The following is a 57,671-nucleotide window of genomic DNA, read 5'->3' as shown; positions in this document are numbered from 1 at the left end:
CATCAACTCGAAGAGCATCCCAGCGTATCGTGGTTCCGCGTTGAAGTTGAAAGCATAGAATCCATTCATAATCACAGCGCCTTTGCACGCATTGAAAAGCATCTGTAAAAGGCTGCCGCGTTTTTGCTGGCATCAAACGCGGGCTGTTTAGCCCGCGTTTTTTTATACATTACAAAACGCAACAACGTTGCGGACGAACACTTCTTTTATAATCAACATGCTGCATAAGGTACATCGACAAACTGCAAAGCCATGGCTATACTCTGTGCAGAGGAGGCCCGAACCATGCGTATTGAAAGCAACCTCCAGGCACTGAATGCCTTTTCTGTCCGGCAGGCAGTGACGGCAAACAATATTGCCAACGTTAATACGGACAATTTTCAACCCAGCAGGACCGTTCTGGAAACAGGACCCGAGGGCGAAGGAGTCCGTGTTGCCGATATCAGGCGCCAGCAAGAGTCTGAGGCCATGCGGCGGCTGCAACAGGAGCGCATTCAGACAGCAGACATGCAGCACGCGGACGAGTTGAGAAACGCCAGCGAAACAGACATCGCCCGTGAAACTGTAAACATGATTGAAAACCAGCGCGCGTATGAAGCCAATGCGGCAGCGATCCGCGCTCAGGACGAAATGATAGGCACGTTCATAGATGAAATGATCTGACCACAGCCAGAGATGTTTCTTGCTCCCCAGATTTCCATGATTTTTTCAGATTTGAGTTGACTTTGCGTCATGTTTTTGACACGCAAAGAGGTGATACTTGTGATTCTACTTCCCCGCTGCAACCACGCGGGTTCGGAGGCTCAATGGAGCTTAACACCGGCGGCATTATCGGCCAAAGCTCATCGCTGAGAGATGTTTTTCGTATACTGGCAAAAGTGGCCCCCACTGACAGCACCGTGCTGGTAACCGGCGAATCCGGCACCGGCAAGGAGCTCCTTGTCCGTGCGCTGCACATGAACAGCCAGCGCGCAGATAAGCCCTTCGTTCCCATCAACTGCGGTGCCATTCCCAGAGAGCTGCTTGAATCCGAACTGTTCGGCCATGAAAAAGGTGCTTTCACTCACGCCATCCGTACCCGCCCAGGCCGCTTTGAAGTAGCTGACGGCGGCACAATTTTTCTGGATGAAATTGGTGAAATGGACCTGACGCTTCAGGTCAAAATTCTCCGTGTGCTGCAGGAAAAAGAGATCGAGCGTGTCGGCGGCACTTCCATCCGCAAAGTGGATGTGCGCATCATTGCAGCCACCAACCGCAATCTGGAAGAAGAAGTGCGGGCAGGCCGCTTCCGTGAAGACCTGTATTACCGTCTGAATGTGATTCCGCTGCACCTGCCGCCTCTGCGCGACCGCGGTGCGGACATTCTGCTACTGGCAGAACACTTCTTGGTCAAATTCTGCAAAAGTAAAGAGCGGCCTACACTGAAGCTGGATGAGACCATCCGGCGTATTTTTGCGGCCTATCCATGGCCCGGCAACGTGCGTGAGCTGGAAAACTTCATGGAGCGCCTCAGCATTCTATGTGATGACGACTGCATCCAGCCGTATGACCTGCCTCAAAAGATTCTCGATGAAGTAGGCGATATTACAGACCTGCCGGAAATTGTCATGCCGGAACCTGCGGCTGTTCCGATGGGCTTTGCATGGCCGAAAATCGAAGATATGCAAAAGCGCGATATGGACCTGAAGCAATTTCTGGACACCATAGAAGAGCGACTGCTGCTGGAAGCTTTGGATCAGGCGGATGGCGTCAAAAATCAGGCCGCAGAAATTCTGGGGGTAAAACGTACCACGCTGATCGAAAAGCTAAAAAAACGTCAGATGGATAAGTAATCCGGCAACTCTGCCGATACAGATTATGCAACAGTGTACAATCAAAAGCAGTTCCTGCCGTCCGGCGCTGTATACACAGCAGGCGGGAAATGCTTACGATAAGGAATAAGTAGGCCGCAACTGTCAATTGCACGGCTTTTGCACCTTCACATTAGGACACGGCAGCTTACGCTCCGCTGTCTCGTTGCAATACTTGTTTTCCGCTGACACCACAGCACCACACGCTACCGCCGGACATGTTCCGCCGGTTATGGAATATGGCAAAAGAGAAGGGTGTGATCCGCAGCAGCACAATTTCCGGTACAGTCCGGTTTCTTTCGGCCTTTATTTTGGCCCTTTTTCTGCTGCCCTCTCAGGGCAATGCTGCCACATGGTATTGGGGTTCCCATCCCGATAAAGAGCGACTGGTTATCGAGTTGGACAGACCTGTGGGGCCTTCTTCCGTATCGCGTACCGGAAAACGCCGTCTGACCGTACTGCTGCCTGCACCGGAGCAAGTGCAAAAAAGCGCGGAAAGTCCCGCAACCGGTACAGCCTCCTTGCTGGGCAACGTGACGTCTTCCGGCAACACCATATCCATTGACACCCGCACAGACGCCTTCGGCTATATTGTACTGCCGCAGCAAGGCAACAAACTTGTCGTAGACTTTTTCTCCGACCCTATCGGTGCACTATGGCGACCTGCAGGCACAGCAAAAAAAGAACCTGTCCCTACAGCAGCCGCTACTTCTGCCAAACCGCCTGTCAAGCCTACGGCAAAATCACAAAGCACAGCGGCGCAGCAGCCCGCGCCCCGTACTCAGGCTGCAGATACGACTCCGCAGCAGAAAACACCTTCGCAGGTACAAACCGCAACGCGTACTGTTCCGGCACAAGCGAACAAGCCTAAAGCTCAGCAGCCAGTTGTTCAGCCACCTGCTGCCACCAGAACAACACCCAAGGTGGCTGAAGAAACACTGGATGACAGACCTGCCCTGCAAAGCGCAGCTGACAACCTGATAAAAGCCGCGCAAAAATTTTCCGGTGAACTGGCAGGACAACTCTCTGACCAACTTAATCTGGCAGGCAGTAACAGCAGCAGCCCGATGCAAATGTCCGGACAAAACTCCGGACAAAACCAGTTGCCCGCTACCCTGCAACATGAAAGTGCCAACTCTGGTGCTGACAACAGCACGGTTGCAGATGCTCCCAAGCCGTTTTTTTCCGTTCCTTACACGTTCCGTTCACGCATCAACACAGGCGGACCGGAAGCATGGAAGCCTGTTCCCCCCAAACTGACGCTACCCGTTGAAATTCTGCCTCAGGCTGAAATTGCGCAGCCCAGACAGGCCGCCCAGCACAGCAGCAATGCCGTACGCGGTGTCATAGGGCCTGAAAGTACCCCATATCTGGACGAAACTGGAACTGCTCCTGCAGTGAAGGGAACCATAACGGATTCCGCCGTGCCGCAAGCTACTGCCGAACCAGTGCAACAGGAACCTGCTCAGCAGATGCAGCAGCCGGAACAGGCGAAACCGACGGTTGCCGCCGGCAGCCAGCCCGCCACCGGAACGGTTCAGGACGCGTTGCGTCAAAAAGTACAACAGTCGCCAGATGCTGCAGGCCACCTTGCCGATGCGGGCGACAGCGCAGCAGGTGCCATCAGCGGTGAAGAGCGTAGCGCTATGCCCTACCCCGAATCACCCGCGCCCGACCTGCAGGCAGGCAACGCATCAGCCGCTGCAGGAAGTGACATACAGGTTTCTCCGCTTGAACTTGAAAAAGTATCCGGCACTAAGGAACCCAAAGTTGAGGAAGAAGTCGTCTATGTGGACGAAGACGGCAACCCTGTTGAGCCGCCGCCTACGCCTGCAGAGTTGTTGTTCCGTGCCAAAGCCGCCATCAATAACGGCGAGCAGAAAGCTGCTCTGGAAACGCTTAGAGAACTGCGCCGCCGCAACGATCTTGAGCCGGAGCAACGTGAAGAAGTGCTCTACCTGCTGAGCGACGTACTGTATTCGATAGGCAAAGATGACCTGCTGGCAAGCTACGACGAGATTACCAGCGCGCTTACCGAGGCCATGAACTTTAACCTGAAATCGGCCCGCATCCCCGGTGCATTGTTGCGCATGGGGCTGGTGAACCTGAAAATCGGCAATACCCGTGAAGCAGAAGCCTACTTCAACCTCTTAAAGCGCGAGCACCCCACAGACGAGAATATCCCCCTCATTTACTATTACTGGGGCGATCACTTTTTCAACAACGGGCAGTACCAGAAAGCTGCCGACCAATTCCAGTTTGTGGTGCAGAACCATCCGGACTCCCGTTTCGTACGCGAATCATCAGTCGGTCTTGCCCGCGCCTTATATCGTCTGGGATACTACGATCAGGCGTACCAGATTGTTGACTATATCGAAAAGCGCTGGCCCCGTTTTTATGTGGAGTATCCCCCGTTCCTGAACATGATGGGTGACGTAGCCTATCGTATGAAGGAGTATGAAAAAGCCCGCGTGCACTACTGGACATACTACAACATTGATCCGGACGGCGATGAAGCCGACCTGATTCTGGCACGCCTTGGCGATATTTATCTGCAACAGGATAAAAAAGATGCCGCCCGTGAAGTATACGAAGAAGCCGCCCGTAAGTTCCCTGAACGTGACGGCGGATTGATTGCGCTGATGCGCCTTGCCGAAGAAGGCATTTACGATACGCCCAGTATCGGGGATATGTTTACTGTTTTCGACAGGCCTTTTTCGCTGCGCCCCCGTGATATTTACCAGAAAATCATCAACGAGCATCCGCAAAGCGAACTTGCGCCTCTGGCGCAGGTAAAGCTGGCCATGTGGTATCTGTGGAACAGGCAATACCCCGAGGCCATGACCACTGCCACGGAATTCGCCACCAAGTTCCCCGGTGGCGAACTGATGCCCCGTGCGCGTGAAGTTGCCATGAAAGCATTTAACATGCTGGTTGCGGATAATATTGAACAGAGCAACTACGCCCGCATCATGCAGGTGTGGGACCAGTACCCCATCGTGCGCGGACAGGAAGGCGAGCTGACGCCCGAAAGCCGTATTGCACTTGGCATGAGTATGGAGCAACGGAATGAACCAGCCAAAGCTCTTGAAGTCATTGACCCGTTTTTCCGCGGCTTAAAAGTGCCCAAGTACAGCGAAATGGCGCTTAAGCTGGCACTTTCCATTTATCTGAAGCACGAAGACTGGGACAAAATCAAAGATCTCGCCCGACGCATAGAACTGTGGGATTTAAGTCCGGACGCACAACGCCAGCTTGATTATGCAAGCGCACTGGCGCTGGAAAACACAGGTAACTCCGAACAGGCGGTTGCACTTTGGAAGCGCCTGAACGTAGATGAAGATGTCCCGCAAAGTGAAGAGGCCTATACGCTGTACTTCCTTGCGCGTGATGCGGAGCAACGCCGCGATCTGCCAGAAGCGTACAGGCAGGCGCAAGGGGCATTGCGCAACTTTACCGAAATGGCGGAAAAGAACCCCGAACAGGCCGACAATGCAAAGATCAAAGACCTGCTCGGTATGCTGATGGATATCACCGAAAGCTCGGGCCGTGCGCAGGAAGCACTGGACTGGGGACGCCAGTACGCAGAATACGTGACTCCCGGCGATGTGGACTACCCTGCCTTGCGCTATCGTCTGGCGCGGCTGTATAAGAAGACGGCAGACGTGGAGCAGTGGCGCACCATTCTGACTGAACTGCGCGACAAGAACCCGCAGTCGTTGTATGGTCGCATGGCTGCATCGGAGCTGCGGTCGCATGAGCTGTCGCAGGACGCAGCACAATTTTCGCCCACCGGCCGTCTGTAATCTGTCACACACCAATTACCTTGCCGGAGCTGAATCATGACTACAGCCCGCCAACAAGGCACATCTTCAGACAACACGTCAGGTAACGCACTTGTCCGCCAGCCCGTTGTGGCTGACAGGTTTTATCCCGCCAATCCTGCGGAACTTACACGCATGGTCAAAGCCTGCCTGCAGGATGCTCCGGAAAAACGCCGGAAGCCGACACTGCTCGCCATGGCACCGCATGCCGGATACATTTTTTCCGGCGGCGTTGCCGGATATACTCTCGGGCAAGCCAACCTGCCAAAAACAATATTTCTGCTTGGTCCCAATCATACAGGAAGAGGCGCCGGTGTCTCCGTCTGGCCCGAGGGTGCATGGCGCACTCCGCTGGGCGATGTTCCGGTTGATGCATCCCTTGCTGCGGAATTATGCGGCATCTGCCCGCAGGCCCGACCTGATACACAAGCTCATCTGGGCGAACATTCGCTGGAAGTGCTGTTGCCTTTTCTGCTGCTGTGCGTTCCTGACCTGCAAATCGTGCCCGTTGCCATAGGTGATTCTACACCGGGCTCCTTGCGCTCGGTGGGTGAAGCAATCGCCGCCATTATCAGCCAAAATGCCGGCCGCGATGAATTCCGGCAAGCCGCAGATGGCCGGACAACAAGTCAGGAACAGGAAGACGGCAAAGAACAAAAGGAACGCAGGATCAGCATGGTTGTCAGCTCTGATATGACGCACTTTGAATCCCGCAAGGAAGCAGAACGGCTGGACAGTATGGCTCTGGAACAGGTAGCGGCACTTAATCCGGAAGGGTTGTACAACACGGTCCGGCAACATAATATATCCATGTGCGGAGTGTTGCCCATGACCGCCGCAATGGTTGCGTGTCGCATCCTTGGTGCTACCCGGGCCACTCTTACCCGCTATGCGACATCAGGTGACATTACAGGCGATGAAAGCAATGTGGTCGGCTATGCAGGTGCATTGGTAGACTGGCCGTAGGGCGCCTTAATAGTTTTTTTAAAAGCACCGGATACAGCAGGGTAATTTTCTGCCCGATTCCCGAGCTGACGTATTGCCTGCTCCAAGGCAGATTCGCGTCTGCCCCATATCAATACGTTGCGTGCATAACACAAGGCTGGTTGGACGCTTACCAATCTGTTCACTCACGCCCTCCGCCTTAACCTCGTGCAACCTCACACCAGATGCAGATACGCGCTCAGGCTTTCAATTCCCAACAGGCGGCAGTCCACGTAATGTTCCGCATACTGGGCAAACGTCTTCTGCTTGCCGAACACCGGAAACAGCCAGTCTTCAACGCCGAATGGCAGACCATGATACGCGGCTACCTGCGGATGGATGGGAAGGATAAATTCAGGGTACGGGTCAGCAAAAGCATTTCGCGCGGCGGGGGACAACGGAGGAAAGCCCAACGCACCAAGCACACCGTCCGCCATATGCAATAGCAGCTTACGCCCCGGATGGTTAATGGTGTTAAAAAGCATCTCATCACGCCACAGTGCTTCCACCATGTCCACCGTCTGAACAACTGTTTCAGCTTCCTTATCGCGTTCCACAGCCAGCGAGTCTGCAAGGCTGGCACCTAAGTCGTACTTTTTTGTAAGGTCCGTATTCAGGTAGACATAAAGAATCTCTTTTTTTTCCAGTCCCATATCGATCAGGTGGTCCAGAAATATATCGCCGAACTCACTGGGGCTTTGGTTGGTCCACAGCGGCCAGTACCCCTTGAAAAACATATTCGGCAGGCGCAGCACCTGAGCGGAAGGATTCACCATTCCCAGCAGGTGACCGGAAGCATGTTCCGCCCATTTTTCACCAAGGTGCTGGTACAAAAAAACCGTACATGACGAAAGTTCATGCGGCGCAATGGGTTCGCGCTGGTAGTTGGTATACTTGCGAATTTCAAAACGTCTGGCAAAAGCAGGTGACGCCATAAGCAGTGTAGCCAGAGGGTCGCCCTGACAGTTGGCGTGGATGAGGCATAATTCCTTTTGCATACTGACTATCTATGGCACTACAGCCCATCCGGCAAGGGCCGGAATTTTTTTAATAGCTGCCACGCAGTAGTCTGCATCATTAATATAATACCATGTGTACTCACATCCCCTTGTAATCAGGCTCTGCGAGCGCACAGTGTTGGTCCGGCATAACGTAATCTGAAAAAAGTACCCCACACAGCTTGCCGGCACAATAGCCTCATCTGGATCTCTCAACATTTCAATATACTTCACTGTCCCCGCGTCTTCATAAATACATCCGCACAGGCACCACTTGCCGATATGCCGCACCCTACAATTTCTGCAACGGGAGAATGCCCCGCGTACTATGTGAACCATTTGAGACACTGCAACACATCACAAAAAACATAAGGAAATATCTATTCGCGGCAGACACGGTTCTATCCATGCAGTTAAACAGACTCTTTGCCATCATTATAAAACGGGGATTTTGATTCTTGTGGTGCTCATATTTACGCACTTTACCTCTGCCCCCGCACAGTGTACAAGCGTCGCGCAACAAGGTATCCTGCTTTGTAGCGCGCTGGCAGCGTCAGGTTGCGGCTGTTTACCCATTGCCGAAAACCTGCACAGCGCACTTCAACGACCAGAATAAACAAGGCTTTTCCGGTGATGAAACTTACCGCTTTCCGAGCGAAACGCATCATAACCATGACCGAAAAGCGGCTGGCTGCCGCTGCCGCTACACCATTTTCCACCGGCGCCTCTCCCAAATATCAGCAATTTTCAGGCTTTGCTTCCACACCCCGTCCCGTTTTCGAAGACGGGGTTATTATTGTGCAGCAGGATACTATTGTCGCTGTAGAATCGTATGCCGAGTTCAAGCGCCGTGCGGATATCCCCTTGCAGGACCTTGGCGATGTTACGCTGGTTCCGGGCCTCATCAACTGCCACAACCATATAGAGTTAAGCCACCTTGGCGGCAAAACACGCCTCGGGCAAGGCTTTACCGAATGGGTCGGGCATATGATCAGGCAGGACATGACACCTGACAGACAGGCGATTACCGACGCTGTCACTTTTATGCACAGCACAGGCACGGCCCATGTTGCAGATATTACCAGTCGGGCTCCTGCTCTGGTGGCAGAGTGCGCTGCCGAAGCAAACCTTTCGTACCATCTGCTGCTTGAATGCTTCGGGCACAAATTTACGGCTCCGCTGGAAGATATGCTGTGGCCCGCAACCGCAAAAATGCTGCCGCAAGAAGCCCTCAGCCATGCCGCCCCTGCCGGCCATGCGCTCTATTCCACCCATCCGCGCTTGCTTGCGCTTGCAAAAAACTGGTGCATTGCCAACGGCAAGCCGTATTCCATGCATCTTGCTGAACACGAGGGCGAAGTGCAGATGCTTGCAGACGGCACCGGCGACTTTAAAGAACTTCTTTCCGTACGCGTTTTACCGCCGGATTACACTCCTCCCCGCTGCACGCCCGTAGCCCATGCCCACGCGCTGGGACTGTTAGGAACAGGCACGCTGGCCGTGCACTGCGTGCATTGCAACGATGATGATATTGCCATGCTCTCGCAAAGCGGCACTGCGGTATGTCTGTGCCCGCGCAGCAACAGAGCCATCGGCACCGGAGACGCGCCGGTACACAAATTTATGCAGGCCGGATTGCTGCTGTGCTTTGGTACAGACAGTCTGGCCTCAAACCACGACCTGAATTTATGGAACGAAGCCCGCGCACTGCGCGACTGGCAAGGGCTTGGCCCCGATGAGCTGCTGCCTATGCTTACCGCCAACGGCGCTCAGGCGCTGGGGCTTACGCATATGGGCGCCATAGCCGCAGGAATGCAGGCGCGCTGGGCGGTATTGCCCGACGACCTTTGCCCCGCATAGCCGCGGGCACGAACCGGGATACACATCCCGCAATGAGACCGGAAGACAATGCAACACCAAGAACGATACATCTGGCCCCATAAAGACCTGCTGGACGTTACGCAGCTTTCTAAAGCTGATGTAATGCATCTGCTTGACCTTGCCGGACAGTTTCATGAGATCAACCAGCGCCCCGTGAAAAAGGTTCCCACGCTGAAAGGCAGAACCGTGGTGCTCTTTTTTGCAGAGCCCAGCACGCGCACAAAGACCTCCTTTGACATGGCGGGCAAGCGTCTTTCGGCAGACACGTTTTCGCTGGCAAAATCCGGCTCCAGCTTAGTTAAAGGCGAAAGTCTGAAAGACACTGCCCTGACACTGCAGGCCATGTCGCCTGACGTCATCGTTATCAGGCATACCTCCAGCGGTGCCGCGCAATTTCTTGCCGAACGGCTGGACTGCGCCATCGTTAACGGTGGTGACGGCTGGCATGCGCACCCCACACAGGCCCTGCTGGATTCCTTTTCGCTTAACCGCGCATGGAAGGGACAATTTGAGGGCAAAACAGTACTTATTCTGGGCGACATCGCCCATAGCCGCGTTGCACGCTCCAACGTGCACCTGCTGACCAAGCTGGGAGCAAAAGTGCGCCTGTGCGCACCCCGCACATTACTGCCTGCCGGTGTCCATACGTGGCCTGCGGAAATATATGACAACCTGAAAAAAGCCGTGCAGGGTGTTGATGCTGTCATGGCGCTGCGGCTGCAGCTTGAACGCCAGCAGGCAGGGCTTCTGCCGGACCTGCGCGAATACGCAAACCGTTACTGCCTTGGCCTTGACCACCTGAAAGAAGCCGCAGCGGACGTAAAAGTACTGCACCCCGGCCCCATGAACCGCGGCGTGGAGATCTCCTCCGCTCTTGCCGATGCACCGCAGAGCCTTGTGCTTGATCAGGTTGCGTCCGGTGTAGCCACCCGCATGGCCATTCTTTTCCTTCACGCAACCCGCAAAGACGAAGGAGACCGCTAATGTCCGAACAGACCGCACAAACATTATTTGTATCCAATGCACTCCTTCTCGGGCGTGCCGTTGATATCACCGTATCCGGCGGACGTATTGCCTCTGTAGCCGACCACGACAATAATGCAGCCCCTGCCGGTGCAGAAATATTTGACGCCAAAGGGCAGATTGTCTTTCCCAGCTTCATCGACTGCCACGTGCACCTGCGCGAGCCCGGTTTCGAGTACAAGGAAGATGTGGAGTCCGGCCTAGCCGCAGCCGCCCATGGCGGTTTTGGCGCTGTGCTGCCCATGGCGAACACCAAGCCCGTTAACGATGATACGTCTGTTACTGAGCTCATGCTGGAACGCGCCCGAAAGTCATGGCCTCACGGCCCGCGCGTACATCCTGTGGGTGCCGCTACCAAAGGGCTGAAAGGCGAAGAACTGGCCCCCATGGGCGAGCTGGCCGCAGCCGGCTGCGTAGCATTTTCCAACGACGGCCTGCCTGTAGGCGGCGCAGAGATGTTCCGCCGCTGCATGGAGTATGCGGCTGATTTCGGCAAAATCATCATCGACCACTGCGAAGACCCTACCCTTGCACGCGGTACGCACATGAACGAAGGCGTAACCAGCGGACGCATGGGCGTAAAAGGTCAGTCTGTCGTGGCAGAATCAGTTCAGGTTGCACGTGACATACTGCTTTCCGAATATCTCGACATTCCGGTGCACCTTGCCCACATCAGCTGCCGCCAGTCTGTGGAACTTATCGCCTGGGCCAAAAGCCGCGGCGTAAAAGTTACGGCAGAAACCTGCCCGCACTACCTGCTGCTGGATGATGTGGCTTTGGAGCAGTATTCCACAGCAGCCAAGGTTAATCCTCCGCTTCGCACGCCTGATGATGTGGCTGCTATGCGCCGCGCAGTGCAGGACGGAACCATAGACATAATGGTAACCGACCATGCTCCCCACGCCGCGCACGAAAAAGAAACTCCGCTGGACGAAGCCCCCAACGGCATCTCCGGCCTTGATACCGCGGTAGCGCTTTCGTGGCGTCTGATACAGGAAGGGCTGTTTAAGGAAGAAGACATGATCCGCTTGTGGTGCCATGCACCGGGCGGGCTGTTCCGCCTGCCTGTAAACCGCTTCACGCATGGCGATCCGGCTGACTTTTTCCTGTTTGATCCGGCTCAGGAATGGGTTGTAGGCCCTGAAACTATGCACTCCAAAGGCAAAAACACACCCTTTACCGGTTGGAAGCTTGCGGGTAAGGTCACGTCTCATTGGATGGGCGGACACAAAATCGTATAACGGTAATTTGTTTTTTCCGCCTGTTCCGGCTTGACAACAGGCGGTTAGCTTGAAATGCATTGCCTGAACGAACAGCGTTTCCGCCGCTAGTCGGCGTATGCATAAGGAGGAAGAATGACCCAGCCCTTCAAGGATGCTATCGGCATCTGCAAGGCCATAATGCGTAACGGGTACGACGCCTATGTGGTTAACACCCAGTTACAGTCTGAACTGATAGACCAGGATTGCCTCGAAGTAGATATCGCCTGTGAGCCTGATTACACCGAGCTCGGCAAGATTTTTCCCGGTCTTGAACTGTCCAATGAGGAAGGTGTTGTAGGCATTCTGCGGGAAGGTGATACCCTCTTCCGCTTCTATCATACCGACACTGACGATTCGTCGCATCCTGAAGCCACGCTCTCCCGCGTGACTCCCAGCATGCTGCGCCGGATGGAAGCAAAGGGGGCATTGCCGTCTTCGCTGGCTTGTCCGTTTATTCCCAGCTCGGCAGAAACCTATCACGGTTTTGCTGATTTCTCGGGCGGTACCGTTCGCTTTGAAGGTGTGCCCGACGAAACACTCAGGCGTTCTTATGTGCTTGGCGTACGCGCCATGCGCATTGCCGCAAACTTTGACCTGCCCATCGAGCCGAACTCGTGGATGGCCATTGTTCGCAGCGCAAGCCGCATCCTCGACTACGTGCCCGTTACCGACATCATGGATGAATGGCGCAAGGTCGAAGCCGAGAACATGTACAAGTTCGTGCAGCTGATGTTTGATTCCATGATGCTGCACGGCCTTATTCCCGAACTGGCAGCACTCTCGCGCATCAGCCACCTGCGTACACCTGAAGCAGGTGAAGAAACTGTACTTGATCACACCATCGAGTGCATGCGCCGCTACCCCGAAGAACTGCCGTTTGACTGGTTAGGCACTGTTGCCACCATGTTCCACGATGTGGGCAAGCTGTACGCGGCTGAATACTATAACGGTAAATGGACGTTCTATCAGCATCATCGCATCGGAGCCAAGGTAACACGTAAGATTCTGCGTCGTCTGCACTTCCTGCCGGAAGACATCGACATTATCTGCCACCTTGTCCGCCACCACATGCGTTTCCACTTCATGCTGACAGACAAAGGTATCCGCCGCTTCAAGGCGCTTGACGAATACCCCCGTCTGATCGAAATCGCCCGTGCCGACATAAAAGCACGTGACGGCAACTACACGCACTTCAACCACAATATGAAGTACCTTGAGCGTGCAGAAACGCCTGAGCAGATGCTGGAACCGCTGTTGAACGGTAACGAAATCATGGAATTCACCGGACTCAAACCCGGTCCTTATGTGGGTGTAATCCGCGATGCCCTGCTGAAAGCGCAGGTTACAGGCGAAGTTACAGACACCAAGGACGCTATCCAGTTCGTGAAAACGTACAGCGAACGTTCGCCTCATTAAAAAAAATCGGGCCGGAGGGGTTCCCCTTCCGGCCCTTCTTCCTATATTCCCCCAGTCGCAGCCGCATTCATACTACACCATATTCTGCACTGTTCCGCTTTTGGCGAAATGGCAACTATGTGCTATCTTAAACGGAAACAAAGTGTTACGCGGCCAGTTTATTCACCGGAGAACCAGTCATGGTTGACATTCTGAACCTGACATTTGAAGAGCTTGAAAAGTTTCTCGTACACGAGCTCGGCGAAAAAAAATTCCGCGCCCGCCAGATCTGGCAGTGGCTGTGGAACAAATATGTGCGCGATTTTGACCAGATGACCAACGTATCAAAGCAGACCCGCGCGCTGCTGAAAGAACGTGCCCATATAACCTGGCCGGAAATGGTCAAAACACAAGTAAGTCAGGACGGCACGACTAAATTTCTGTTGCGGCTTGCTGACGGGGCGCTGATAGAAACCGTGCTCATTCCCGGTTCTCAGGGCAGGCTGACCCAGTGTCTTTCGTGTCAGGTGGGCTGTGCCATGGGATGCACTTTCTGCGCTACCGGTACGCTGGGCTTTGAGCGTAACATGACCATGTCTGAAATTCTCGGGCAGGTACTGGTTGCCCGTGAATACCTGAATGACGTGGCAGAAAGACCTATCTTGCGTAATCTTGTCTTCATGGGCATGGGCGAGCCGCTGCTGAACCTGAATGAAGTAATGCGCAGCCTGCAGACGCTGAACAGCGACTTCGGTCTGCTATTTTCGCCACGCCGTATCACGGTATCCACCTGCGGCGTCAATCCTGAGGGACTTCGTGAGCTGGGCGAAAGCGGACTCGCCTTTCTGGCCGTGTCGTTGCACGCACCTACGCAGGAACTCAGGGCGCAGATTATGCCCAAGGCTGCCCGTTGGGAACTTGGCGATTTCATCGATGCACTGCGCAATTACCCGCTGAAAACACGCGAGCGCATTACCTTTGAGTACTTATTGCTTGGCGATGTGAATGATTCTCTTGAGCATGCCAAACAACTTGTCAGGCTGCTTGCACAAACCAAAGGCAAGCTTAACCTGATTGTTTACAACCCGTCCGGTGATGAAAGCGACCCGTACAAGGCCCCTACAGAAGAACGCATTCTGGCATTTGAAAAGTATCTGTGGTCAAAAAACATCACTGCCATCATTCGCAAAAGCAAAGGGGCAGACATTAAAGCCGCCTGCGGACAATTGAAGGCTGCCGAAAAAACTGAAGCAGAAGGCGCAGAATAGTTTCAGCACGATCAGCTTTTGTTTTCCGCACCGTCCTGCACACCTGTTCCTGTCTATGCATATATTGATTCCCCCTGAGGCGCATGTACGCTTCAGGGGGATTTTTTTAAGCCGCTTACATTACGACTACGGCATCTGACCAGCTAGACGGTTTGCTCGACCAGACAGTTCAGGAATACACCCGAAAGGCTAGCAGGGTATGGAGAATCAGCCGACACCGCTTGCCGTTATGCCATCTTACCCTTGCACGTTCGCTTTGGCTTCGGATTTGCTGTTATCCAAAAAAATCCCCGAAGGGCGATTGCATAATGCAGTGCCCTTCGGGGATTATCTTTTTTTATTCAACAACAGGCAGCAGCCATGCTGCATTGCGCACGCAAACCCTAAGCTCTTTCTAGCCCTTCTTCAGTTCTTCAACCACGTTCTGTAGTTCCTGTGCCATGCGGGCCAGTTCGCTGACAGCCTCGCTGGATTGCGTCATGACCTGCGAAGTTTCATCGGCAATGCGGTTCACTTCTTCAGCGCTGCGGGCAATCTGTTCACTGGCAGCCGATTGTTGTTCAGAAGCAGTCGCAATAGACCGCACCTGATCTGCCGTGTTTTCTACCACTTTATGGATTGCCTGCAGCGACTTGCCCGCACGGCCTGCAAGTTCAGTGGACTTCTGGATCGCTTCACCGGCGCTGTCCATGCCTTCGATGTTGTCGCGTGCTCCCTGTTGAATGGCGGAAACAGCGTCGCCCACCTCTTTTGTTGCCTGCATGGTTTTTTCTGCAAGCTTGCGTACTTCATCTGCAACTACTGCAAAACCACGCCCTGCATCACCGGCACGGGCTGCTTCAATGGCCGCATTCAGGGCCAGCAGATTTGTCTGATCTGCAATATCGGTAATTACAGTCATAATCTTGCCGATGCCTTCTGCATGTTCACCAAGAAGATGCAGGCTGGCTTTCAACGTTTCTGAACGGTTTTTCACTTCGGTTATCGATTCAATCACGTTACCGACAATACCGTGTCCTTCTTCCGCGTTATTGCGGGCATCTTCCGCACTTTCAGCCGCCTCAGACGCATTGCGGGCCACTTCAAGCACCGTCGCATTCATTTCTTCTATGGCAGTCGCAGTTTCTGCAGTTCGTTCGCGCTGGATATCGCTGCCGCGGCTTGCTTCTTCTACCTGTGCCGCAAGCTGTTCAGAGGCTGAAGAAAGGGCTAGAACGACATGCTCAAGCTGTCCTGCAGCCTGAAGCATCCCTTCGCGTTTGGCGGCTTCCGCAGCGGCACGGGCGGCTTCTGCTTCCTGCATGGCAATGTTGGCTTTTTGGGTCTGTTCTTCTGCCTCAGCGGTCTTTGCCTCGGCGGTGGAAATCATGGTCTTCAAGTTGGCTACCATGCTCCGCAACGCGTCAGCGAGAATGCCTATTTCGTCTGTGCGCTGAACATGAAGCTCCTGATCAAGGCTGCCCTCTGCAACGGCCGCTGCATAGGTAACGCTTTCACGGATGGTGCCCACAATGGAGCGCACAATAAGCAGTATGACTGCGCCTACCATCAACGCCACAACCACAGAAATAACGCGTGTGATTGTAGTAAGTTCGTAAGATGGCTGGTACACGTCGTGTTCATAAGCAGATATGCCAACCACCCAGCCGGTGGAATGAACTCGCCGGAAGGCAACTTCTTTCCATCCGCCTTCATCTTCGTAACGAGTAAGGCCATGATCTTTGGCAAAAAGCTTGCCTGCCCAATCGTAATGGCTGACGCTCGACATAATTCTGCCTTCATCTCTATGAGCAAGAATTCGTCCTTCGCTATCCAGAATAAAGGCAAAGCCTTCTTTACCAATTGAAATCGGGTCAACAAACTGTTTTGAGAAATCATCCAGCTTAAGAGTTGCCAGCAAGGCCCCCTCGACCTTGCCCTGCACTTTAACCGGTACGGCAACAACAAAAATCAGCTGTCCAGTCGATAGGCTGCGCAAGGCACCGGATACGGCAACCTCCCCGCGCATTACTTTTTTAAAATAATTTCTGTCTCTGGCACTGACAGAGCCAACATCCTGCTGGATAGTACTGGCAATAACCAAACCTTGCGCATTGGTTATCTTTACAGAATCGAACCCCTGATAAAGCATTGCAACCTGTTGCAATGCCTCAGTTACGGCAGCTTCTGAATCTTCTCCGGAAAAAAAATCTTTAAATAAACTTCTGTTGGCTTGCGCTTCTAGCGTAACCTCGGCATTTATCACCCACATATCAATCAAATCTGTCAGTGATTTTGCAACCTGACTGCTCTCAGCAGCGACAAGCTCCCCTACAGCTTTTTGCGAATAGTGGCCTGTTAACCACGAAGAGACTCCCATACCCACGATAAGCACCGTCAATGTAGGCAAAAGGAATCTGCCCATAAGTTTAATCTTCATTTGCATCCCCTAAAATAATAAAGTTCAAGCACCTGCACACATAGACATAGCGCAAACGTGATGACTCGATTTTTGACTAACCGATGCCAGAAGATATTGTTTGTTTAATCAAACAACAGCTACATAATAGCAGTGCAAACCAGTCTGCAAAATGCTCTATAAAAATATAATGCTCAGAACAGCAGGAAATTTTCTGATCCGCTTGAAATCAGTCCGCATAACAAAATAGTGCAACTGACCTTTTGTAAGATGTGGTGCAACTCAAATCAGCAGTGTGTACATGCTGCAGCCGTAACATTCTGCTCAGAATAAATACTGTCTCGTGTAAGACAAAATAACTCTGCGGCGAAACTGCGTATGGAAGCCACCTGAACACACCTGAAAATGACACAATCTTTGCAATTAGTTACATAATTCCAAAAAATGCCTGATTACTCTAGTCCCGTACAGAACTATGAACACCGCCACAAGTTATCATCTCATCCGGCTTGTACACGCCGTAAAATTCCGTACTGGTCCCACCAATGACAATACTTGCGACATGTAACTACAGCGCACCAGTTAAAAAAATGCCTGCCGCTCCAGCCCGTCTGACGGGACAATAACTGAAACTCTGTTTAATCAGAACTATGCCTCGCAGGTAGTGATAATACGTATTTTCTCATCGGGTTATTGCCTGCCACTTGCAAAACAGTCCGGGGCGTACAACGCTACAACCCCGTACAAGTTCTTACGTAAAAAAATCCTGCCCGACCTGTACACTTACAAAAGTTAACAGGTACGGGCAGGATCGTATATTTCCGCCGCATCGCGGCTATGTTTTCAGCTTACGTTATTCAGACAAATTACTTTTTTTAAAGCAACACCACTAAGCCTGCTTCAAGCTTTCCACTACGCTTTGCAGCTGCTGCGCCATGCGGGCCAGCTCGCTGACAGCCTCACTTGACTGAACCATAACTTCAGCTGTTTCCATGGCAATGCGATTTACTTCTTCCGCGCTACGGGCAATCTGTTCACTTGCAGCAGACTGCTGTTCAGAGGCAGTCGCAATGGAGCGCACCTGATCCGCCGTGCTTTCAACTACATCATGAATAACTTCAAGCGAAGTACCGGCACTGCCTGCGAGTTGTGTTGAACTTACAATAGCATCCCCCGCACTTTCCATATCCGCAATGTTTTCTCTGGCACCTTGCTGGATTGCCTTTACAGCATCACCTACTTCTTTCGTCGCCTGCATGGTTTTTTCTGCAAGCTTACGCACTTCATCTGCAACTACTGCAAAACCACGACCGGCATCACCGGCTCGGGCGGCCTCAATGGCAGCATTCAAAGCCAGGAGGTTTGTCTGATCCGCAATATCGGTAATCACAGTCATAATCTTGCCAATGCCTTCGGCATGTTCGCCAAGAACATGCAGGCTTTTCTTTAATGCTTCTGCTCTGCCGTTGACTTCTGTAATCGCCTCGATAACGTTATCAACAACTTTACGGCCGTCCTTGGCATTATTTCTGGCAGTTTCTGCACTTTCTGCCGCTTCAGAAGCATTACGGGCCACCTCAAGCACTGTGGCGTTCATTTCTTCAATAGCTGTTGCAGTCTCGGCGGCACGCTCGCGCTGAACTTCACTGCCACGACTTGCTTCGTCCACTTGTGCAGAAAGTTCTTCTGATGCGGAAGACAAAGCCAGAACGACATGTTCAAGCTGCCCTGCGGCCTGCAGCATGCCTTCGCGTTTGGCTGCCTCTGCTGCGGCACGGGCGGATTCGGCTTCCTGCATGGCCATGTTCGCTTTTTGAGTCTGAACTTCTGCTTCTGCAGTTTTTGCTTCTGCCGTCGAGATCATAGTTTTCAGATTGGCAACCATGCTACGCAACGCATCAGCCAGCACGCCGATTTCATCGGTACGCTTAACTGCAAGAGTGCGCTCAAGGTCTCCTTCGGCAACTGCAGCGGCGTAGGACACACTTTCACTGATTGTTCCCACAATGGATCGTACAATCACAAAAATCACACCGCCGACAAGCAGACAGACAATGACAGAAATTATCTGAGTCATCTCTGCCAACTCGTGTGCAGGCTGATGAATGTCAGATTCATACGCAGCAACCCCGACAATCCAGTTAGTCAGAGGTTCACGCTGATACGTCAGCTCTTTCCATTCACCTTTTTCCTGATACCGAAGTGCACCATGATCTTCGCGCAACAATTCGTCAGCCCAGTCTTCCTGACGGATGCTGCTCATGATCTGATTTTCGTCTTTATGCGCCAGAATATCCCCCTGGTGGTCCAGCACAAACGCATAACCGTCACGGCCGATGGTGATCGGGTCAATAAACTTTTCAGAAAAAACTTGCAGAGCCAGCGTACCCAGCAACGCGCCCTGTACCGTGCCGTTTTGCTTCACGGGAACGGCCACAACAAAAATCAGGTTCCCGGATGTTCTGCTCCGTAAAGCATCTGACACGGTTGCCTGACCACCCATCGCATCCCTGAAGTATTTTCTGTCGCTGATATTCAGGCTGTCGATTTCTTCCGGTATGGTGCTGCTTACTACCAGCCCCTGCGCATTAACCAGTTTTATTGCGTCAAACTCCTCATACATTTCCTTGATATCGTAGAGTTCTGACACTACAGCCTGAGTATTTTCACTTGCAAGTGACCTCAGCAAAATTTCGTTCCGCGCCTGCGCTTTCAAATCTACCTGAGCACTGTTCACCCACATACTGATGATGTTGGTCAATGATTCGGCAACTTGTCTTGTTTGCGCGTTGACAACCTGCATGACTGCTTTTTCAGAATATACCTGAGTCATCCATGCAGAAACGCCCATACCTATTATTAGAATGGAGAGTGTGGGCAGCAAAAATCTGCCACGTAATTTCAGTTTCACTTTGTACCCCCATTTATTTTTTTAATATGTTTCTACATGTCTGCTTTTTACAAAACCGCACAACACAGTAAAAAGACTAGCACCAAACAGAAACAAACTAATAAAATAAAAGAAATAGATTTTAATATACTAAATAATTCTATAAAATTTTCCCTCCAGATTTATAGCACTTGGCAAAGATGAAACAAGTAATTTTTATTATTATTTCTTTCTTCATTAATTCAGCATATTATGTTTTTATCATTTTTTAAATAAACACCTCAACTCATAATACAACATTACTCGCCAACAATATAAAAGCGCATACCACGACAACTAAAGTAACACATCAATCGAAAAACATTCTTTGTGCTTTTTACAATTAGTAACACAATCACTGCATGTCAAATGAGGTAGACACTCTTTTTCCTGAGGGGAAACCACAGTGTCGCTGAAAACAATAAAACCGCCCGAAGGCGGTTTTTAACAACGTGCGAGGTCATTACAGCAGATCAAGTCTCCACAATTGTTCCTTTTAACAGTTGGCGAAGCACATACAAGTGCCGTCCGTCCTGCTGAACAAAGCTTGACCCTATGGCAATGCGGGGGGGCTTTACGCTGACGTGAGTGGCATTACAGGAAAATACCGTGGTCAGCCCTGTTGCGGAAGGAGAAATTTCCAATTCAAAGTAGGGTAGTGTCCCCTCCGGCATGCTCCAATCGGTGAATCCTTCCGTAGCAATTTCCAGATATGCGCCATACATTGACAGATTCTTTACAGTCACGGGCACCGGACCTGCCGTAAACGGATACAGGCGGATGCACGCATCAATCTGCACCGCATATCTGTCATTTCTCCTGCGTTCGGCACCGGAATAGTGCTCCACGCATTCGGCAGGATCTGCGCCTCCATCGTACATAAAATAATTATCTCCAAGATGATTCCAAAGCGTTATGGCATCATCTTTCTTTTGTGCACTGGGACCTATACGTCCACAGGTATCGCATTTGATAAACGTAAACACGCCGTCATCAATTAAAGAGAGCTCTCCTCCCCCACAACCTGCGCAGGTATCCAACTTATTCATACTCCCCTCCTGCCTTAGTATACATCATCAGTTTGCGGTAGTACATCACAGCGCCCGTACCTACGCTCACTGCAAACAAATGTCAGGTAGGAGTTTCCCCCATTTACGCATATCAGCGCACAAAAGGCAATTCATTCCAGTCAGATGTATAACGCGGGGAAAGGTGTTCCTGCTTCATCTTCCAAGGTTTCCCCAGTCCGGCTGCCGCATACTCCAATGTGCCTTTTCCGAATCGTGTGTTAATGGCATCTGCCACATGCATCAGCTTTTTTTCACTTTTCTTTTGCCCTTCCGAACCATCCAGCAGCGGCAACATAGATATCTGCCTTGACCGCACAGGTTCCAACCCGAACAACAGCACTCCTGCTTTCTGGTAGCGGTAACCGGGTTTCCATATCTGCTCCAGCAAACGGCGGGCGTGTTGTATAAGATGCGGGGAATAACATGTAGGTACAGCCAATCTGGTCTGCGCGCTGTTGAAGTAGCGTGGTCCCTTGCCATGTCGGGGCGTCTTGATAAAAACCCCGATGCAGGATGCTTCCAATCCTTCACGGCGTAACTTTTCTGCTGCACGCGTCATGTATGCGGTGACAGCCTGCAGCAAGTATTCTTTATTCGCAACCAGCGTACCGAATGATCGGGAAGAAAGAATAGAACGACGGGCCGGAGGCGCTTCTTCCAACGTCAGGCATGAAATCCCGCGCAGCTCCAGTACGGTATGCAGGCCGACAACGCTCATCCGACGGCGTACCCAGTCGTCGGGCATATCCCGCAATGCTCTGGCCGTTCTTACGCCGCAGGAATGCAGCATGGCACCATGTCTGTGCCCCACACCCCAGACATCTGTAACTTCAACGTGTTCCAGCAACGTATCTCGTGCTTCTGCCGACGGCAGATCAAAAAAGTTGAATACGCCCTGATACCGGAATGCATGCGATAATGAACGCAGCGGTCCGGTAATTTGCTGCTTGCTTAACCTGTTGCCCACCTTGGCAAGGGTTTTAGTCGGACCAATACCTATAGAAACAGGGATGCCCGTGCGCCTGAATACCGCATGGCGCAAGGCAGCGGCATACCGTGTCAGCGACATCCCCTTTGGCAGGCTGATTCCATCGAGCCGGACAAAAGCCTCATCAATAGAATATACTTCCACGTCTGTAGAAAAACGGCGCAACACGTCCATCACCCGCGCGGACATATCGCCATATAAAGGATAGTTAGATGAAAAAACGACCACCCCCAAAGACAAAGCCTGTTTTTTCACTTTAAACCACGCTGCCCCCATCGGTATCCCCAGCACTTTCGCCTCCGGCGAGCGTGCAATGATGCATCCGTCGTTATTGGATAAAACAATAACAGGGCGCCTTGTCAGGTCCGGTCGAAACACACGCTCGCACGACACATAAAAACAATTGCAATCTACAAGAGCATACACGGCCTGCGAGTCAGGCCTGCGTGGCAAAGACAACTCAGGGCCGCTGGCCGGCCCTGCAAAAGAGGGCTTCACTGCCCTTCCGAGTACTGAAAGTTCCATATTCGTACTAAAAAATTTCCGATCCCGTTGAGTTACACTTTATGCAAAACGCAGGTAACAACACCCCATACAGAAAAATCCTCACGCCCTGTTACATCAACAGGCATGTACTCTGCATTTTCCGGCACAAGCCAAAATGTATCCCCCCGCTTTTTCAAACGCTTTACTGTAAGCTCTCCGTCCAGCACCGCGATGACAACCCGTCCGCTCACAGGCTGAACGGCACGATCTACGATTAAAATATCGTCAGGATAAATTCCCGCATCCCGCATGGATTCGCCGTGCACCCGTATAAAAAATGTCGATTCCGGATTGCGGATGAGATACTCATTAAGGTCCAACTTCTTATCCATGTAATCATCAGCCGGAGAAGGAAAGCCGGCCGACACGGAGCACAAAAAAAGAGGACACCCGACATCCTGTTTACCGGCGGAATTTGCAGCCAGTACTGTATATGGCAAAATACTGGCGGCATCCTGCTGCCGTCCACAGTCAGGGAAATTCGCAACAACTGTCTGCCCCATACAAGCTTCGCCGCTGCACCCCCGAGTTCTGCTACAGCCCCCTGCCGACACCGGCCCTGAAAAAACATTATCCGTTTCCGCTTTCTGCAAAGAGGCATTAGACGCCCCTCTACAGTCCGTGATGCCTTTCTCTGCAAATTCCATATCAGCCGTTCTTTCTGCACATTGAACTTGCACTCCGCGTACAACAGGGGTGTATTCATCAGTTTTGCAGTTGTGTTGCCCATCAGGCTCTTTCGCAGCAGGGGGCAGATATTCATCAATAATCATCCCGCCAAAACACTTGACCATACCCGCCTCTTCGGGCAGTTCGCTGGTGTACGACATAACAAAGACCTCCGGTATTCATGTGGGCCTTCCAGAATACCGCACCTGTCACCCCGCACAAGCAACAACAGCGCAACCGCCATACGGGACGCCCTGATGCCTGACCGACAGCCTGAAAAGCAACATCCTGAACAGCAACCGATGCGCAACCCTTCCGCCCGTCGCCCTGATATACTCAGCAGCCTTGACCCACGAGCTAAACTGGTCTGCGCGGGATTTCTGGGGGTGCTGGTGTGGCAGGCCGCTACGCCCGTTCTGGTATGCTATGCACTTTTTGTTGCAAGCCTCTTTGCTATTTCGCACAACATCAACGCAAGCCACCTGCCTATGCTGCGCTCCTATTTATGGTTTGTCATACTATGGGCTGCCATAAAATTATGTATTGATGCAGCGGGGCTTACCCCGGCAGCGCAACTTCTTTTTCCCCAACATGCGGCCTTTGCGGACCGTATCCAGCTTGCACTGCCCGCTGCCGGAGTTTTTGCTCTCCGGCTCCTTATTCTTATCGGCATAGGGCTGTTGCTGACACTTAGTGGTTCGTCACGTTCTCTGGGACTTGCATTGTCATGGTTCTTACGCCCTGTTCTGGGCAAAAGGGCATGGCACATGGCTCTTTCGCTTTCATTAATGATACATTTTCTGCCGTTGATTCAGCAGACAACAGCACAGGTCAGGCATGCAATACGGCTGCGGAACCCTGCCTGCTCGAAGTTGCGTTGCTGGTTGCTGCTACCGCAGGCAACGCTGCGCGTAATGAGCCAGAAAACGTGGACACAAACTGTCGCAGTGGCTGCGCGAGGGCTAGATTCCCCTGAAGCATGGAAGCCGCAATTTCCTCCGCAACCCTTTGGCTGGCTGGCCTGCGCTGTAGTTTTGAGCATTGCAGCAGTACCGTTCTGGATTGACAAAATTTAGCTTGACTTTCAAATTTTTTGAGAGCAATTCATCTTGAAACTCAAACTACTTTTCATTTGGAGTCGAGATGGACAACATATTTATGATTGCGCTGCAGAGCAGCCTGTTTCTCGGGCTCATCCACGGCGTAAATCCCTGCGGGCACTCATGGATCGTGCTAGCCCCGTTTGTAGCAGGTGAACGAAACGGCAAACGGGTCAGCTTGCTTACACTGGCATTCTTCGGAGGAACGGCACTGGCCTGTCTTGGCATAGGGGCTACGCTGGGAGCAATTTCAATGAGTATCCCTCCGGAATTCAAATACATTACCGATGCCGTAACAGCCTTCATGCTTGTTGTGCTGGGCGCTATCCTGATTATCAAACCCACTCTGCTGCATCACCACGACCATGAACACGACCATCACCATGAACATGAAGATGGTCATCCCCTGCACCCCGCCCACAACCATACACACACCTGTTGTGACCATAACCACGCCCCTGCCGCACACGCACACTCCGGAAATTCCGCCACATGCTGCTCTCACAAAGAGCACCCTCATCATAACCACACTCATGGTTGCGGATGCGGTTCAACCAAAGGCTGGCTGGCCCGCTGGCACAAGGCTGGAGCCATAGGGTTGTTCACCATCGGCTTTATGAACATGATCGTCCCCTGTCCCACGGTTGCAATCATGTACAAATATGCGCTGGACTCCGGCAGCATCGCACGCAGCACGTCTGTATTCGCAATATATGCGCTTGGAACAGGCATAAGCCTTGCCGTTGTGATATATGCCATTTATAAGGTCACAACGATGATGCGCACGCTGAATAAACCTTGGGTTGAACCGCTCATAATGCGCACTGCAGGCGTACTGACCGCCTTTTTCGGCGCGTACAGTTATTTTCATGAAACCCTCTGACAGCAGATTTATGCTGTCAGGCAAGACTTATTAACAGGTGCGGTACAAACTCCATGACCGATCAAGCTGATCTGAATCACGCCATTATTGAGTTTTATGAAAAACTCTCATCTTGGGAACACTGTGTGGTACGCGACAAAAAACTTACGCTGCCCCAGATGCATACCCTTGAAATTCTGGGCATCCACCGCGCCATGCGCATGAAAGAGCTTGCTTCCAAGATGGGCGTTACTACCGGAACGCTGACTGTACTTATCGACAGGTTGGAAGAGCGCGGCCTTGTACGGCGCACCCGCCATCAGACAGACAGACGGTCGATTATCGTAGAGCTTACCCCAAGCGGACAAACAGAGTTTGAAGAACATGACAGGCTGCACATCCGTCTGACAGAAGACATCTGTGCCGGTATTCCTCAGGAAGACAGAGACGTATTGCTGCGTTGTCTGCAAAGCATGAACAGGATGTTTTAATGACGATGCCAGAACTGCTGGCCGTGGCTGTGGCGCTTGCCATGGATGCGCTGGCTGTTTCCATAGCTACAGGATGCCGGTTGCGGGTGGTTTCGCACAGACAGACCTTCCGGCTGGCATGGCACTTCGGTCTTTTTCAGGCGCTTATGCCTGTTATCGGCTGGGTTATGGGCCAGAGTATACGCAGCTTCGTAGAAGGTTGGGCGCACTGGATAGCCTTTGCTCTGCTGGCGTTCATCGGGCTGAAAATGCTTAAAGAAGCGTTCGAGCAAGATGATACTGCAGAATGCGGTCTGGCTGACCCCACTAAAGGCGCATCTCTCATCATGCTTTCTGTTGCCACCAGCATTGATGCTCTTGCGGTCGGGGTAACCATCTCCATGCTTGGTGTATCCATATGGTTCCCTGCAATTATTATCGGCCTGGTATGCCTTGGCTTTTCTGCCGCAGGCATGCATGTGGGACGTATTCTGGCAAACTCAGGCAAACTGTCGCAGTATGCCGAGATACTGGGCGGCGCCGTGCTGCTGGGAATCGGCTTTAAAATTCTGCATGAGAGCGGTGTGTTCGGCTAACATGCCTCGCTCATATATACTTATACGAAAGCCGCCATACTGATTGGCGGCTTTCGTGTTTTAAGAGCATTCAACGAACCCTGTATCAATCCCAATACCGTCAGCAGGCCTCATCCCTACTCTTCCTCCGAACTCCGCCGGAGCAAGGCCCGCTCTTTTTCACGCTGATAACACTATCAGGCAATACCCTTTTGCAGAAAATGGGCAGCACGGAATGTACTTATTTAAAGGCCGTTTTTGCAGCCCTCGTCAGTTAACAACGGTACAGCAACGTACCTTTCAGCTGAACGCCAGCCACACAGTTGCCGCAGCCGGCATACGCACAACCGTTCTTTTTCTGCGCGAAAAGATACCCCAGCATAGTGGGGCTGCATACAAAAAAACGCCGGACTCAGATGAGTCCGGCGTGCATAGCATTTTTACGTGTGCGGCAGCTTATTGAGCCTGTACAGCTTCAGCAGCCTTTGCAGCAGCCTGAGCAGCTTGTGCGGCTTCCTGAGCGGCAGCGGCAGCAATGGCAGCGGCTTCGGCAGCACGCTGGGCTTGCTGAAGAGCAGCTTCTGCATGGATTGCATTCGTATCAATGGACTTCATCATGCCGGGGCAAGGTGCAGCTGTTTCTTCCTGCACTTCTTCAGCCTGAGCAGCAACTTCTGCGGCAACAGGAGCAGTCGCATTCTCAACCTGTTCTACAGCAGCAGGAGCCGCTTCCACAACTTCTTCCACTTCAACGACTTCTACAACTTCAACCTGCTCTGCCACTTCTTCAGCGGCAGCAGGAGCTGCTTCAGCTTTTACAGGTTCGGCCATGGCGTTCATAGCGCGCGCGGGGTCGGCTTCCACTTCTGCCAGAATCTCGCCTACGCGCTTTTCAGACAGCCAGCTAACTTTACCTGTGGAGACATCATAGATAGCGCCGACAATTTTGGTCTTGCCGGACTTCACCAATTCACGGGTGGCAGGGCTGACCATAAACAGATTGCGGATGTTCTGCCAGACGTTGTTTTCAATGCCGTAAGGCACAAGGTCTGCACCATGCTTGTCGGGATGATCGCTCATCGCCTTTTTAACAGCAGGTGCGATGGGGGCATCCAGCGCGGGGATATTGCGCTCAAGCTCGTGACCATGACCTTCTACAGCTGCAGTTACCGCCGTTACAGCGCCGCACTGGGTATGGCCCAGTACAACCAGTACAGGGGTGTTTACGTGAGCAAGTCCGTACTCAATGGAGCCTGCCTCGTCACCCTGAACAACGTTGCCGGCAACGCGGACAACAAAAATATCCATGACACCGGCATCAAACAGACGCTCAACAGGCACACGGGAGTCAGAACATGCCAGTACGGTGGCGTATGCGTGGTCGCCCTGACTTTCGGAACCGGCCTGAGCAAGGCGCTCGGCATCAGTACGGGGATGGATGGCTTCATTGGCAGCAAAACGGGCGTTACCGTCCTTCAAAGCTTCCAATGCAGCTTCAGGAGTGCGCTCTACAGTATTGTCGCCACTGCAGGAAAACGCACCGAAAATCAAGAACAGGGCTACAAGTCCAAGTGCAGCCAGCAATGTCTTTTTCGACTTCAAAATCATGCCTCTCTCCTTAAAATGCTGTGTAAAGATGTGCTGTGTGATTTGACCATCTCGTCGGTCTCTTGCTTCGGCAAAAAGCCTGAACAATATACGGGCACAACCACCCGAAGTCGTGCCTCATGCCGGACTGCTACGCAATCAAACAGTATTATTACGAGCAGATACTTGTTAAACAGTACTATTCCTGCTGCATCTGGGCAATGAGTTTATGCAGCCTGTCGACCATCCCGACCAGTTCACCAACAGCTCCGGCAGACTCTCCCAGAATCCGCGCAGTTTCCTGTGAGATACCATCCACCTGAGCTGTTGCCTGACTGATTTCAGCGGAAGAAGCTGATTGTTCTTCGGCAGCGGCGGCTATCGCTGCAATTTCTGATGCAGAGGCTTCCACCATCTCGCGGATTGCATCAAGAGCCGTGCCGGAAGATTCGGCAAGCGCCGTACCGCGGACAACAGCCTGTGCCGCTTTATCAGTACCCTGCGCCGCATCGTCGGCTCCGCTCTGAATAGCCTTGATAGCAGAACCTACTTCCCGCGTGGCCTGCATTGTCTTTTCCGCAAGTTTGCGCACTTCATCCGCCACGACGGCAAAACCGCGTCCGGCATCACCTGCGCGGGCAGCTTCTATGGCAGCATTAAGAGCCAGCAGGTTTGTCTGGTCGGCAATATCATTAATGACATTCATAACCTTGCCGATCTCTACAGCCTGTCCGCTCAATATAGTCATTTTAGACCGCAGTCCCTCAGCTTCGTCCCGCATATGATTCATAGCGCTGAGGGTTTCATACACGGTTGATGCCCCCTGACGTGCACGGTCTGCAACATCCTCCGCGTTGGTGGCAGCCTTTCCCGCATTGTGTGCCACATCCAGCACACTGCTGTTCATTTGTTCAATGGCTGCCAGAGTTTCATGCAATCGGTGCTGCTGTGTTTCCGCTCCGGAGCGGGACTCTGTAATCTGCCTGCTTAATGTCTGCGCCGCACTGCTCAGAGTCTGTGATATGGATTCCGCTGCCGAAGCAGCCTGCGCCATACGTTGACGCTGTGCCCGAAGACGTGCTTCAGCGGCACGGATTTCAGTCATTTCGACATAGAGCGCGAATACCCCGAGTTGCTCGCCGTCAAGGTCGTAAACAGGAGTGGCGGTGATTGAAAGAATGCGATCTTTTCCGTTTACGCCCTGAAAAACAACCTCGCGGGTGACCTGACATTCCTTCTCGCGGGCGTCTGCAGCTACAGTGCGACGTGCGGGGTCGCGATATAAAGATTCTGCCGGATTGCGCCCGATCAGAGAGTCCGCCCCGCCGGAGATATCAAAAAGCTGAGCCAGAGCTTCGTTGGCATAGGTAGTATTACCGTCAACTCCTGTGACAAGGCACGGCAACGTTATACCTGCCAGCACCCCCTGCGAAAAACCGAAACGTTCCTTTAAAGCTCCCCGGGTTGCCCGCAGGTCACTCGCCAGCTCTGCCAGCTCATACCGGAATGAGCCTTCGATATCCGCGTCAAAATCACCGTCGGAAAGACGTTCGGCAAATTTGCTGATTCTGCCTATGGGCACACTAACAAACCTGCGCACGCCCCATATGACGGCAACAGCCAACACCAGCACAATCAGCACACCCGCCACAATAATGATTGTACGTTGCGCATTGGCCGCTTCGGCCAGCTCTCTTTCGTTGACAGTATAGCTGAGAACCCAGCCCGTGGCCGGAATACGCTCAAAAACCTGCAACTTGGTCAGCCCGCCGAACTCGTACCGGAACCATTGCTTGCCTGCTGCTTCTGCAGCAAGGACGGCATCAGAAACAGAAGGGTGGCGCCCCACAAGTGAAGTATCGGGATGTACCATGATATTGCCTTCCGCATCGGTCATATAAGCATAACCGGTGCCGGCAAATCTGATGGGGGATATATAGTTATTTATGAATGGAGTAAGATCGATAAAGGCAATAAGCCCGCCTGCAAGGCTGCCGTCTATGTAGTCCCTGACCTGATGGCCGATGGCAAAAACAAGCCCTTTGACGGGTACCGGCTGGCCGGCAATGAAGGATTCCTGCGCGTCAGCCCCCACCAGCTGCTGCGCAAAAGAATGCACAATATTTGGCGGAATTCCAGAAGACCCCGCCTGCTGTGCAGCCATGGTGCGCTGACCTTGCTTATTCACGACAACCAAAGCCACCAGTTCCGGTCGCACAGTCATCTGATTCTGCAACGAAACACGCCCCTGCTCGTCTTCGGCAAAGGCGCCATTGACTATGTTTCTGTCTTCAGCCAGCTGCGCTACCAACGAACGGCTGCTCTGAACAAAATCCTGCAACATCCGTCCAGTGACGGCTCTGGACTGGGTCATTCCATCTATCTGTGTAGAAAGAACTATCCGGCGTGTTGACTGGGTTACATACAACGACAATGCCGCCAGTGCGGCAACAACCAGCACCATAACAACCAGAGTAAGCTCGGTTGCAATACTCCGAAAACGCATCGGCCCCCTCCTGTATTGGTTGCACAACACAAAACAGGAGTGACAGTACTGGCATTTTTTTGCTAATCAAGACGTAACAAGCCTTAAAAATTGATTTTTCCTAAGAAAGACGCAGGCAGGCTATGTATTCCTGATTGCCTTTGGGGCCTTTTATCGCGGAAGGCACAACACCTTGAACTTCCAGGCCAAGCCGGGTGACAGCGAAATCCAGAACCTTGTCCACGGCCTGCTGCCGCAATGCTTCGTCGCGTACCACGCCTTTGACGGTCTGTCCGGCTCCCACCTCGAACTGCGGCTTGATGAGTGCGGCAACAATACCCCCCCGACGCAAAAAGCGTACACAGGCCGGCAGAATAAGCGTAAGCGAAATAAAGGAGACATCCGCCACAATAATATCGACCTGTTCCGGTAAAAGGTCATCAGGAGCCGTGCGCAGATTAACCCCTTCCATGCTGACCACGCGGCTGTCGGACCGCATCCGCTCATGCAGCTGGTTTTTACCTACGTCAACAGCATATACACGGGCAGCGCCATGCTGAAGCAGGCAGTCGGTAAAGCCGCCAGTTGAGGCGCCTGCATCCAGCGCGACCATTCCCTCCACATCAAGTCCGAAGGTTTCTATCGCTGTCAGCAGCTTATACGCGCCGCGGCTGACAAAACGCTCAACTCCTTTAAGCTCCATCCGCAGATCTTCAGGATATTTCGTGCCCGGCTTGGTTACGGGTTCAGGTTCAGCCTGCCCGCGGACAACATAAACCTTACCGGCCATGATAAGACGCTTGGCCTGTTCGCGGCTTTCTGCCAGCCCTTGTTCAAAAACCAATTGATCCGCTCTTTCCTTTCGGGGCATACTCTTTCCTTGACAATCATCGTTTTCAGGCTTAGGTGCTGCTTGCGCAGTCGCGTAAAATATCTGGACAGACCGGCTGTTTTGCGCGGGCCTTGGCCCGCAACGCCGCTGACTACTACACCAGCACGGCAGGGGGCTCAAGAAAAAAGCTTGCCAACGGCTCCATTCAGGAGTATTGGCAACGGTTCAGCACTTCCCGTGTTAAGGAGAATTTTCATGAGAGACAATATCCATCCCACTGTGTACAAAACCAAGCTCACTTGCGCTTGCGGTAACGAAATCGACACCACTTCCACCAAAGGTGAAGAAGTCCACGTTGAAATTTGCTCCGGCTGCCACCCGTTCTACACCGGCAAGCAGCGCTTTGTAGACACCGCTGGCCGTATTGACCGTTTCCGTAAAAAATACGCCAAGTTCAGCAAGTAGCACGTTTTCCAGCCGACAAAGAGGTTGCCGACCTCTCCGGTCGGTGATTCTTCCTCCCCGGGCATGCGCTTTTTGCGCGTTCCCGGGGAGAAGCATTACTAGCCTGCCGTACGCGGGGGAAACGTGATAAAAAGCACCATCCGCCGGTTCGCCGGCACCATCAATCGTCTGTTACTTTCCCAGTCCGCCTGTACCGTAGGCGGTCAGGCTGTCATGGAAGGGGTTATGATGCGCAGCAAGGACCGCCTTGCCATCGCAGTCAGACGCCCCGACGGAACCATTGTTGTCGAAAGACGCCCGTGGTTCAGCCTTACCCGCGCAACGTGGCTTGCACGCCCCTGGGTCCGCGGATTTCCTATCCTTGTCGAAACCATGGTCAACGGCATCAAAGCCCTCAACTTCTCCGCCATGCAGGTAGCAGAAGGCGACGAAGGTGAAGAAGAGCTGAAGCCGTGGCATCTGGTGGCAACGCTTATCGTCTCCATCGCCATGGCGCTGGGACTTTTTGTTGTCCTGCCGCATCTGTTCACCATGGGTATGACATGGCTGGGACTTTCCGGCGACGTAGAAGGCATTTCGTTCCACATCTGGGACGGCCTGTTCAAATTTCTTATTTTCATCGGCTACATTCTGGCTATATCTTTTGTACCAGACATCCGGCGCGTATTCCAATACCACGGAGCCGAGCACAAAGTAATCTGGGCCTACGAGCAGGGCGGCGCGGTTACACCGTCGTCGGCGATTCTGCGCAGCAGATTGCACCCACGGTGCGGCACGACTTTTCTGCTTTTTGTGCTGTCCATCTCCATTATTCTGCACACAGTGCTTGTCCCGCTTGTGCTTATGGCATGGACGCCTGAAGGGACCATCTACAAGCATGCTTTCATAATCTTCGTTAAGCTGCTGCTTATGCTGCCTATCAGCGCTATGGCGTATGAGATCATCAAGGTAGCTGCACGACTGGAAGGTTCGCTGCTCGGAAAAATCCTGAGCGCTCCGGGCATGCTTTTGCAGATGCTTACTACGCATGAGCCAGATGAAAAGCAGATCGAAGTAGCCATAGTAGCTCTGCGCGAAGCTCTGGGCCCTGACGCCGGCAATGAAATTGAGACCCCAGAATATAGTTATTCGGAGTAATTTCGATGTTCTCTAAACTTGAACACCTTGAACGCCAGTTCGAAGATCTGGAGCAGCAGCTCAGCGCTCCTGATATTTTCAATGATCAGGAACGCTACCGCAAGCTGACCAAAGCGCACTCCGACCTCAAGGAAATCGTGGAAGTATTCCGCGATTACCGCAGACTGACAGGCGAGCTGGCAGAAAACAAGGATATGCTTCGCGACAGCGACCCTGATATTCAGGCAATGGCCAAAGAGGAAATCGATTCCATTGAAAAGCGCCTGCCCGAAATGGAGCACGAGCTCACTCTGTTGCTGCTGCCTAAAGACCCCATGGACGAGAAGAACGTCGTTCTTGAAATTCGTGCCGGCACTGGTGGTGAAGAAGCGGCCCTGTTTGCCGCAGACCTGTTCCGTATGTACATACGCCATGCGGAAACTCTTGGCTGGCGGGTGGAAGTGCTGAGCAGCTCGGAAACAGACTCCGGCGGCTACAAGGAAATTATCGCACTCATTTCCGGCGACAAAGTATACAGCCGCATGAAGTTTGAATCCGGCACCCACCGCGTACAACGTGTGCCTGCTACAGAAACGCAGGGCCGTATTCACACCTCTGCAGCCACTGTTGCCATTATGCCCGAAGCTGACGATGTAGAACTGGACATGAAGACAGAAGACCTGCGCTTTGATGTGTACCGCTCTTCCGGCCCCGGCGGCCAGTCTGTTAACACCACGGACTCGGCCGTACGCGTCACCCACATCCCCACAGGCATCACTGTCGCCTGTCAGGATGAAAAGTCGCAGCACAAAAACAAAGCCAAGGCACTAAAAATTCTTGCTTCCCGCCTGCTGCAGGCGCAGGAAGACAAGCATCACGCCGAAATGGCAGAGCAACGCCGCAGCCTTGTGGGTACCGGCGACCGCTCAGGGCGTATCCGCACGTACAACTTCCCGCAGGGACGCGTTACAGATCACCGCATCAACCTGACGCTGTACAAGCTTGACTCCTTTATGGAAGGCCATATCGATGAAATGCTTGATGCCCTTATCACGCAGGCACAAACCGAAGCACTTCAGGCTCAGGCCAACATACAATAAATGATCTCACCTGCTCCTGCTTCACGCACTATCCGTGATACTATTACCGCCTTCTCTGTCTACCTGACAGGGAAGGCGGTTGATTCTCCAAGGCTCTCCGCAGAGATGCTGCTGGCGCACGTTCTGAAAATAGAACGGCTCCGCCTGCTGGTACTCAGAGACACGCCACTCACCGAAGAACAATATACTGCTGCGGAACAGCTTGTTCTGCGGCGGGGCAACGGCGAACCTGTCGCATACCTGACAGGCGAACGGGACTTCTATGGACGCCAGTTCAAGGTTACGCAAGACACTCTCATCCCCCGCCCCGATACTGAGCTGTTAATTGATACAGCCCTTAACGAAGTATCCAGGCAACCATCCGGCCGCCTTTTCCGTTTTGCCGATCTCGGCACGGGTAGCGGATGCATTGCGGTTAGCCTCGCTGCAGAGTCAGCGCTTTGTCATGGTGTAGCTGTCGATAAAAGTTCAAAAGCGCTGGCAGTTGCCAAAAACAACGCTGAAACGCACAGTGTGTCTCAACAGCTTGATTTTATATGTGCCGACTTCAGCACGGGCATATTCAGTGCGGAATCATTCGACATGATAATTTCTAACCCTCCGTACATAAGCGACCGCGAATATGCGGAACTGGATCATGGCGTACGCAACTTTGAACCGAAATCTGCTCTTGTACCCGATTGTACAGATTCGTGCGGTCTGGAAGATGCTAAACGCCTGCTTCCTCTGGTGCACCGCTGGCTAAAGCCGGGGGGCATTTTCCTTATGGAATTCGGATGGAAGCAGGGTGCGGACATCCTTAAGCTGGTGGAAGCATCCGGCGTGGTATGGAACGTTGCGGATATACTCAAAGATCTGGAAGGGCGGGACAGGGCTCTTCTGGCACGTCGCTGTGATTGATGTAAAAAAAACACACTGTGCGTAAAAAACACAATTGCGGAACAAAAAATACATATGCCAAAACATGTAAAATCAAAATGTTAGAAGAATACACCGCAACGGCATAGTTATTGCTTATTTGAGTTTACCGGAGGGTTTATGAAACAGACCACCATCAAAAAAGCAATAAGATGCTCGGGCATCGGCCTACATAGCGGTAAGGTTGTAAGACTTACTCTTCGCCCCGCCCCCGAAGACACCGGCATCGTATTTCATATTACTACTGATAACGGAACACACCGCCTTACTCCAAAGCCTGACGATGTAATCGCCACAGGGCTTGCCACAACACTTGGCCTGAACGGCTCATCCGTGGCAACCGTGGAACATCTGCTTGCTGCAATCCGCGGCATGCAGATCGACAATATCCAGATTGACATCGAAGGTAACGAGATCCCCATCATGGACGGCAGCGCAGGCTCGTTCGTCCTGCTGCTGAAAGATGTCGGAATCGTGAAGCAGAGTAAGGCCCGCGAAGTTTACCGGATTAAAAAACCGGTAAAGTTTGAGCGCGACGGAAAGTGGATCAAAGCAAAGCCTCACAACGGGCTACGGATTGATTACACCATCGAATTTGACCACCCCGCCATCGGCAGACAGACCATGGAACTGGAAATTACCCCCGAGGCTTTCGCTTCCACTGTTTCAAAAGCCCGAACCTTCGGTTTCCTGCGTGAGGTAGAATACCTGCACAGCAACGGGCTTGCGCTGGGTGGCTCACTGGATAACGCTATTGTCTTAGATGAGTACAATGTTCTCAACGAGGACGGACTTCGATACGAAGACGAGTTCGTACGTCACAAGATTCTCGATTTCATAGGTGACATGGCACTACTTGATGCACCGTTACAGGGTCACTTTCAAGTACACTGCTCCGGCCATGCATTAAACAACGGCTTTTTGCGCACTGTCCACGAGCATAAATCCATATATCTCGAGAAGGTAACACTCACAGAAGCCGCAGTACCCACACACGAACATGAAGAAGCACCCGCAGGGACTCCTGTGGCTGCTTAACAGCAACTCTCTGAACAACAAGCAAAAGCCGCCCACAAAGGCGGCTTTTGCTTTATATGCAAGTCAACAAACGATACATAAAAACACAATAAAAACATAGCGTTAAGAAATATAGGTATTTTTTTTCAAATTTCTTGCAATTTTCGCTTGCCTTTTCTGCGGGGCACGTATAGATACTCAACCTCGTTGCTGGCGTAGCTCAACTGGCAGAGCAGCTGATTTGTAATCAGCAGGTTGCGGGTTCGAGTCCCATCGCCAGCTCCATAAAGTGGAGGGGTTCCCGAGTGGCCAAAGGGAACAGACTGTAAATCTGTCGTCGGAAGACTTCGGAGGTTCAAATCCTCCCCCCTCCACCACCCTAAGCTCAAGAGCTGTAGGAGACGTAAGTCGGAGAACTACGGCACAATAGCGGGAATAGCTCAATTGGCTAGAGCATCAGCCTTCCAAGCTGAGGGTTGCGAGTTCGAGACTCGTTTCCCGCTCCATCCCGCCAGAGTTCTCCCTATAGCTATTTAGAATTGGCCCACGTAGCTCAGTAGGTAGAGCGCGTCCTTGGTAAGGACGAGGTCAGCAGTTCAATTCTGCTCGTGGGCTCCATATTTTTTTTGGTTAGTAACTGAAAAAATAACGCCAGGGAGAATTACTCATGGGTAAGGAAAAATTTGAACGTACAAAGCCGCATGTTAACATCGGCACCATTGGTCACATTGACCACGGTAAAACCACTCTGACCGCAGCAATCACCAAGATTGCCAGCCTCAAGATGGGCTCCAAAGCTATCGCTTACGACGAAATCGATAAGGCACCTGAAGAAAAAGAGCGTGGTATTACCATCGCAACTGCTCACGTTGAGTACGAAACTGAACTTCGTCACTACGCTCACGTGGACTGCCCCGGTCACGCTGACTACATCAAGAACATGATCACCGGTGCTGCTCAGATGGACGGCGCAATCATCGTTGTTGCCGCTACTGACGGTCCCATGCCCCAGACCCGTGAGCACATCCTGCTTGCTCGTCAGGTTGGCGTACCCAGCATCGTTGTGTTCCTGAACAAGTGCGACATGGTGGACGACGAAGAACTTCTCGAACTCGTCGAAATGGAAGTTCGCGAACTTCTGGATACCTACGACTTCCCCGGCGACGACACTCCGGTTGTCCGTGGTTCCGCTCTGAAAGCTCTTGAGTGCGACAGCGCCGACGATGAAGCTGCAAAGCCCATCCTCGACCTGCTGGCCGCTTGTGACAGCTTCATTCCCGAGCCCGAGCGTGACATCGAAAAAGCCTTCCTGATGCCCATCGAAGACGTGTTCTCGATCTCCGGCCGCGGTACCGTTGTTACCGGTCGTGTTGAGCGTGGTATCATCAAGGTTGGTGAGCAGGTAGAAATCGTTGGTATCAAAGATACCGTGACCACCACCTGCACCGGTGTTGAAATGTTCCGTAAACTTCTTGATCAGGGTCAGGCCGGCGACAACGTTGGTGTTCTGCTCCGTGGTGTGAAGCGTGACGAAGTTGAGCGTGGTCAGGTTCTGGCTGCTCCCAAGTCCATCACTCCCCACAAGAAGTTCAAGGCTGAAGTGTACGTACTCTCCAAGGAAGAAGGCGGCCGTCATACTCCGTTCTTCTCCGGCTACCGTCCCCAGTTCTACTTCCGTACCACTGACATCACTGGTATCATCGGTCTGGAAGAAGGCGTGGAAATGGTTATGCCCGGTGACAACGCCACCTTCATCGTGGAACTCATTCACCCCGTTGCTATGGAACAGGGCCTGCGCTTCGCTATCCGCGAAGGTGGCCGTACCGTTGGCGCAGGTGTAGTTTCCGAGATTCTGGAGTAATATTATGCGCGTTAATATTCAGCTTGCCTGCACAGAGTGCAAGCGGCGCAATTACGCGACCAATAAAAACAAGAAGAACACTACCGGTCGTCTGGAAGTGAAAAAGTATTGCCCTTGGGATAAGAAGCATACTCTTCACCGTGAGACCAAATAGGTAGTTTTCATAACGCAGGGCAGTAGCTCCAACGGCTAGAGCGGCGGTCTCCAAAACCGCATGTTGGGGGTTCGAATCCCTCCTGCCCTGCCATTTTCTTCTTGAGTTAGAGGCGATCATGGCGAAAAGAAATCATAAAGCTGAAAAAGCTAGCGCCGACGCCGCTAACACCGGTGTGGGTTCCAAGCTCACTCAGTTCACAGAGTTCCTCGAAGAATCCAAAGTCGAAATTCGTAAGGTCACTTGGCCTACACGAAAAGAGACCATGGCCACCAGCATCGCTGTTTTGGTTCTAGTCTTTGTCATGTCCCTGTTTCTTGGAATCGTAGATTTAGGCCTGACAAGGATCGTGGAATACATTCTTTCCTAGCGGGGGTTCCAATGACCGAGCCGACCACTCCCCAAATCAAAGCCCGCTGGTACATCGTCCACACCTACTCTGGCTTTGAGCAGCGCGTCGAGCAAACGATCAGACAAATGATCCGTACCGGCGAAGCACAAGGCCTTATCGAAGAAGTCGTTGTTCCCACTGAAAAGGTTATCGAACTGGTAAAGGGCGAAAAGCGTACCTCTACTCGCAAGTTCTATCCTGGTTACATAATGGTCAAAATGGCCATGACAGACTTCTCCTGGCACCTTGTGCAAAACATAAACCGCGTTACCGGGTTTGTTGGCGGAAAAAATCGTCCTACCCCCATGCGCGACAGTGAAGCCGAGCGGATTCTGTCGATGATGGAATCACGTCAGGAACAGCCGAGACCGAAATTCAACTTTGAGCGCGGAGACGATGTTCGGGTTATTGACGGTCCTTTCGGCGGCTTTAACGGCGTTGTGGAAGACGTTAATTATGACAAGGGCAAGCTGAGGGTGTCCGTATCCATCTTCGGCCGCCAGACACCTGTTGAACTGGACTTCGTTCAGGTCAACAAGGGTTAGTGACACCGATGCGATTCGCTGTCTGAGAGGACAGTGATCCCCATAGAGGTTACAGCAATGGCTAAGAAAGAAATAGCAAAGATTAAACTCCAGATTCAGGCAGGCGCAGCAAATCCTTCTCCGCCCGTTGGTCCCGCACTGGGTCAGCACGGCCTGAACATCATGGAGTTCTGCAAAGCGTTTAACGCACGCACTCAGGACCAGAAAGGTTTGGTAATCCCGGTAGTTATTACCGCTTACGCTGACCGGTCCTTCACCTTTATTACCAAAACTCCCCCCGCCTCGGTTCTGCTTATCAAGGCTGCTAAGGTTGCAAAGGGTTCCGGTGAGCCCAACAAGACCAAAGTAGGCACGGTAACCATGGAGCAGGTGGAAGAAATCGCCAAGTTGAAGATGCCTGACCTCTCTGCCAAGGATCTGGCTGCAGCAGCGAAGACTATCGCTGGTACTGCACGCAGCATGGGCATTGACGTTAAGTAGCATTCCGTAATCAACATTACTGCCGTTTGCCGGTTAGCCGGCATTTATATCTAGTGATCAAGCGGCAGGAGATTATAAGAAGGGGTGGGTTATTATGCCCAAGCACGGAAAAAAATACCGTAAGGTAGCGGAAAATGTGGATCTCGCGGTCCGCTTCTCCGTAGAGGACGCGGTTGCAAAGTCCCTCGAAACCTCGTTTGCAAAATTTGATGAAACCGTAGACGTAGCAATTTGTCTCGGTGTTGACCCCAAGTACTCTGACCAGATGGTTCGTGGTGCTGTGACTCTGCCCCACGGCCTCGGCAAGACCGTCCGTGTTGCAGTATTCTGCAAAGGCGAAAAGCAGGCCGAAGCTCGTGAAGCAGGTGCTGACATCGTTGGTGCAGAAGACCTGGTCGATCAGGTTAAAGGCGGCATGCTGGACTTTGACAGCGCGATTGCCACTCCTGACGTGATGGCTTTGGTCGGTCAGATCGGTCGTGTGCTCGGTCCCCGTGGCCTGATGCCTAACGCAAAGACCGGCACCGTTACCTTTGACGTAGCCAAGGCTGTTTCCGAAGTGAAAGCCGGCCGCGTTGAGTTCAAGGTAGACAAAGCTGGTGTTCTGCATGCTCCCCTGGGTAAAGTATCTTTCGGCCCCCAGAAGATTGCAGAAAACCTTAAGGCACTGCTCGACACCGTTCAGCGCCTGAAGCCCTCTTCTGCAAAGGGCACCTACATGAAGACTATGTCGGTTTCGACCACCATGGGCCCCGGCTTTAAGGTTGATCCCACCGACATCAGACGCTTCCTCGAAGGCTAGTACTTCGGGAGTAGTCAAGATATCTGGCTTGGGTGGTTTTTGACCACCCAAGCTTTGTTGACAATTGGACAGGAAATTCGAGTCGAAGAAAGCAGGTTGGGCCTGGCCCGTAAATACCTGCCGAGACATCTCCTTCGCTCGGCATTTCCACTAGGCACCCTTAGCTTTAAGGAGATTCCATGAAAAGGTCTGAAAAAGCTGCAATTATTGAACAGCTCAAGGCTAAAGCCGAAGCTGCTCCCATTGCAGTTGTGACCGACTTCAAAGGAATGCCGGTGGAAGAGCTGACCCGTCTCAGAGTTAAGCTGCGTGAATGCGGCGGCGACTATCAGGTCGTCAAGAACACTCTGGCACGGATCGCCCTCACCGACGGTGCGCACGACGTTCTCAAGGACAAGTTCACTGAGAACTGCGGCGTAGCCTTTGGGTCGGAAGATCCCGTGGCCGTGGCTAAGGCGCTCGTTGAATTCCGTAAGGGAAGCAAGCTGTTTGCCATTCGTTTTGGCAGCCTTGAGGGGCAGTACCTCAATGACGCTCAGCTTGACGCCCTTGCAAAGCTGCCCGGCAAGCAGGAACTGCTCGCCAAGGCACTGGGCACAATGAACGCTGTTCCCACGAACTTTGTCTGCCTCTTCGCAAACCTTCTGCGCAACTTCCTGTACGCCCTCAAGGCTATTCAGGATCAGAAAGAAGCAGCTTAACCCAACAAGACATCTTTTATTATTTTTAGGAGATTACCAATGTCCGTGACCAAAGAACAAGTAGTTGAATTTATCGCTGGCATGACCGTTCTTGAACTTTCCGAGTTCATCAAGGAACTGGAAGAAAAGTTCGGTGTATCCGCTGCCGCTCCCGTAGCCGCTGTTGCTGCTGCTCCTGCTGAAGCTGCTGCTTCCGCTGAAGAAGAAAAGACCGAGTTCGACGTAATCCTGAAGAGCGCTGGCTCCAACAAGATTGCTGTGATCAAGGTTGTTCGCGCTCTGACCGGCCTTGGCCTGAAAGAAGCCAAGGAAAAAGTAGACGGTACTCCTTCTGCTCTGAAAGAAGGCGTTTCCAAGGAAGATGCTGAAGAAGCAGCAAAGCAGCTGAAAGAAGCTGGTGCCGAAGTCGAAGTAAAATAAGTTCGACTTTGTCGCCGTTAAGGCGAATTCAAGGCGCGGGCACTCTTTTACTGGTGTCCGCGCCTCTTCTGCTTTCGGGCACGTAGCTTTTTTGCATAATAACTTGCACTCAGAAAAGATTTAGACTACATTAAAAATTTGGTTAACCAATCTCCATTCTGTGTAAGCACTTCTGTATCGGGCGGTACATTGCTTCCCAAACAAGCACAAATATCTACCCGAAATCATACAACATCAGGTGATGGTGTCGCTTTATGCGCCGTCACCCGTTCTTTCGTGCTCAACGATTTTCACGGTCGTGCTGCACGTTGCATGAGTAAAAAAGCAGACCTTTGCATATACGCGCATGCATCGGAAACTACGACCGACGACATAGTGTGTCGCGCTGAAATAACTTTTCGCGCCACCGAACTTTCCGGGCCTGCCGGGCGTCTCGCTTGCACGCGTCGCGGATTGCCGCTTCCGGAACAACGTCTCTTTCTGAGGTGAAAAAATGGGCCAGCTCACAAAAAAATTCGGTAAGATCGAAGTCACTCTTCCGATTCCGCACCTGCTCAACCTTCAGGTGGACTCTTACAAGAAGTTCCTGCAGGAAGGCGCGGCCTCTCTTGCTCCCGATGAGGGGCTTGAAGGTGTGTTCCGATCAGTGTTCCCCATCGAAGATTTTAACAAGACCGCAAGCCTTGAGTACGTCAGCTACGAAATAGGCGAGCCCAAGTACGATCAGGCAGAATGCATTGCAAAAGGCCTGACCTACGAAGCTCCTATTCGTATCAAGGTGCGTCTTGTCGTATACGATGTGGACGAAGATTCTGAGAATCGTACCATCCGCGATATCAAGGAACAGGATATCTACTTTGGCACGCTGCCGCTGATGACCGAAAAGGGTACCTTTATCATCAACGGCACAGAGCGTGTTATCGTCAACCAGCTGCAGCGCTCACCCGGCATCATCTTCGAGCATGACGCCGGTAAAACGCACTCCAGCCGTAAAGTGCTGTACAGCTGCCGTGTCATTCCCATGCGCGGTTCGTGGCTCGACTTCGATTACGACCATAAAGACATTCTTTATGTGCGTATCGACCGTCGCCGCAAAATGCCTGCGACCATCCTGTTCAAAGCCATGGGCATGAGCCGGACCGACATCCTCGAGTTCTTCTATAAAAAAGAATACTACACGCTTGAGGACGATGGTCGTATCTTCTGGGATCTGGACAAGGACATGTACCGTAAGGACATTGCCTTTGCTGAAGTTACCGATGCCGAAGGCAAGGTAATCGCCAAGCAGGGCAAGCCCTACACCAAACGTTCCTGGCGTCTGATGCTTGAAGCAGGCATTCCTTCCATCGAAGTTGCCCCCGATTCGATTTACGGCATGTTCCTTGCCGACGACATCGTGGACGAAAACACCGGTGAAGTTCTGGCTGAAGCAGCTGATGAAATCACTGCCGATCTGGTGGAGCGCATGAGCGAATGCGGCATCAAGCGCATTCCCGTGCTGCATACCAGAGGCTCTGACACCTCTTCCTCCATCCGCGACACCCTGCTGCTCGACAAAACTGTCGATCAGGAACAGGCCCGTGTGGAAATTTACCGCAGACTGCGTCCCAGCTCGCCGCCTACGCCTGAAATTGCAAGCACGTTCTTTGAGAACCTGTTCCGCAATGCAGATTATTACGATCTGTCGCCCGTAGGTCGCTACAAGCTGAACCAGCGTCTCGGCCTTGACCCTTCTCAGGACCTGCGCACCCTTACTGATGACGATATCCTTACCGCCATCCGGGTGCTCAATCACCTGAAGGACACTCACGGTCCCGCCGACGACATCGACCACCTGGGCAACCGCCGCGTTCGCCCCGTAGGTGAACTGGTGGAAAACCAGTACCGCATCGGTCTTGTCCGTATGGAACGTGCCATCAAGGAACGTATGAGCCTGCAGGAAGTGTCCACGCTGATGCCGCATGACCTCATCAACCCCAAGCCTGTTCAGGCTGTGTTGAAAGAGTTCTTCGGCACTTCTCAGCTTTCCCAGTTCATGGACCAGACCAACGCCCTGTCCGAAGTGACGCACAAACGTCGCCTTTCCGCGCTGGGCCCCGGCGGTCTTACCCGTGAACGCGCAGGCTTTGAAGTACGTGACGTGCACACCTCGCACTACGGCCGTATCTGCCCCATTGAAACACCTGAAGGTCCGAACATCGGTCTTATTGTTTCGCTGACCACCTACGCCAAGGTGAATGACTTCGGCTTCATTGAAACCCCCTACCGCATTGTACGCGACGGTCAGGTTACCGATGAAGTGAAGTACCTTGATGCTTCCAGCGAACATGGTGAAATCGTGGCACAGGCAAACGCGCGCCTTGATGCAGACCACCGCTTCATTGATGAGTTTATTACAACCCGAGTGAGAGGCGACGTTATCATGACGCCTCGCGAAGAAGTTACGCTCATGGACATCTCGCCCAGCCAGATGGTTTCCATCTCTGCTGCGCTGATTCCTTTCCTTGAGCATGACGATGCGAACCGCGCACTCATGGGTTCAAACATGCAGCGTCAGGCTGTGCCGCTGCTGCGCAGCACCAAGCCTATCGTCGGCACCGGTATGGAAGCTGACGTGGCACGCGACTCCGGTGCATGTATCATCGCTGAAGCTGACGGTGTCGTCCGCTATGCCGACGCTGACCGCATTGTGGTTTCCTACGAAGGCGACCTGTACCCCGCTACCGGCGGTGTACGTTCTTACGACCTTCAGAAGTACCACAAGTCCAACCAGAGTTCCTGCTTCGGTCAGAAGCCGCTGGTTACCCGCGGTCAGGTCATCAAAAAGCTTGATGTACTGGCAGACGGCCCCGGCATCGAAGATGGTGAACTGGCACTTGGTAAAAACCTTGTTGTCGCGTTCATGCCCTGGTGCGGATACAACTTTGAGGACTCCATCCTCATCTCCGAGCGCTGCGTAAAGGAAGACGTCTTTACTTCTGTTCATATCGAAGAATTTGAAGTCGTCGCCCGTGACACAAAGCTGGGACCCGAAGAAATCACCCGCGATATTCCCAACGTGGGCGAAGATATGCTGCGCAACCTTGACGGTAGCGGCATCATCCGCATCGGCGCCAACGTTAAGCCCGATGACATTCTGGTCGGCAAAATCACCCCCAAGGGTGAAACCCAGCTGACTCCGGAAGAAAAGCTGCTGCGGGCCATCTTTGGCGAAAAAGCCCGTGACGTTAAGAATACCTCCCTGAAGGTTCCGCCGGGAATCGAAGGTACCGTAATCGATGTGAAGCTGTTCAACCGCCGCTCCGGCGAAAAAGACGAACGCACCCGTAACATCGAAGATTACGAACTTGCCCGTCTGGACCAGAAGGAAAAGGATCACATCCGCGGCCTTACCGAAACCACCCGCGACCGTCTTGCGGAAGTGGTGGTAGGAAAGCAGCTTGCTTATGGCCTTGCAGGCCAGAAGAAAGGCGAAATGATCGCTGAAGCCGGTCAGACCCTTACTGCAGAAATGCTGGAAGGTCTGCCCGTGAAAAAGCTTTCCGGCCTGTTCAAGAGCAAGGAAACCAATGAGACTGTACAGGAAGTGCTTGAAGCTTACGATCGTCAGATCGAGTTCATCAACGCCATGTACGAGTCCAAGCGCGAAAAAGTGACCGAAGGCGACGATCTGCCTCCCGGCGTGATCAAAATGGCCAAAGTACACATTGCCGTTAAGCGTAAGCTGAACGTGGGTGACAAAATGGCCGGTCGTCACGGTAACAAGGGTGTCGTATCCTGCATTCTGCCGCAGGAAGACATGCCGTTCTTTGCAGACGGCCGCCCTGTAGACATCGTGCTGAACCCGCTGGGTGTTCCTTCGCGTATGAACATCGGGCAGATTATGGAAACCCACCTTGGCTGGGCTGCCAAAGAAATGGGCCGTAAGCTTGCCCTGATGCTGGAAGGCGGCGAAGCTCTCGCCTCCGTTCGCGAGCAGGTAAAGACTGTTTTCGCATCCGACACCCTTTCTGCCGAAGTGGATGCAATGGATGACGAAACCTTTGTCAAGGCTGTCCGCAAGCTGCGTGACGGTATTGTTACCAAAACTCCGGTCTTCGACGGTGCAACCGAAGAACAGATCTGGAGCTGGATGGAGCAGGCAGGACTTGCCAACGACGGTAAGACCGAACTGTACGACGGCCGTACCGGTGACAGGTTCCATAACCGTGTTACCACGGGTGTTATGTACATCCTGAAACTGCACCACCTTGTTGACGAAAAGATTCACGCCCGTTCGACCGGCCCCTACTCTCTTGTTACTCAGCAGCCGCTGGGTGGTAAGGCACAGTTTGGTGGTCAGCGTCTGGGTGAAATGGAAGTTTGGGCACTGGAAGCTTACGGCGCAGCCTACCTGCTGCAGGAATTCCTCACCGTTAAGTCTGACGACGTGACGGGCCGAGTGAAGATGTACGAGAAAGTCGTCAAAGGTGACAACTTCCTCGAAGCAGGTCTGCCCGAGTCCTTTAACGTTCTGGTTAAGGAACTCATGTCTCTCGGCCTTGATGTTACCCTGCATCAGGAAGAGGGCAAAAAGCGTCCCAAGCGTGCCGGCATCATGACCTTTGGTGATGGTAGCACCTTCTAAAAAACGGTATCGGGGCGGCCCGAAAAAGGCCGCCCCGTTTGAATACAGGATTTTATCGCGCTCTGCGCGACAAGAAACCCGCTGCAATTCAACTTTGGTGGGGTAGTAACATGACCTTAGACGATCTGTTCACCATGCGCGGTACTGCCGCCGGCCAGACTAATATTCGCAATCTGAAGGCAATGCAGATTTCCATTGCCGCGCCGGAAAGTATTCGCGAGTGGTCCTACGGTGAAGTAAAAAAGCCGGAGACCATCAACTATCGTACGTTCAAGCCTGAACGCGATGGTCTTTTCTGCGCAAAGATTTTCGGCCCCGTAAAGGACTACGAGTGTAACTGCGGTAAGTACAAACGCATGAAGCACCGCGGTATCGTGTGTGAAAAGTGCGGTGTAGAAGTTATCGCGTCAAAGGTACGCCGCGAGCGTATGGGCCACATCGAACTGGCCGCGCCCGTTGCGCACATCTGGTTCCTGAAGACTCTGCCTTCCAAGATCGGCACCCTGCTCGACATGACCATGGCTGATCTGGAAAAAGTGCTGTACTTCGACTCCTACATCGTTCTCGATCCGGGTTCGACCAGCCTTGCTAAGCTGCAGGTTATCTCCGAAGACCAGTACCTTCAGATTATTGATCACTACGGCGAAGACGCTCTGGTTGTAGGCATGGGTGCCGAAGCCGTGCGTTCGCTTCTGGAAGAGCTTGACCTTGAAAGCCTGCGCGCCGAACTGCGTGAAGAGTCGCAGAACACCCGTTCGCAGACCAAAAAGAAAAAGCTCACCAAGCGCCTGAAAATCGTTGAGGCGTTCCTTGAGTCCGACAACCGCCCCGAGTGGATGGTGATGGAAGTTGTTCCCGTCATTCCGCCGGAGCTGCGTCCTCTGGTTCCGCTGGATGGCGGCCGTTTCGCCACCTCCGACCTCAACGACCTGTACCGCCGCGTCATCAACCGTAACAACCGCCTCAAGCGTCTGATGGAACTGGGTGCGCCCGACATCATCATCCGCAACGAAAAGCGTATGTTGCAGGAATCTGTTGACGCCCTGTTCGACAACGGCCGTCGTGGCCGTGCGATCACCGGTACCAACGGCCGCCCCCTCAAGTCGCTTTCCGACATGATCAAGGGTAAGCAGGGCCGCTTCCGTCAGAACCTGCTCGGTAAACGTGTCGACTACTCCGGTCGTTCCGTTATTGTTGTAGGTCCCAAGCTGAAGCTGCACCAGTGCGGTCTGCCCAAAAAGATGGCTCTTGAGCTGTTCAAGCCCTTTATCTACTCCAAACTGGAAGAAAGGGGCCTTGCCTCCACCATTAAGTCTGCAAAGAAAATGGTGGAACGCGAAGAACTGGTAGTATGGGATATTCTGGAAGAAGTGGTACGCGAGTACCCCATTCTGCTGAACCGTGCTCCCACGCTGCACCGTCTGGGCATTCAGGCTTTTGAGCCCCTTCTTGTTGAAGGTAAGGCAATCCAGCTGCATCCGCTGGTCTGCGCTGCATACAACGCGGACTTTGACGGTGACCAGATGGCTGTTCACGTGCCGCTTTCGGTCGAAGCACAGATCGAATGCCGCGTACTGATGATGTCTACCAACAACATCCTTTCGCCCGCTAACGGAACTCCCGTTATCGTACCTTCTCAGGATATCGTTCTGGGTCTGTACTACATGACTGTTGAGCGTTCGTTTGAAAAAGGCGAAGGCATGGCTTTCTGCGGTCCGTGGGAAGTTGTTGCAGCTTACGATGCCGGCAGCATTTCGCTGCATGCACGCATCAAGGTGCGTATGCCCGACGGTCGTCTGCTGGACACCACCCCCGGTCGTATCCTCGTGGGCGAAGTTATCCCCGAAGGTGTGCATTTCGATCTGGTCAACACCGTTCTGACCAAAAAGAACATCGCACGTCTGGTTGGTAACGCCTACCGCGATGCCGGCACCAAGGCTACTGTTATCCTTTGTGACCGTCTGAAAGACATCGGTTACGAGTTTGCTACCCGTGCAGGTGTAACCATCGGCGTTAAAGATATGACCATTCCCGAGTCCAAGAAGGGCATTCTTGCCAATTCTCAGGCCGAAGTGGACAACATCGAACGCCAGTACCGTGACGGTATCATTACCCGTACGGAAAAATACAACAAGGTTGTGGACGTCTGGACCAAAGCCACGCAGGACATTTCGCAGGAAATGATCAAAGAGATCTCCTACGATACCATGCGTGACGAAAAGACGGGCAAAGAAGAACTCAACTCGAGCTTCAACCCCATCTTCATGATGTCCAACTCCGGTGCCCGAGGCAACCAGGACCAGATGCGTCAGCTTGCCGGTATGCGTGGTCTGATGGCCAAGCCTTCCGGTGAAATTATCGAAACTCCGATTACCTCGTGCTTCCGCGAAGGTCTTTCGGTGCTTCAGTACTTCACCTCCACGCACGGTGCTCGTAAAGGTCTTGCGGATACCGCGCTTAAGACCGCAAACTCCGGTTACCTTACCCGTCGTCTCGTTGACGTCGTTCAGGACGTTATCATCAGCGAACACGATTGCGGTACCGTTGACGGTCTTGAAGTCGGACACCTTATCAAGGGCGGCGACATCAAAATGCGTCTTGCAGAGCGTGTACTGGGTCGTGTCACCCTGTACCCCGTTCTCGACCCCGGGACCAACGAAGTGCTGTTCCCCCCGAACACGCTCATCGATGAAAATGTGGCGAAAAAGCTGGACGAGTCCGGCATCAGCTCCATTCACATCCGTTCCGCGCTTACCTGCCGCTCTGACAGAGGCGTTTGCGCAAAATGTTACGGACGTGACCTTGCACGCGGCCACGTGGTCAACATCGGTGAAACCGTAGGTATCATCGCTGCACAGTCCATCGGTGAACCAGGCACCCAGCTTACCATGCGTACCTTCCACATCGGTGGTACGGCTTCGCGTGAAATCGAACGTTCGAACATTCAGGCCCAGCACACCGGCCGCGTGGTCATGTACCGCGTCAAGTCTGTTCGCAACCGCGAAGGCCAGTACATGGTCATGGGTAAGTCCGGTCAGTTGGGAATCGTGGACGAACAGGGCCGCGAGCGCGAAAAGTATGTACTTCCTTCCGGTGCAAAACTGCACGTGGAAGAAGGACAGGAAATCAAAAAAGGTCAGCTGCTGGCAGAATGGGACCCCTTCAACGAACCTTTCGTTTCGGAAGTGGACGGTCTCGTCAAGTTTACCGACATCATCGAAGGCAAAACCTTCCAGGAAAAGGCCGACGAAGCCACCCAGATGTCTACGCAGACCATTATTGAATACCGTACGACCAACTTCCGTCCGGCTGTTGCCATCTGCGATGCCGACGGTGTGACAAAAACCCGTCCCGAGTCCAACATTCCGGCCAGCTACTCGCTGCCGGTCGGCGCGATCCTTATGGTTCGCGACGGTCAGGAAATCACCGCAGGCGACATCATCGCCCGTAAGCCGCGTGAAAGCTCCAAGACCAAGGACATCGTTGGTGGTCTGCCCCGCGTTGCCGAACTCTTTGAAGTGCGTAAGCCCAAAGATATGGCAGTCGTTTCGCAGATCGACGGTATTGTTACCTTTGCCGGAGAAACCAAAGGTAAGCGCAAGCTGGTGGTTACCCCCGAAGCAGGCGATGCCAAAGAATATCTGGTACCTAAGGGTAAGCATATCACCGTTACCGACGGCGACTTTGTTGAAGCAGGCGAACTGCTCACCGAAGGCCATCCTGAACTGCACGACATTCTGGGCGTCAAGGGTGAAAAGCACCTCGCAAACTACCTTGTTGACGAAATCCAAGACGTTTACCGCTTCCAGGGCGTTGGTATCGACGATAAGCACATCGAAGTTATCGTACGTCAGATGCTGAAAAAGGTTACCGTGCTTGACCCCGGTCAGACCAGCTTCCTCGTTGGCGAGCAGGTGGACAAGGCCGAGTTCCGCATCGAAAACCAGAAGGCTACAGACGAAGGCCGCACACCTGCAACTGCAGAACCGCTGGTTCTGGGTATCACGCAGGCATCGCTGACCACGTCTTCCTTCATCTCTGCCGCATCGTTCCAGGAAACCACCAAGGTTCTTACCGAGGCTTCCCTGCGCGGCAAAAACGACCACCTGCGCGGTCTCAAAGAGAACGTTATTGTTGGTCGTCTCATTCCTGCCGGTACCGGCTACCGCGAATATGTCCACTCCGACATCGTGGTGCCCGAACAGAAAGAACGCCCCGATAAGTTCCTTGAAGATCTTATCGACACGCCTCAGCCTGTTGTTGACTAACCGGCAACATACGTAAGTAGTAAAGGCCCCCGAAACGGGGGCCTTTTTTAATATCCGCGGAAAGCATTCTGCACGTGTTTTTCACACGGCTTGCCAAACCTGCCACCACTGTGCGAAAAACAATATCCGGCCACATTTACAGGCCCCTTTTTACTTACAACAACATGCGAATACTCATGCAACGCCAACACTCCTTTTTTTCACGTGTATCCACCTGCACTCTTTTGATGGTGGTATGGCTCTGCGCCATTTTTCCCGCCACCAGTGTTGCGCAAACTGCAGCTAGCGCAGAACAACAACTACAACTCCGGCTGGACAACTTCCTTCTTGACACGCTGGATGACAAGCTGGAGCTGCGTTTCGGAGTCAGCATAAGCGACCTTGAGGCGCTGAAACAAATTTTACGGGACGGGGCTGTTGTCAATCTTACCAGCAGTGCCAGCCTAAGCCCTAAATCAACCATCATCCCGCGTGGTGCGCTGGTTGAAATCGAGGGGCTTTCCTCGCTTCAGATGGACCCCCTGACCCGTGAATTTATTCTGAGCGAACCGGACAGAGACATTCCCAACCGAAATAAATCTCTTAAACAGCTGCTGGATTCCACGTGGCTGAACATGTCTTTGCCTTTGTGCAACCTTTCCAAATTATCTCATGACAGTGAATATGTTGTAGATCTTGCAATTAAACTCGAACATGCCGACGTTCCTCCGTGGCTTACTAAAACCTTGTTTTTCTGGTCCTGGGATGTAACGCCGCCCATCAACTATTCAATGACTTTCACTTTTTAATCCAGCGCAGCAATGAGCGACGAACAGAACACCATCCGGGTCAGCGTATCCGACACACGAGAACGCAAACGCAGACAAAGGGAACTGCTGCTGGCAGCTGTAGCCTTTGTTGCCGTTATCATCCTTACATGGGTGGAGCTCACTTATCTCGGCGTTGACTCATATTTTTTTCTTGCGCTCTTCAACCTCAACTTCATTCTGCTGCTGCTTGTCCTCTTCATTGTTGTCCGCAACGGGGTAAAGTTAATCCTTGAACGCAGAAGGCGCGTTCTGGGGTCACGCCTCCGAACGCGGCTCGTACTGGCGTTCATGTCATTGTCGCTGTTTCCTACAGTGCTCATGTTTGTGGTCAGCGCCCGATTTGTTCAGACTTCCGTTGACTACTGGTTCAAAAGTCAGGTGGAAACATCCATGGAGATGTCTCTGGATGTCGGCCAGACCCTCTATAGCTCCACCCAGAACAGACTGAATCAACGCGGCGAGTATATTGTCAAAGAAATCATCGAGCGCCGTTATGCATGGGGCGGCAAAAGCATGGACACTTACCTTCAGGCCAAACAGAAAGAATACAATCTGCTGCTTGTCGGTGTGCTGCGTACGGACAGAAGTGAACAGAACTGGCACGGCGATGCCAGTGCCGCTGCGTTGTGGGCAGAAACCAAGGCCCGCATCGACTGGAAGAATATCGAAACCCAACCCAGATTCTGGTCTTTGTTATGGCCCGGACAGGAAGCTGACTACGCTGTCGCCGTACTGCCTGTAGATCAGGGCAGAACGGGGTATCTGGTTCTGGTGGAAAGCATCGGTCAGGGGCTGATGTATAAACTCGACCGCATTGTGCGCGGCGTAGACGAATACAAGAAGCTGAAAACCCTCAAGCACCCGCTCAAAGTCACGCTCTACTTCATTCTGGGTGTTCTTACCCTGCTTATCATACTTGGAGCCATGTGGTTCGGCTTCCGGCTTTCCAAAGAACTTACAGCCCCTATAATGGCTCTTGCGGAAGGCACGGAACGCATTGCCAGAGGCGACCTGACGGTACGTCTGGAAGACAGTTCCACGGATGAGCTGGGTGTTCTGGTGCAGTCGTTCAACCGAATGACTGAAGACCTTGAAATGAGCCGAAGCCGCCTGACGGACGCCAACCTAATGCTGGCAGCCCAGAACGAAGAAAAAGAACAGCGTACACGCTACATTGAGGCCGTACTGGACAACATCACGGCAGGCGTGGTGTCGCTGGATGCAGAGGGGCGCATCAGTACGCTGAACAAAGCCGCGGGAACCATGTTTTCAATCGAGCCGCGCTCACTTATCGGCACCCGCCCCGGCGATCTGCTTTCCGGCGAACATTCGCGCATGTTCCGCGAAATGGTAAAACAATTCAAAGCGTCGCCTGAATCACAGTGGCAGCGCCAGATGTCGCTGAAAGCCGGTGACTATGAGTGGAAGCTGCTGGTCAATGCCGTTTGTCTGCCGACCCCGCAGGGAGAGTTCAACGGTCTTGTGGCTGTTTTTGAAGACATTACCGAGCTGGAAAAAATGCAGCGTGTTGCGGCATGGCGGGAAGTCGCCAAGCGTATCGCACACGAAATAAAAAACCCGCTCACTCCTATCAAGCTTTCCGCCCAGCGGCTGCAACGTAAGTTCGGCGGCGAGATAGAAGACCCCATTTTTCCTCAATGCACAGACCTGATAGTTCGTCAGGTTGAACAACTGCAGCAGATGGTGCAGGAGTTCTCCGCATTCGCAAAGCTGCCGGAAGTAAAGCCGATGCCCGGCGACATCCTGCCTTTGGTTAACGAACTGGTAACAATGTTCCGTACCAGTCACAGCGGCATCAAGTGGGAGCTCACGTTCCCTCAGAATCTGCCCCGGCTGAATCTGGACAAAGAAGCCATGCATCGCGCCTTTTTGAATATTTTAACCAACGCTACAGAGGTTCTGGAGGGTCGTGCTGCCCCTGCGGTTCACATCACGTTACGGCATGACAAAGCTCTCGGCCTTATACGGATTGATGTAACCGACAACGGCCCGGGGCTTACATCTGAAGAGCGTTCCCGCCTGTTTGAACCATACTTCTCCCGCAAACGGGGCGGAACAGGGCTTGGCCTGACCATTGTAAAATCCATAGTACAGGACCATCGCGGCTATATTCGTGCGAATGCGGCTCCTGACGGCGGCACCATTGTCACAATGGAGCTACCTGTGACATAATGTTAACATTATGTCCTTCACGCCATGTAACGCAGGGGAACGCTTATGAATACGGTTCTATTAGGCGGCACGGGGTTTATCGGCATTGCCCTCGGTCGTGCTCTGATTTCCAGAGGCCACTCTGTGGTCATCCCGTCACGCAATCCCGAAAAAACGAAATTTCGTCTCCCTGAAGAAATCAGCGGTTCCGTTTCGCTGATACAATGGGACGGTAAAGACGGTGCCGTTCTTGCCTCGATACTGGAAGGCACACATTGCAACGTGCTGATTAACCTGCTGGGGCACAACATCGCTGCTGGCAGATGGACGCAAAAGCAGAAAAAGCTAATCGTAGAAAGCAGAGTAAAAGCCGGTCAGGCCGTTATGGATGCTTTCAGAAGAATGCAGCATCTTCCGCAGGTTCTGGTGCAGGCTTCAGCCATCGGTTACTATGGCACTGAAAATCCCCCTACTGATCCGCTGCTGGCAACTGAGCAGGCCCCGCCAGGCAAAGGTTTTCTGGCAGATACCTCTGTACGCTGGGAAGCTTCAACTGTGGATGCCGAAGAAATGGGTATCCGCCGCGTCGTCATCCGCACCGGCATGGTGATGGGGCAAAAAGGCGGTGCCCTGTCCAAGTTTGTAACGCCGTTCCGCTTATTTGCAGGCGGCCCGCTGGGCAGCGGCAAGCAGGAAATTTCATGGATACATATTGATGATGAAGTACGGGCAATACTGCACCTCATCGACAATTCCGCCTTGCACGGCGCCTTTAACCTGACAGCACCGGAACCTGTTACCATGAATGAGTTCTGCAACCGTCTGGGAACAGCGCTCAATCGTCCTTCCTGGCTACCAGCTCCTGCATGGCTGCTGGAATTGCTGCTGGGAGAAATGGCATCAGAGCTTATTACAGGCGGCAGACGGGTACACCCCGACCGGCTGCTTGATTCCGGCTTCGATTTTCTTTTCCCGACACTCGGACAAGCATTTGCTGATCTCTTTTTACCGCACGAATAAGCAGGAATGCCAATGAAACAGCTTTCCATTCTGCTTGTAGAAGACGAACGCGTCGTCGCCTTTGATGTCACCCACAGGCTGCAACTTCTGGGCTATCCTTCGCCTGTGGTTGTGCCTTCCGGTGAAGAAGCATTGAAAATAGCGCGGGACATCAAGCCTGATCTGATTCTTATGGACATCATGCTTGAGGGCGAAATGGACGGCATAGACACCGCCATCAAGCTGCGCGAACAGTACGATGCACCGATTATCTACCTGACAGCGTTAGTCGACCCTGCCTTACTGCAGCGTGCCAAAATAACGGGGCCCTTCGGTTATGTGGTAAAACCGTTCGATGACAGAGAACTACATATCTGCATAGAGATGGCACTGTACAAACATGCGGCAGAAAGGGAGCAAGCCGAACGGGAGCTCCTTTTTTCCACCACACTCCACTCCATCCGTGAAGCTGTCATTATTACAGACACCGAGGGCAGAATCACATTCTGCAACCCTGCGGCACAAAGGCTGTTACGACATCCGGCTTCAGATCTGGAAAATGCGCAGATTGAAACAGTAGCAAGCCTGACGCTTGATGATGAATCGCAGGCCATCATCCCGAAAGAACTGCTCAAACGACACGCCGCCACCTCGCAAAGCTTGCTGGCAGGTTCAATACAGTGTGGCGAAGGCAGGTGTCCTGTCGAAGTTTCTGCCTCGGCCCTGCACAACAAAACACGAAACATCGGTACTGTGCTGGTACTGCGCGACCTGACAAGACGACGGGCCGACGAAGCAAGTCTGGCCAAGGCTCTCGGGGAGATGCAACAATTATTTGAACAGACGGTTACGGCTCTTGCAGCAACTTCTGAAAAAAGAGATCCCTACACTGCCGGTCACCAGCAACGTGTGGCCTCACTGGCTTGCGCCATAGCTGAAAGAATCGGCGTAGACAGTGACGATTGCCACGGGCTGCGCATGGCAGGGCTGCTGCACGACATAGGCAAAATTTATATTCCTTCCGAGATGCTCACTAAGCCCTCAACCCTTTCAGAAATTGAAAAGACCATCATGAAGACCCATTCTCAGGTGGGGTACGATATTCTCAAAGGGGTAGACTTTCCGTGGCCTGTGGCGCAAATGGTTCTGCAACATCATGAGCGGATGGACGGCAGCGGCTATCCGCAGGGTTTGCACGGCGATCAGATAATCCTCGGCGCCCGCATTCTGGCTGTGGCGGATGTGGTGGAAGCCATGTATTCCCACCGCCCGTACCGCCCTGCTGTGGGCCTTGATGCCGCACTGCAGGAAATTGAAAAAGGCTCTGAAACGCATTACTGGCCTCCGGCTGTGAATGCCTGTCTGGAGCTTTTCGCCCAGGGTTTTGAATTTGAGGCAGCGTCCAAAGCACCTGCCGGTTCCGATGGAGAACACACCTCATGAGCGCACGCGTTCTTATTGTAGATGACGAAGATGGCATTCGCTTTTCCTTACGAGGTATTCTCGAAGATGAAGGTTATGAAATCATCGAAGGCGAGACAGGAGAGGAAGGGCTGAAACTGGCTATAGAAGCCCAGCCGGATCTTATGTTTCTGGATATCTGGCTGCCGGGCATGGACGGCCTAGAAGTGCTTGATAACCTGAGGGAAGTGGAAGCCGCGCCGCCGGTTATCATGATTTCAGGCCACGGCAACATTGAAACCGCAGTATCGGCCATCAAAAAAGGGGCTTACGATTTTATTGAAAAGCCTCTCTCGCTGGAAAAAGTGGTCATCACCGCCAACAAGGCGTTGGAATATTATCAGTTACGACGCGAAAATCAGGTTCTGCGCTCGCGCCTGAAGCAGGACTCGACCATAGAAATGACTGGCCGTTCGCCCGTTATAACAGAACTGCGCGAGCAGATAACCCGCGTTGCTCCTACGGATGCATGGGTATTGATTACCGGTGAAAACGGCACCGGCAAAGAGATTGCCGCCCGTTCCATTCATGCCCAATCACGCCGCAAAGACAAGCCGCTGGTAGCCGTCAACTGCGCGGCAATCCCCGAAGAGCTTATCGAAAGCGAACTCTTCGGCCACGAGAAAGGGGCGTTCACCGGAGCAGAGTCCTCCAAAACGGGTAAATTTGAAATGGCTCATCAGGGGACGCTTTTTCTGGATGAAATTGCGGATATGAGCCTGAAAACACAGGCTAAGATACTGAGAATTCTTCAGGAACAAAGCTTTGAGCGCGTTGGCGGGCACAAAACCGTGCGCGTGGATGTGCGGGTTATTGCCGCCACCAACAAAAGTCTGGAAGACGAGATTGCGGCAGGTCACTTCCGGCAGGACCTGTATTACCGCCTGCGTGTCATTCCTCTTGTGCTCCCCCCCCTGCGGGAACGCGGCGATGACGTTCTCCTGCTGATCGACGAATTCATGCGCAAGATGATTGCGGAACATGGCTTTAAAACCGTTACCTTTGCTGCCGACGCCGTAACAGCATTAAAGAACTATCATTGGCCCGGCAACGTACGAGAGTTAAAAAACTTTGTGGAGCGCATGCTGATTATGCACTCCGGCCAGACGGTAAAGGCCGCCATGCTGCCTCCGGAACAGCGCGATGCAAACATTCCGGACATGCAGCAACGGTGCGCAGAACAAACAGGGAGCGCCGGCATTCCGGAAGGAATTATTGACTTCAAAGCGGCTCGCACCGCATTTGAAGCACAATTTCTGGAAGCAAAACTTCAGGAGTACGGCGGCAATATCACCCGTCTGGCGGAAGCCATCGGACTTGAGCGCAGCTACCTGCACCGCAAACTGAAATCATATAATATTCAGACGCCGGACTAGCCTGTCACCAGAACTGAAGCTCCGGCAGGGAGGCCACATGTACACGCTGGTACTTGTACGCCACGGGCAAAGCACATGGAATCTGGAAAACAGGTTCACTGGGTGGACGGACGTAGACCTTACCCCGCTGGGAGAAGCAGAAGCACGCGAAGGGGCGCAGCTCATCCGCGATGCGGGGCTGACATTCGATCAGTGCCATACGTCTGTGCTCAAACGCGCCATCCGGACGCTTAACATTGTTCAGGAAGAGCTTGATCTTTTATGGCTTCCCGTGCATCGCCACTGGCGCCTGAACGAACGCCACTACGGAGCATTGCAGGGGCTCAACAAGGCAGAAATGTCACAGCAATACGGCGAGGAGCAGGTGTTTATCTGGCGACGCAGCTACGATACACCGCCTCCGCAGCTTACGCCCGACGATGAAAGGCACCCTTCACGCGATCGTCGTTATGCATCACTGAAACCGCAGGAGCTTCCACTTTCGGAAAGCCTGAAAGATACCGTGGCACGGGTACTTCCCTACTGGCATGCAACACTGGAGCCGGCCATCCGCTCGGGCCAGCGGCTGCTGGTTGCTGCGCACGGCAACAGCCTGCGGGCCATGGTGATGCATCTGGACGGTATGTCTGAAGAAGAAATTACAGGGCTGAACATTCCTACCGGCCTGCCGCTCGTATACGAGCTTGATAACAACCTGAAACCGCTCAAAAGCTACTATCTGGGCGATCCGGACGCAGCCGAGGCAAAGGCGAAAGCCGTTGCGGAGCAAGCCAAGGCCGGAGTGGCAAAGTAGGTTCCATTGCTGACTGATAAACCGGATCAGGGATTACGTCGTACACTGCACGAAATAATCTTTGAGGCAGACACCCGTGCAGGGCGCTTTTTCGATTTAATGCTGATTCTTGCCATTCTGATGAGCGTTCTAGTTATATTGCTCGACAGCATGGCGGAAATACGCAGAGAATACAGTACGCTGCTGCTGATACTGGAATG

The 57,671-nt window shown here is 52.8% G+C and carries 45 protein-coding genes and 5 tRNA genes (2 of these 50 cut by a window edge); 41 read left to right on the top strand and 9 right to left on the bottom strand.

Translation table 11 applies throughout. The features are described 5' to 3' along the window. The 5 genes from folE2 to amrB all read left to right on the top strand — a co-directional run. Positions 1-108: the final stretch of a GTP cyclohydrolase FolE2 gene (folE2, locus tag ACK5LI_RS17225; RefSeq protein ID WP_416951665.1), read on the top strand. It extends 663 nt beyond the left edge of the window; the window shows 108 of its 771 coding nt (coding positions 664-771); its start codon lies beyond the left edge, outside the window; the stop codon is at positions 106-108. Positions 109-285: 177 nt separating this feature from the next. Further along, the gene (locus ACK5LI_RS17220; protein WP_416951663.1) at positions 286-663 is read left to right on the top strand and encodes a flagellar basal body rod C-terminal domain-containing protein; all 378 of its coding nucleotides are present in this window, start codon (positions 286-288) and stop codon (positions 661-663) included. A 143-nt stretch (positions 664-806) separates the two neighbouring features. Beyond that, complete coding sequence (locus ACK5LI_RS17215; protein WP_416951661.1) at positions 807-1,832, top strand: sigma-54 interaction domain-containing protein; 1,026 nt, start codon at positions 807-809, stop codon at positions 1,830-1,832. Between the two features lie 257 nt (positions 1,833-2,089). Continuing rightward, the gene (locus ACK5LI_RS17210) at positions 2,090-5,656 is read left to right on the top strand and encodes a tetratricopeptide repeat protein (protein ID WP_416951659.1); all 3,567 of its coding nucleotides are present in this window, start codon (positions 2,090-2,092) and stop codon (positions 5,654-5,656) included. 36 nt (positions 5,657-5,692) lie between these two features. Further along, positions 5,693-6,640, top strand: a complete 948-nt coding sequence (gene amrB / locus ACK5LI_RS17205) for an AmmeMemoRadiSam system protein B (protein ID WP_416951657.1) — start codon at positions 5,693-5,695, stop codon at positions 6,638-6,640. A gap of 194 nt (positions 6,641-6,834) precedes the next feature. Here the strand turns inward: amrB and ACK5LI_RS17200 are convergent, their stop codons facing one another. Next, positions 6,835-7,656 carry a WcbI family polysaccharide biosynthesis putative acetyltransferase gene (locus ACK5LI_RS17200; RefSeq protein WP_416951655.1) on the bottom strand — a complete coding sequence of 274 codons (822 nt, stop codon included), beginning with the start codon at positions 7,654-7,656 and terminating at the stop codon, positions 6,835-6,837. Between the two features lie 633 nt (positions 7,657-8,289). On the opposite strand from ACK5LI_RS17200, the gene ACK5LI_RS17195 reads away from it, so the two are divergent. From ACK5LI_RS17195 to rlmN, 5 genes are all read left to right on the top strand, one after another. Beyond that, positions 8,290-9,516, top strand: coding sequence for an amidohydrolase family protein (locus ACK5LI_RS17195; RefSeq protein ID WP_416951719.1), 1,227 nt, complete (start codon positions 8,290-8,292; stop codon positions 9,514-9,516). Between the two features lie 48 nt (positions 9,517-9,564). Then, a complete protein-coding gene (locus tag ACK5LI_RS17190) occupies positions 9,565-10,521 on the top strand; it encodes an aspartate carbamoyltransferase catalytic subunit (protein WP_416951653.1) in 957 nt (318 codons plus the stop codon). Then, positions 10,521-11,801 carry a dihydroorotase gene (locus ACK5LI_RS17185; RefSeq protein ID WP_416951651.1) on the top strand — a complete coding sequence of 427 codons (1,281 nt, stop codon included), beginning with the start codon at positions 10,521-10,523 and terminating at the stop codon, positions 11,799-11,801. The genes ACK5LI_RS17190 and ACK5LI_RS17185 overlap by 1 nt, the downstream gene beginning before the upstream one ends. Before the next feature lie 114 nt (positions 11,802-11,915). Beyond that, positions 11,916-13,238 (top strand): HD domain-containing protein, encoded by a 1,323-nt coding sequence (locus ACK5LI_RS17180; protein ID WP_416951649.1) that lies wholly within the window; start codon positions 11,916-11,918, stop codon positions 13,236-13,238. Positions 13,239-13,417: 179 nt separating this feature from the next. Next, positions 13,418-14,485 (top strand): 23S rRNA (adenine(2503)-C(2))-methyltransferase RlmN, encoded by a 1,068-nt coding sequence (rlmN, locus tag ACK5LI_RS17175; protein ID WP_416951647.1) that lies wholly within the window; start codon positions 13,418-13,420, stop codon positions 14,483-14,485. A 394-nt stretch (positions 14,486-14,879) separates the two neighbouring features. On the opposite strand, the gene ACK5LI_RS17170 is transcribed toward rlmN, so the two are convergent. From ACK5LI_RS17170 to ACK5LI_RS17150, 5 genes are all read right to left on the bottom strand, one after another. Further along, the gene (locus ACK5LI_RS17170; RefSeq protein ID WP_416951645.1) at positions 14,880-16,904 is read right to left on the bottom strand and encodes a methyl-accepting chemotaxis protein; all 2,025 of its coding nucleotides are present in this window, start codon (positions 16,902-16,904) and stop codon (positions 14,880-14,882) included. Positions 16,905-17,772: 868 nt separating this feature from the next. After that, positions 17,773-19,794: a methyl-accepting chemotaxis protein gene (locus tag ACK5LI_RS17165; protein WP_416951643.1), complete on the bottom strand. Its 2,022-nt coding sequence runs from the start codon at positions 19,792-19,794 to the stop codon at positions 17,773-17,775. Between the two features lie 491 nt (positions 19,795-20,285). After that, the gene (locus ACK5LI_RS17160; protein WP_416951641.1) at positions 20,286-20,861 is read right to left on the bottom strand and encodes a hypothetical protein; all 576 of its coding nucleotides are present in this window, start codon (positions 20,859-20,861) and stop codon (positions 20,286-20,288) included. Positions 20,862-20,973: 112 nt separating this feature from the next. Continuing rightward, positions 20,974-22,368, bottom strand: coding sequence for a Y-family DNA polymerase (locus ACK5LI_RS17155; RefSeq protein ID WP_416951639.1), 1,395 nt, complete (start codon positions 22,366-22,368; stop codon positions 20,974-20,976). A gap of 59 nt (positions 22,369-22,427) precedes the next feature. Next, positions 22,428-23,246 carry a LexA family protein gene (locus tag ACK5LI_RS17150; protein ID WP_416951637.1) on the bottom strand — a complete coding sequence of 273 codons (819 nt, stop codon included), beginning with the start codon at positions 23,244-23,246 and terminating at the stop codon, positions 22,428-22,430. Positions 23,247-23,342: 96 nt separating this feature from the next. Between ACK5LI_RS17150 and ACK5LI_RS17145 the strand changes: the two genes are divergently transcribed. From ACK5LI_RS17145 to ACK5LI_RS17130, 4 genes are all read left to right on the top strand, one after another. Further along, the gene (locus ACK5LI_RS17145; protein WP_416951635.1) at positions 23,343-24,161 is read left to right on the top strand and encodes a hypothetical protein; all 819 of its coding nucleotides are present in this window, start codon (positions 23,343-23,345) and stop codon (positions 24,159-24,161) included. Between the two features lie 67 nt (positions 24,162-24,228). After that, entirely contained in the window at positions 24,229-25,068 is an 840-nt protein-coding gene (locus ACK5LI_RS17140) for a sulfite exporter TauE/SafE family protein (RefSeq protein ID WP_416951633.1), read from the top strand. A gap of 53 nt (positions 25,069-25,121) precedes the next feature. Beyond that, the gene (locus tag ACK5LI_RS17135) at positions 25,122-25,538 is read left to right on the top strand and encodes a MarR family winged helix-turn-helix transcriptional regulator (RefSeq protein WP_416951631.1); all 417 of its coding nucleotides are present in this window, start codon (positions 25,122-25,124) and stop codon (positions 25,536-25,538) included. Next, complete coding sequence (locus ACK5LI_RS17130; protein WP_416951629.1) at positions 25,538-26,113, top strand: manganese efflux pump MntP family protein; 576 nt, start codon at positions 25,538-25,540, stop codon at positions 26,111-26,113. Before ACK5LI_RS17135 ends, ACK5LI_RS17130 begins: the two co-directional genes overlap by 1 nt. 435 nt (positions 26,114-26,548) lie before the next feature. Here ACK5LI_RS17130 and ACK5LI_RS17125 read toward each other — a convergent pair whose 3' ends face one another. The 3 genes from ACK5LI_RS17125 to ACK5LI_RS17115 all read right to left on the bottom strand — a co-directional run bounded on the left by ACK5LI_RS17125 (position 26,549) and on the right by ACK5LI_RS17115 (position 31,035). Then, entirely contained in the window at positions 26,549-27,700 is a 1,152-nt protein-coding gene (locus tag ACK5LI_RS17125; RefSeq protein ID WP_416951627.1) for a carbonic anhydrase, read from the bottom strand. A gap of 178 nt (positions 27,701-27,878) precedes the next feature. Continuing rightward, entirely contained in the window at positions 27,879-30,185 is a 2,307-nt protein-coding gene (locus ACK5LI_RS17120) for a methyl-accepting chemotaxis protein (protein WP_416951625.1), read from the bottom strand. A gap of 100 nt (positions 30,186-30,285) precedes the next feature. After that, positions 30,286-31,035 carry a TlyA family RNA methyltransferase gene (locus tag ACK5LI_RS17115; protein ID WP_416951623.1) on the bottom strand — a complete coding sequence of 250 codons (750 nt, stop codon included), beginning with the start codon at positions 31,033-31,035 and terminating at the stop codon, positions 30,286-30,288. A gap of 216 nt (positions 31,036-31,251) precedes the next feature. Here ACK5LI_RS17115 and rpmE point away from each other — a divergent pair, with 216 nt between their 5' ends. The 27 genes from rpmE to ACK5LI_RS16980 form a co-directional block, all read left to right on the top strand. After that, positions 31,252-31,461, top strand: a complete 210-nt coding sequence (rpmE, locus tag ACK5LI_RS17110) for a 50S ribosomal protein L31 (protein WP_416951621.1) — start codon at positions 31,252-31,254, stop codon at positions 31,459-31,461. A 228-nt stretch (positions 31,462-31,689) separates the two neighbouring features. Then, positions 31,690-32,598, top strand: coding sequence for a DUF1385 domain-containing protein (locus ACK5LI_RS17105; protein WP_416951717.1), 909 nt, complete (start codon positions 31,690-31,692; stop codon positions 32,596-32,598). Positions 32,599-32,603: 5 nt separating this feature from the next. Then, complete coding sequence (gene prfA, locus ACK5LI_RS17100; protein ID WP_416951619.1) at positions 32,604-33,677, top strand: peptide chain release factor 1; 1,074 nt, start codon at positions 32,604-32,606, stop codon at positions 33,675-33,677. After that, positions 33,678-34,577, top strand: a complete 900-nt coding sequence (prmC, locus tag ACK5LI_RS17095) for a peptide chain release factor N(5)-glutamine methyltransferase (protein ID WP_416951617.1) — start codon at positions 33,678-33,680, stop codon at positions 34,575-34,577. Between the two features lie 138 nt (positions 34,578-34,715). Then, complete coding sequence (gene lpxC, locus ACK5LI_RS17090) at positions 34,716-35,633, top strand: UDP-3-O-acyl-N-acetylglucosamine deacetylase (RefSeq protein ID WP_416951615.1); 918 nt, start codon at positions 34,716-34,718, stop codon at positions 35,631-35,633. 188 nt (positions 35,634-35,821) lie between these two features. Then, positions 35,822-35,897 (top strand) — tRNA-Thr (locus ACK5LI_RS17085). A gap of 6 nt (positions 35,898-35,903) precedes the next feature. After that, a tRNA-Tyr gene (locus tag ACK5LI_RS17080) sits at positions 35,904-35,989 on the top strand. Between the two features lie 52 nt (positions 35,990-36,041). Then, positions 36,042-36,118 (top strand) — tRNA-Gly (locus ACK5LI_RS17075). A 36-nt stretch (positions 36,119-36,154) separates the two neighbouring features. Then, positions 36,155-36,230, top strand: a tRNA-Thr gene (locus ACK5LI_RS17070). 49 nt (positions 36,231-36,279) lie between these two features. Beyond that, positions 36,280-37,473 (top strand): elongation factor Tu, encoded by a 1,194-nt coding sequence (tuf, locus tag ACK5LI_RS17065; RefSeq protein WP_416951613.1) that lies wholly within the window; start codon positions 36,280-36,282, stop codon positions 37,471-37,473. A 4-nt stretch (positions 37,474-37,477) separates the two neighbouring features. After that, entirely contained in the window at positions 37,478-37,627 is a 150-nt protein-coding gene (rpmG, locus tag ACK5LI_RS17060) for a 50S ribosomal protein L33 (protein ID WP_011368757.1), read from the top strand. 16 nt (positions 37,628-37,643) lie between these two features. Next, positions 37,644-37,720 (top strand) — tRNA-Trp (locus ACK5LI_RS17055). 25 nt (positions 37,721-37,745) lie between these two features. Then, positions 37,746-37,997 carry a preprotein translocase subunit SecE gene (gene secE, locus ACK5LI_RS17050; RefSeq protein ID WP_416951611.1) on the top strand — a complete coding sequence of 84 codons (252 nt, stop codon included), beginning with the start codon at positions 37,746-37,748 and terminating at the stop codon, positions 37,995-37,997. Positions 37,998-38,008: 11 nt separating this feature from the next. Next, positions 38,009-38,563, top strand: coding sequence for a transcription termination/antitermination protein NusG (gene nusG, locus ACK5LI_RS17045; protein ID WP_416951609.1), 555 nt, complete (start codon positions 38,009-38,011; stop codon positions 38,561-38,563). A gap of 57 nt (positions 38,564-38,620) precedes the next feature. Continuing rightward, on the top strand, positions 38,621-39,043 hold the full coding sequence (rplK, locus tag ACK5LI_RS17040) for a 50S ribosomal protein L11 (RefSeq protein ID WP_416951607.1): 423 nt from the start codon (positions 38,621-38,623) through the stop codon (positions 39,041-39,043). A gap of 94 nt (positions 39,044-39,137) precedes the next feature. Further along, on the top strand, positions 39,138-39,845 hold the full coding sequence (rplA, locus tag ACK5LI_RS17035) for a 50S ribosomal protein L1 (protein ID WP_416951605.1): 708 nt from the start codon (positions 39,138-39,140) through the stop codon (positions 39,843-39,845). A 179-nt stretch (positions 39,846-40,024) separates the two neighbouring features. Then, a complete protein-coding gene (rplJ, locus tag ACK5LI_RS17030) occupies positions 40,025-40,546 on the top strand; it encodes a 50S ribosomal protein L10 (RefSeq protein WP_416951603.1) in 522 nt (173 codons plus the stop codon). 39 nt (positions 40,547-40,585) lie between these two features. Beyond that, on the top strand, positions 40,586-40,966 hold the full coding sequence (gene rplL / locus ACK5LI_RS17025) for a 50S ribosomal protein L7/L12 (protein WP_416951601.1): 381 nt from the start codon (positions 40,586-40,588) through the stop codon (positions 40,964-40,966). A gap of 493 nt (positions 40,967-41,459) precedes the next feature. Further along, positions 41,460-45,593, top strand: a complete 4,134-nt coding sequence (gene rpoB, locus ACK5LI_RS17020) for a DNA-directed RNA polymerase subunit beta (RefSeq protein ID WP_416951599.1) — start codon at positions 41,460-41,462, stop codon at positions 45,591-45,593. Between the two features lie 110 nt (positions 45,594-45,703). Continuing rightward, positions 45,704-49,861, top strand: coding sequence for a DNA-directed RNA polymerase subunit beta' (gene rpoC / locus ACK5LI_RS17015; protein ID WP_416951597.1), 4,158 nt, complete (start codon positions 45,704-45,706; stop codon positions 49,859-49,861). Between the two features lie 176 nt (positions 49,862-50,037). After that, positions 50,038-50,649, top strand: a complete 612-nt coding sequence (locus ACK5LI_RS17010) for a DUF4390 domain-containing protein (RefSeq protein WP_416951595.1) — start codon at positions 50,038-50,040, stop codon at positions 50,647-50,649. A gap of 12 nt (positions 50,650-50,661) precedes the next feature. Beyond that, on the top strand, positions 50,662-52,863 hold the full coding sequence (locus ACK5LI_RS17005; RefSeq protein ID WP_416951593.1) for an ATP-binding protein: 2,202 nt from the start codon (positions 50,662-50,664) through the stop codon (positions 52,861-52,863). 45 nt (positions 52,864-52,908) lie between these two features. Beyond that, entirely contained in the window at positions 52,909-53,862 is a 954-nt protein-coding gene (locus ACK5LI_RS17000) for a TIGR01777 family oxidoreductase (protein WP_416951591.1), read from the top strand. Between the two features lie 12 nt (positions 53,863-53,874). Continuing rightward, entirely contained in the window at positions 53,875-55,284 is a 1,410-nt protein-coding gene (locus ACK5LI_RS16995) for an HD domain-containing phosphohydrolase (RefSeq protein WP_416951589.1), read from the top strand. Next, on the top strand, positions 55,281-56,678 hold the full coding sequence (locus tag ACK5LI_RS16990) for a sigma-54-dependent transcriptional regulator (RefSeq protein WP_416951587.1): 1,398 nt from the start codon (positions 55,281-55,283) through the stop codon (positions 56,676-56,678). Before ACK5LI_RS16995 ends, ACK5LI_RS16990 begins: the two co-directional genes overlap by 4 nt. Positions 56,679-56,715: 37 nt before the next feature. Continuing rightward, positions 56,716-57,471 (top strand): 2,3-diphosphoglycerate-dependent phosphoglycerate mutase, encoded by a 756-nt coding sequence (gpmA, locus tag ACK5LI_RS16985; RefSeq protein WP_416951585.1) that lies wholly within the window; start codon positions 56,716-56,718, stop codon positions 57,469-57,471. Between the two features lie 6 nt (positions 57,472-57,477). Next, a protein-coding gene (locus ACK5LI_RS16980; RefSeq protein ID WP_416951583.1) for an ion transporter crosses the window boundary here: on the top strand, positions 57,478-57,671 show its 5' end (the start). The gene runs 619 nt beyond the window's last position; only the first 194 of its 813 coding nucleotides appear in the window; the start codon lies at positions 57,478-57,480; its stop codon lies beyond the right edge, outside the window.

The sequence above is a fragment of the Oleidesulfovibrio sp. genome (genome assembly GCF_047973035.1).
Taxonomy (GTDB): Bacteria; Desulfobacterota; Desulfovibrionia; order Desulfovibrionales; family Desulfovibrionaceae; genus Oleidesulfovibrio.
Note: the sequence above shows the minus strand (reverse complement) of the source record. Positions and strands in the feature narration are given on the sequence as shown.

Excerpts from the sequence above, each read along its gene's own strand:
- ACK5LI_RS17220 (WP_416951663.1), top strand. The coding sequence starts at position 286 with ATGCGTATTGAAAGCAACCTCCAGGCACTGAATGCCTTTTCTGTCCGG.
- ACK5LI_RS17215 (WP_416951661.1), top strand. The coding sequence starts at position 807 with ATGGAGCTTAACACCGGCGGCATTATCGGCCAAAGCTCATCGCTGAGA.
- ACK5LI_RS17210 (WP_416951659.1), top strand. The coding sequence starts at position 2,090 with ATGGCAAAAGAGAAGGGTGTGATCCGCAGCAGCACAATTTCCGGTACA.
- amrB (WP_416951657.1), top strand. The coding sequence starts at position 5,693 with ATGACTACAGCCCGCCAACAAGGCACATCTTCAGACAACACGTCAGGT.
- ACK5LI_RS17200 (WP_416951655.1), bottom strand. The coding sequence starts at position 7,656 with ATGCAAAAGGAATTATGCCTCATCCACGCCAACTGTCAGGGCGACCCT.
- ACK5LI_RS17195 (WP_416951719.1), top strand. The coding sequence starts at position 8,290 with ATGAAACTTACCGCTTTCCGAGCGAAACGCATCATAACCATGACCGAA.
- ACK5LI_RS17190 (WP_416951653.1), top strand. The coding sequence starts at position 9,565 with ATGCAACACCAAGAACGATACATCTGGCCCCATAAAGACCTGCTGGAC.
- ACK5LI_RS17185 (WP_416951651.1), top strand. The coding sequence starts at position 10,521 with ATGTCCGAACAGACCGCACAAACATTATTTGTATCCAATGCACTCCTT.
- ACK5LI_RS17180 (WP_416951649.1), top strand. The coding sequence starts at position 11,916 with ATGACCCAGCCCTTCAAGGATGCTATCGGCATCTGCAAGGCCATAATG.
- rlmN (WP_416951647.1), top strand. The coding sequence starts at position 13,418 with ATGGTTGACATTCTGAACCTGACATTTGAAGAGCTTGAAAAGTTTCTC.
- ACK5LI_RS17170 (WP_416951645.1), bottom strand. The coding sequence starts at position 16,904 with ATGAAGATTAAACTTATGGGCAGATTCCTTTTGCCTACATTGACGGTG.
- ACK5LI_RS17160 (WP_416951641.1), bottom strand. The coding sequence starts at position 20,861 with ATGAATAAGTTGGATACCTGCGCAGGTTGTGGGGGAGGAGAGCTCTCT.
- ACK5LI_RS17150 (WP_416951637.1), bottom strand. The coding sequence starts at position 23,246 with ATGTCGTACACCAGCGAACTGCCCGAAGAGGCGGGTATGGTCAAGTGT.
- ACK5LI_RS17145 (WP_416951635.1), top strand. The coding sequence starts at position 23,343 with ATGCCTGACCGACAGCCTGAAAAGCAACATCCTGAACAGCAACCGATG.
- ACK5LI_RS17140 (WP_416951633.1), top strand. The coding sequence starts at position 24,229 with ATGGACAACATATTTATGATTGCGCTGCAGAGCAGCCTGTTTCTCGGG.
- ACK5LI_RS17135 (WP_416951631.1), top strand. The coding sequence starts at position 25,122 with ATGACCGATCAAGCTGATCTGAATCACGCCATTATTGAGTTTTATGAA.
- ACK5LI_RS17130 (WP_416951629.1), top strand. The coding sequence starts at position 25,538 with ATGACGATGCCAGAACTGCTGGCCGTGGCTGTGGCGCTTGCCATGGAT.
- ACK5LI_RS17125 (WP_416951627.1), bottom strand. The coding sequence starts at position 27,700 with ATGATTTTGAAGTCGAAAAAGACATTGCTGGCTGCACTTGGACTTGTA.
- ACK5LI_RS17120 (WP_416951625.1), bottom strand. The coding sequence starts at position 30,185 with ATGCGTTTTCGGAGTATTGCAACCGAGCTTACTCTGGTTGTTATGGTG.
- ACK5LI_RS17115 (WP_416951623.1), bottom strand. The coding sequence starts at position 31,035 with ATGCCCCGAAAGGAAAGAGCGGATCAATTGGTTTTTGAACAAGGGCTG.
- rpmE (WP_416951621.1), top strand. The coding sequence starts at position 31,252 with ATGAGAGACAATATCCATCCCACTGTGTACAAAACCAAGCTCACTTGC.
- ACK5LI_RS17105 (WP_416951717.1), top strand. The coding sequence starts at position 31,690 with ATGCGCAGCAAGGACCGCCTTGCCATCGCAGTCAGACGCCCCGACGGA.
- prfA (WP_416951619.1), top strand. The coding sequence starts at position 32,604 with ATGTTCTCTAAACTTGAACACCTTGAACGCCAGTTCGAAGATCTGGAG.
- prmC (WP_416951617.1), top strand. The coding sequence starts at position 33,678 with ATGATCTCACCTGCTCCTGCTTCACGCACTATCCGTGATACTATTACC.
- lpxC (WP_416951615.1), top strand. The coding sequence starts at position 34,716 with ATGAAACAGACCACCATCAAAAAAGCAATAAGATGCTCGGGCATCGGC.
- tuf (WP_416951613.1), top strand. The coding sequence starts at position 36,280 with ATGGGTAAGGAAAAATTTGAACGTACAAAGCCGCATGTTAACATCGGC.
- rpmG (WP_011368757.1), top strand. The coding sequence starts at position 37,478 with ATGCGCGTTAATATTCAGCTTGCCTGCACAGAGTGCAAGCGGCGCAAT.
- secE (WP_416951611.1), top strand. The coding sequence starts at position 37,746 with ATGGCGAAAAGAAATCATAAAGCTGAAAAAGCTAGCGCCGACGCCGCT.
- nusG (WP_416951609.1), top strand. The coding sequence starts at position 38,009 with ATGACCGAGCCGACCACTCCCCAAATCAAAGCCCGCTGGTACATCGTC.
- rplK (WP_416951607.1), top strand. The coding sequence starts at position 38,621 with ATGGCTAAGAAAGAAATAGCAAAGATTAAACTCCAGATTCAGGCAGGC.
- rplA (WP_416951605.1), top strand. The coding sequence starts at position 39,138 with ATGCCCAAGCACGGAAAAAAATACCGTAAGGTAGCGGAAAATGTGGAT.
- rplJ (WP_416951603.1), top strand. The coding sequence starts at position 40,025 with ATGAAAAGGTCTGAAAAAGCTGCAATTATTGAACAGCTCAAGGCTAAA.
- rplL (WP_416951601.1), top strand. The coding sequence starts at position 40,586 with ATGTCCGTGACCAAAGAACAAGTAGTTGAATTTATCGCTGGCATGACC.
- rpoB (WP_416951599.1), top strand. The coding sequence starts at position 41,460 with ATGGGCCAGCTCACAAAAAAATTCGGTAAGATCGAAGTCACTCTTCCG.
- rpoC (WP_416951597.1), top strand. The coding sequence starts at position 45,704 with ATGACCTTAGACGATCTGTTCACCATGCGCGGTACTGCCGCCGGCCAG.
- ACK5LI_RS17010 (WP_416951595.1), top strand. The coding sequence starts at position 50,038 with ATGCAACGCCAACACTCCTTTTTTTCACGTGTATCCACCTGCACTCTT.
- ACK5LI_RS17005 (WP_416951593.1), top strand. The coding sequence starts at position 50,662 with ATGAGCGACGAACAGAACACCATCCGGGTCAGCGTATCCGACACACGA.
- ACK5LI_RS17000 (WP_416951591.1), top strand. The coding sequence starts at position 52,909 with ATGAATACGGTTCTATTAGGCGGCACGGGGTTTATCGGCATTGCCCTC.
- ACK5LI_RS16995 (WP_416951589.1), top strand. The coding sequence starts at position 53,875 with ATGAAACAGCTTTCCATTCTGCTTGTAGAAGACGAACGCGTCGTCGCC.
- ACK5LI_RS16990 (WP_416951587.1), top strand. The coding sequence starts at position 55,281 with ATGAGCGCACGCGTTCTTATTGTAGATGACGAAGATGGCATTCGCTTT.
- gpmA (WP_416951585.1), top strand. The coding sequence starts at position 56,716 with ATGTACACGCTGGTACTTGTACGCCACGGGCAAAGCACATGGAATCTG.